The sequence below is a fragment of the Leifsonia sp. McL0627 genome (assembly GCF_058244615.1).
In genome coordinates, this window is the sequence record NZ_JBZCGM010000006.1 from 571,661 (window position 1) to 628,594 (window position 56,934).

Sequence of the window (56,934 nt, forward strand, 5' to 3'; positions counted from 1 at the left end):
CCTCCGGCTTGAGCGCCAGGGTGGCACCGCCCAGGTCGGCGGACGCCGCGCGGGCGAACATCGGCTGCGGTGTCTGCGAGGACGCGGAGTGGTCGCCGAGCATTCCCGGGTCGCTGAGCGCCAGCGGTTTGACGGAGCCGAGCCCGAGGCTGGTCGCGTACACGGTCGCCTTGGCGACGGCGTTCTCGACCGCACGGCGCCGCGCCTCCTGGACCAGGCTCTGCTTGCGGGCCTCGGTGAGCGCCCAGGTGACGCCGGAGACGGTGACGCCGTCGAGCAGGGACACGACGCCCACCCAGTCGGAGAGGGCGCCGAGGTCGCTGAACTTTGCTTCGATGCCGACCTGGGCGTGGTAGACGATCGGCAGCTGCTTGCCGTCCTGATTCCACGGCCGTTCGCCCCACACCCGCAGCTGATCGGACGCCCACCAGGTGACCGGCCCGGACTGCGGGTTGTGGATCTCGCGCAGCTCACTGGTGAGCGCGACGTGCCGCTGCGTCGTGCGGGCGAGGACCTCGTCCCTGTCGCCGCCGTCGTAGGCGACGGTGAGCCGGACGGTGCCTCGTTCGGCGGGCTGGTGCAACTCGTACTCGCCCTGGACGGTGATGATCGTGTCGGCCATCCTTCGATCGTGGCATAGAACGAGGGCTCAGGATGTTGTAGGATAAGAAGCTCGCCGCTCAGCGGTTAGATCAGTACCTGGACAACTCAACAGCGCGTGACAGCGACCCAGCCTCACCGGCTGCGCATGGGGATGATCGGTTTCGACATTGTCTGCGAGAGTGTGAGAAGCGGGTCGAGGATGCATGCTTATCTCGTAAACGATGCATGCAAACAATAAGTGCCAATTCAAAGAGCACTGTCTCTGCCAAGGCAGACTTCGCCCTCGCGGCGTAAGTTCTTCTAAAGCAACTTATGAGACCGTCGTACCGGGGATCGCTTTCTACCCGGATCTCGACGTCATTTAGAGAGCTTGCTTCCACGCTGAGTATCAGGGCGCGGAGGGACATGCACTGATGCTGGGCTCGTCGGTTTAGGTGCCAGTGGCAAATTCCGGAGCCGAGTAGAACGTCAACACTGGCTACACCCGTAGAAGGCATATGACCACAGCAGTGGACGGGGGTTCAATTCCCCCCATCTCCACCATCGGTCGCTGTCACGCGTTGTTCGAGTCTCGCGGATTTCCGCGGACGTTGGGGCCTTTCCTCTTCGGGGAGGCCCCATTTTCGTTGACTCAGCCTTCCCCGCCAGTTCCATTGACCGGGCGATGAGTTCTCCGTAGTGTCGGCGCAGGGCAGCCTGCGACGGGGAGGCTGGTGTTGCGAAGGAGTCTCATGTCAGATCGGCAGTCCAGCTCTCGCTTTCCCGGGGGGTACCCGGATCCGGCCACCGTGCAGGCCGCATACGATGCCGCCGACCTCGTTCGCGGGGTCGTCTGCTACAAACACTTCTTCCCGCTGGTCGCCGGTGCTCGCATCTTCGCCGGGCAGGAACTGGTGGGCGTGCGGGTCAATCGCGTCTTCGGGTATATGGACACTCGCCCTCAGCAGGCCGGGTTCACCCTCAACTCGGATACGCCGTACGCCGGTCCGCTGTTGGATCTGCATGTGGGTCCGATGGTCGTCGACGTGCCGCCGGGGGTGATCTTCGGAGCGGTTCTCAACTACGACCAGAGCTGGATCACCGACGTCGGGATCCCCGGGCGTGATGGCGGGAAGGGCGGGCGCTACGTCATTCTTCCTCCGGGCTACGATGGTGCCGTTCCCGAGGACCACCTCGTCGCGCACGCTCAGTCGTTCAAGATCCTGGTCGGGCTCCGCGGTGTGCCGGTCAACGGCGATGTCGCAGGCGCGGTGGAGCTTCTGAAGAAGGTCGTCGTGCGGCCGCTCGAGGAGAACGCGGACTGGGAGGAGCCCACGTGGCTCGATATGTCCGGGGAGCCTCAGGACACGTCGGCCGTTCCGGTCGAGGGCGGCATCGCATTCTGGGAGACTCTGCACGCCGCGCTGCAGGACGAGCCGCCGCGCGACGCCGACCGCGCGTACGAGTCGGAGCTCGCTGTGCTCGGGATCGAGCGCGGTAAACCGTTCGACCCCGATCAGCGGATGCGTGACCTTCTCGAGCGGGCGGCCGCAGAGGCCGATGCGCAGCTGCGCGTGCAATCGCTCGCCGATCGCCGCCCGGACCGCGAAGTGTGGCCGGACCGTCACTGGGAGTGGGTGACCCTGCGTCCGGAGAACGCCGACTTCGTGATCGATGGACGCGTGGACGTGGATGCGCGTGAGACCTGGTTCTATCAGGCGATCGCCACGTCGCCGGCGATGTTCCGCCGGGCGGCAGGCGGCGGTTCCCTGTACTGGTTCGACGCGCACGACAGCGACGGGGCGTACCTCGACGGTGGCCACTCATACACACTGACGATCCCGCTCCCTGCGCCCGCTGCGCTGTTCTGGTCGGTCACCGTCTACGACGCCATCACCCGCAGCCAGGTCCGCACCGAGCAGAACGCGGCGGCCCTTCGATCGCTCTTCGAGCTCGCCCAGGGCGCGTCGGCGGACGCGATCGAGTTGCGCTTCGGGCCCGACGAGCCCGCCGACGGTGCCGATCGCTGGATCAAGACGATCCCGGGACGAGGTTGGTTCGCCTATCTGCGGCTCTACGGTCCGACCGAGGCCGCGTTCGACGGATCCTGGAAGCCGGGCGAGTTCGTGGCGGAGTGACCTCACAGCGACGCGCCGGAGGCCCGACGGGAGATCATCCCGCCGGGCCTCGCTGCGTCAGCGCGCCCGCTTCGGTCGGCGCGCGGTCAGCCGTCGTTGTGGCTGATCGACCCTGGTGCGATGCCCGGCACGTTGTCCGGCCCGTAGATCTTCGCGTCTCCCGGGTACGGGGACGTCCAGTGGTGGGTCTGGTACCAGGTCCACCTGTTCATCAGGTCGGGGTTGTCGTAGTCGGGGATGGCGGGGTGGCCTGCTGTGCCCGTGAAGTGCTGCTTGCCGGCCCACTTCTGCCAGTCCGCCGCGGTCGCTCGCTCTGCTGCGGGGACCTCCGCCGCTTTCGCGGCTGCGGCGTCGACGGCCTTCGCCGCGTCGCCGGTCGCACCCAGCGTGTCGTAGCCGCACGCCGGAGCGCTGACCACGCCCTCCGTCAACGGCACCTGGTTGGGCACGGCGCTGTACGGTGTGAGGTTCGGCTTGTTGGTGAAGGCATCGGTCATCGGCGTCGCTGCGGCCAGCTTCTGGTTCATCGGCTGCGCACCGAGGATCTGCTCGATCGTGCGCACCAGGTTGATCTGCGAGTAGTACGTGCTCACGGTCTTGCCGTGGGCGGCGTACGGGCTGATCACCTGGATGGGCGCGCGGTGGCCGTCGACGTGGTCCGCTCCGTCCTGGGTGTCGTCCTCCGCGACGAAGATGGCGGAGTCCTTCCAGTACGGGGAGTGCGAGATCTCGTCCACGATCTTGCCGACAGCGAGGTCGTTGTCGGCGACCTGCGCCTCCGGGTCGGCTGTGCCGCCGGTGTGGTCACTCGAGAGCCACACCATGTTGAGGTTCGACGGACCGTTCTTCTCGAAGTCCTGCTTCCAGGTCTCGTAGCGGTAGATGTCCGGGACCGCCAGGTCGAACGGTGCGGCATTCGGGTCGGTGATCGCGTTCAGGGACGGGATCGCCGAACTCGCGTGGAGCTGGATCGACGGGTCGAAGAGGGTCGACGGACTCCCGCCGGCCATCACACCCTTCGCGGTGCAGTAGTACTGCTGCCACGTCGCACCGGCCGGCTTGCCCTCGCCGTACTCGAACTCGCCGAAATTCTTCGCCGTTTTGCCTGCGGCCTGGACCGAGGTCCAGAGGAAGCCGGAACGCTGGTGGCCGAGCACATCTTCCTCGGTGTCGTACGAGCGGGTGTACTCGCCTGCACTGGTCTCGGTGTACGCAGGGTTGTCGCCCTGCATGAGCCAGTTGTGTCCCTCAGCGGAGTTCGTTCCGATGTCGTACGTGTTGTCGTACAGCCCGAACTGCGTGGCGAGCGCATGCTGGTTCGGCGTGACCTTCGCGCCGAACTGGGTCAGGGTCGCGTCGCCGTTGCCCTGCTTCATGTCCCCGTACAGCTGGTCGTAGCTGCGGTTCTCCTTGACCAGCAGGAACACGTGCTTGATCGGTGACGGTTCGCCGACGCGCTTCGGGATGGCGCTCGCCGCCTGCCCGACGCCCTGCTCGCCCTGGTCGCCTTGCACCGGCTTGACGGAGCGTCCGTCCCAGCCGTTCTGCGCGAACACGGTGGCCGTGTACTTCTGGACCTGCTTGTCGCTCGGCAGCGCGAACGTGGTGAGGGAGGCCGTGGTGGAGTGCGTGCCGTGCCCGGTCGCCGGGGTCGTGCCCTGGCCCTTGGTGAAGGTCAGCGCAGGGCCGCGGGCATCGATGCCGCGGGTGTTCGTCACGACGATCTTCCCGTTCGCCGTTGCGACGTTCTCGGGATAGTAGTCCGTCGGTAGCAGACCGATGTAGCTGGCCGGGTCGCGCGGGTCCTTGGTGTTGACCCGGTACACCGCGATGGCGTTGGCGCGGCCGAGGGAGACGAGGAGGTGGTCGCCCTGCATCGTGATCGCCGTCGGCTCGTATCCCGTCGTCGAGGATGCCCACGGCTGCGTCGCGAACGTCTGCACCACCGCGTTGGAGCGGGTATCGATCACCGAGACGGTGTCGCTGTTCGTGTTGGCCACGTAGAGCGTCGTGCCGTCGAGGTGCATCGCCGTCGGGTGCAGTTGCACGGGGACGGTGGAGATCGCAGCCGCCGGATGGGCAATGTCGATGACGCTCACGGTTCCGGTCGTGCTGGTTCCCAGATTGGTGTCGGCCGGAACCTGCGTTCCGTACGAGCCCATCGTCGTGTCGCCCGCGACGGCCTGGCGGCCGCCCTCGTTCGACACGTAGAGGTGGGCGCCGGCGAACTTCAGCTGGCGAGGGGCGATCCCGACCGCGAACGTCTGCGTGATCGTGCCAGTGCCGGGATCGATGGCGACAACCGTGTTCTGGCCGTTGACGGCGGCGTAGAGCGTGGCGCCGTCGGGGGAGAAGACCATTCCGGCGGTCAGCGCCTGCTGGCCGCCTGCCGAGGCCGGGATGCTGAGCTTGGTTCCGGCGCCGAGCGAACCGTCGGGGTTGAACGGGTAGCGCACGATTCCCGTCGCGACAGGCTCGAAGAGGAACTTGCCGTCCGGAGAGAAGACCGGTCCCTCCTGGCCGACGGTTCCGTCCGAGATCGGGAGGTACTTCATGGCGCCGTAGCCCGCGTTGCCGGCCGCCGTCGCGAACGCGGTGGCGGAGAGTGTCCCCGCTGCTGCGACCGGAGTGTTGGTCGTGAGGTCGAAGACCTGCAGGTCGACGGAGCGATCGGTGCTCGTGCCGACGAGGTAATGGCCGTCCGGGCTGACAGTGGAGCCCATCAGCTTGCCGAACGGTGTCATGACGCGCTTGCCGACGGGCTGGATCACCTGGTTGGAGGCTATCTGCGTGCCGTCGGGGTAGTCGGAACCGACCTGCCGGTTGCCGAAGGCGACCGTGGACGCGGCAGCGATGCCGCCGCCCACGAGCGCCAGAACGCAGGTCGTCGCGGTGATCGCGACGATGCGTTGTCCCGTGGTGAGGGAGGAGAAGCGACGCGGGCCGGACCGTTTGCGTCGTGGGGTGTTGCCGTGCATCTCAGAGAACCTTTCCCGAATCCTGATGTGCTGAGAAGGCGAACAGGCGGCACGCTGCGAGGACGACCCGACCGTTCAGGGGCCTCAGAAGGAGGCGACAGCCACGACATTGGCGCGACCCCCGTGCGGGGGTCAACCAAACGGTTCATGAATGGCGGGTTACGGTAAGGGCGCGACGCCGCGACCTCGACGTCCGCGACCCAGCGACCGCGCGGAACCGACGCCGAGCGTCGTCGCAGGACCCGAGCTGCTTTCTGTCAGAAGTCTCAGGCGAAGCGGTGCGGGAAGCCGCCGCGGTTGCGCGGCCGCAAGCCCGCCATCACTGCCGGGTCATCGCCGCTTGCATGCGGTGGTTCTGGTCGATGAGGTGGTCGTGGGTGTCGTCCCCGGTGTCGATACGGACCCACGAGATCGTGCCGGTGAAGGCGTTGCCGATGGCGGCGTAATCGGTGGAGACGGGTGAGGCGATGTCTTCGCCGATGTCGACAGACTCGTCCACCGAGATGGTCATCGGCATGGTGGCGGTGATGCGCCCTGCGCCGACCTGGGTTTCGCCGTCGAAGAGGGTGACGGCCCCGCCCTTCGCGAGTCCACCGCCGTCGTAGGCGAACTCGACGCGAATGGTGTGGTCGCCGGCGGCGAGGGGATGTTCGGCACGCACCATCTCCGCGCGGAGCCCGAGCAGGTTGTACGCGTAGCAGAGAGCGCCGGCTTTGAGGTAAACGCTCCAGCCGCCGAAGGCGCCTCCCTGAGCGATGATCACACCGTTCGCGGCATCATCCGCAACCGACACTTCGGCGGTCACGCTGTATGACTTGTTCTTGATGCTGATGACGGAGTTCTCGGTCAGGCGCCGCATGCCAGGGTAGAAGGTCTGGCTGGAGCCGCGGATGAGGGTGGGGCGGCCTGCGAGCTCCGGGTTGAATCGCTCGATGCTGCGCACATCCATCGGCAGAACGTTGAAGCGCGCGGCCTGGATGAGGAAGAGCCGCTGCAACTCGGCGAGTTTCTGTGGTTCTTCCGCTGCGAGGTCCTTGGTCTGGGTCCAGTCCGTCTCGACGTTGTAGAGCTCCCAGATGTCGTCGTCGAGCCCGTGGTCGGAACTGAGCCACGGGAACTTGTGGCGCGCGACCGCGGTCCAGCCTTTGTGGAAGATCGCCCGGTTGCCGAGCATCTCGAAGTACTGCGTCTCGTGGTATTCGGGCGCGTCTGGGTCGGTGAAGGTCTGATTCATCGGCCGCCCCTCGTACGGACGCTGCGTCACCCCGTTGACCGTCGACGGCTCGGGGATGCCGGCGGCCGCGAGGATGGAGGGCGCGACATCGATCACGTGGGCGAACTGGTTGCGGATCTCGCCCCGTGCCGGGATGCTGCTCGGCCAGGAGACGATGGTGCCGTTGCGGGTGCCGCCCCAGTGCGAGGCGATCTGCTTCGTCCACTGGTACGGAGTGTCCATCGCGTGAGCCCACGCGACTGCGTAATGGTTGTACGACGCCGGCGTGCCCAGGTCGTCTTTGTGCTCGATCAGGAACTCGTCCGTCTCGAGAGCCGTCATGCCGTTGAGCGTGAAGCTCTCGTTCGTCGTGCCCTTCAGGGTGCCCTCGGCCGACGCTCCGTTGTCGCCGATGATGAGGTAGATCAGCGTGTCGTCGAGCACGCCCAGCTCGTCCAGTGCATCCAGGTACTCGCCGACGTAGTGGTCGGCGTACGCCATGTAGCCGGCATAGACCTCCATCTGCCGCGCGAGCACGGGCTTGAGATCGTCGCTCATCTCGTCCCAGGAGGGGATGCCCTCGTTTCGCGGCGTCAGTGTCGCGTTGGGTGGGATGACGCCGAGGTCGAGCTGCCGACGGAAGGTTTCGTCGCGAAGGGCGTCCCAGCCCTGGTCGAAAGCGCCCTTGTATTTGTCCGCCCACTCCTGCGGCACATGGTGCGGGGCGTGGGTGGCGCCTGGTGCGTAGTAGACGAAGAACGGCTTGTCGGGCGCCAGCGACTTCTGTTGCTTGGTCCAGGCCACGGCCTTGTCCGTCATATCGGCCATGAAGTGGTAGCCCTGCTCGGGCGTTCCCCACGGTTCGACCGGAGTGGTGCCCTCGTACAGGGCGGGATACCACTGGTTGGTCTCGCCGCCGATGAACCCGTAGAAGTGCTCGAACCCTCCGCCGGGTGTCGGCCAGTGATCGAAGGGCCCGACCGGGCTCGCCTCCCACACCGGCACTTCGTGACACTTGCCGAACTGGGCTGTGCTGTAGCCGTTCAAGCGAAGCGTCTCCGCCAGCGGTGCGCAGCTGTTCGGCCGCAGCGAGTTGTAGCCGGGAGCGCTGGTGGCGACCTCGGTGATCGCCCCCATCCCCACCGTGTGATGGTTGCGTCCGGAGAGTAGGGCGGCTCGCGTCGGCGAGCACAGCGCGGTGGTGTGGAAGCGCGTGTACTTCAAACCGTGCGCGGCCACCCGTTCGAAGTTCGGGGTGTCGATCGGGCCGCCGAACGCACTGGAGGAACCGAATCCGGCATCGTCGATGAGGATGATCACGACGTTGGGGGCACCGCTCGGCGGCCGAAGCTCCCGGATCGGCGGATAGTGCGTATCCGGATCGGTGGCGTCGTAGGTGACCGTCCCGGTGTATTGCAGGTCGGGGATCGGGAGCGCCGATCGCTGGAGTTCGTCGTCCTGCTCGCCGCTCATCTCGGTCCCTTCGCCGGTAAGCCGTGCCGTCGGTGCGAACCTAACCCATCCCGTCGCGGCCAGGAAGTACCGTATTTGCGGCCGCGGTCGTTCGCGACATCCGGCGGTGGCTCCCCGATCAGCCGCAGTACTCCGACGGCGGGTACGGGCCGCGCATCACGTCGATGCTGATCACCGTCTGCGAGTCCGTCCCGACCCTGAAGTCGATCCAGGTGCCGTCCGGCTCGGCCAGCGAGTACGTCGGGTAGAGCTGCGGGTCCGGCCGCTGGATGTCCGGGTACGCTGCCAGGATCTCGTCGACCGTCGAGAAGAGGCCGATGCCCTCCGCCGTCCTCGGCGATGGGGCAAGGGTGTCGTTGTTCGAGTTGATGAGGATGTGGTCCACGGTCGTCCCCGACGCGTCAGGAGTGAGCACGACCTCCATCCGGGACGATGCCGAGTGGTAGAGGTCCACGTCGCACTGGTACGGCTCCTTCGTGAACGCCGTCATGACAGCAGCGGCGTCTGCACGGGACTGCCCGAGGGCAAGCGGGCCGACGGTGCCGTCGCCGATGATCCACGTCTGCGGGGCGGACAGGTCGATGGCGGGCGCCTGCGTTTCCGTGGGAGTCGGTGTCGGTGTCGGTGTCGGTGTCGGCGTTTGAGTCGGTTCCGGAGTCGGTGTGCTCGTCGTCGGTGGGACAGGAGCAGCAAGGAACGGGATGTTGCCGGTGAGGGCGAGCGCGACTCCACCGCCGGACAGCAGCATGGCGGCGACGATCAGGGAGACGAGCAGCGCGATCCGCTTGGAGATCCCGGCGTTCGGCGAACGGTCGTTCTCCGCTTCGCCGACCAGCATCGAGCGGATGCTGCGGCTGCGCAGGGAGTCGAATTGGGGCTTGTCGGTCATTTCGCACCTCCGGCGACAGACGGGGCGTCAGTGATTTCGGTCGTCAACTCAAGGAGTCGGCGTTTGGCTCTGGAGAGCCGGGATTTGACGGTGCCAACGGGAATCCGGAGCACGGTCGCGGCCTGCGCGAGCGGCAGTTCCTCGATGATGCAGAGAGACACGATGTCCTGATCTTTGGCGGAGAGTTGCGTGAATGCTTGACGTACGGCCGCGCGCCGCGGCTCGTCGTCGAGGTAGTCGTTGAGTTCGACGCTGAAGTCGGGACCTTCGCGCTCCGGCGCGACACGAGCCATCGCCTTCACATGGCGGCGCTGTGATCGTGCGTGGTTGCGTGCGACGTAGTTCGTCGTGACGAGCAGCCACGGAAGCGGTGACCCGTCGACGATCCTGACCTGCGGACGTTTGCGCCACGCCTCGAGGAACACCAGCGCTGTGACGTCCTCCGCATCGCTGGCAACGTGTGTGTGGCGAAGCGCGTGCCAGAAGACGCGATCTCGGAACGCGTCGAAGAGCTCGCCGAATGCTGCAGGATCCCCCGTGCGGACGCGAGACCACAACTCCGGCTCGGCGTCCTCGAAAAATGTTGTCACACCTCATCATGTCCGGAGCCCCAGGAAAGGTTCCATCGGGCACGCGTGCGAGGTCGCCATCGTGTGATGGCGCCGCCCGTGGGCGGACATCGGTCGCGAAGTTCCTCCTTGCCGTCCCGGCGTTTTGCCCACAAGATGGGGACAACGAGTGTCATCGCCGTGATCAGGACCTGACCGCCAGATGCTCGACCGGTACCGCTGGACGTCTCGCGGAAAGCTGGACATGATGTCGACGTCTCACCGAACGCCATGAGTTCCCGGCGAACACTCGCCGGGCTCGTCCCGATCGTGGGTTGGCTGCGCCACTACGACCGGCGATGGCTGCGCGGCGACCTGATCGCCGGGGTGACGGTCGCGGCGCTGATCGTCCCGAAGAACCTCGGCTACGCCGGGATCGCGGGGATCCCGCTCCAGAACGGGCTGTATGCCGCCGCTGCCGCTGCCATCCTGTACGGGATTTTCGGCACCAGCCGCCAGATCTCGATGGGGCCGAGCTCTGGTCTGGCGGCGGTGGCCGCGAGCGCGGTGCTCGCCACCGGACTCACCGGCGAGGGGGACATCGCGTCGTTCGTGGCAGGCATCACCCTGGCGTCCGGGGTGCTGTTCCTGTTGATCGCCGTGCTCAAGATGGGCTGGATCGCCCAGTTCCTGTCGCGCGCGGTGGTGACCGGGTTCCTGTTCGGTGCCGCCGTGGATGTCGTCATCGGGGAGCTCCCGAAGCTCACCGGGACCAAGACGACCGGCTCGAACTCGTTCCAGGAACTGTGGTCGTGGTTCGGCACCATCGGTGACTGGAACACCCCGACCGTGCTCGTCGGCGTGATCGGGCTTGTCGTCGTCTTCGGGCTCCGGAGGATCGCGCCGAAGGTGCCAGGCGCGCTCGTCCTCGTGGTCGGCGGCCTGCTCGCCTCCTGGCTCTTCAACCTCGGCGACCACGGTGTCGCCCTCGTCGGCGACGTGCCGCGCGGGCTGCCCGCGTTCGCAGTCCCGAACCTCGGCCTGATGTGGGACAACGCGGGAACCGTGGCCGTCGCCGCGGTCGCCCTCGTGCTCATCGGCTTTTCACAGACCGCCGGCGACTCGCGGGCGTTCGCGGCCAAGCACCGCTACCAGATCGACATCGACCAGGAGTCGGTCGCGCAAGGGCTGGCGAACGCGGGCGCCGGGCTGTTCCAGGGAATGCCGGTCTCGACCAGCCTGTCCGCGAGCTCGCTCAACGACCGCTCCGGCGCCCGCACCGGACTCGCCTCGATCACGTCGGGTGTCATGGTCCTGCTGACGCTCCTCATCCTGGCGCCACTGTTCTCAGCGCTGCCCAAACCGGTCCTGGCCGCGTTGATCATCGAGGCGGTGGTGATGGGCATGATCAACATTCCGGAGATGCGCCGCCTCGCCCGCGTGCAGCCGTTCGACTTCTGGGTGGCGATCGCCGCGATCGTCGGCACCCTCGCGTTCGGTGTTCTGGCCGGGGTGATGATCGGCATCGGGCTGTCGCTGCTCTGGCTGATCGGCGTCGCCACACACCCGCACATGCCGATCCTCGCGCGTAAGCCGAAGACGGACGTCTTCCGCGACCTGGACGAGAATCCCGACGGCGAACAGACGCCCGGCGTCGTGGTGCTCCGGATGGACGGCGGGCTGTTCTTCGCCACCTCGGACGCGCTGCAGGACCGCATCCGGGAGCTGGTCCACGAGGAACCGGACGTGACCGGGGTGGTCCTCGACTGCGCCGGGGTGAACTTCATCGACTCGCAGGGCACAGACGCGCTGGGCGACATCGTCACGCTGACCCAGGATGCGGGGGTCACGCTGCGGCTCGCCCGGCTGAAGCCGTCGGTGAGCGCGACGCTGGCGCGGGACGGGGTGCTGGAACGGATCGGGGCGGAGAACATCCACGGGAATGTGGCGACAGCGGTGCAGGCGCATCGGGATGCGGCGGGGTGAGTGAATCGTCCGGTGCGCGACGAGCACGCTGAACCTGCAGGGTGCGCTGACGCCCGTTAAGCCCCGCGCCACCTCCCGGACAGCCGCCCGCCGTACCCTCCTCGGGTGACGCAGCAGACGCAGGATGCCCGCCCGGCCACCCGGTCGCAGGACGTCGCCGCTGACCTGCGGCGACGCATCCACACCGGGGAGTTCGTGGCGGGGACGCGGCTGCCGAGCGAGGCGTCGCTGGCGGAGGAGTACCGGGTGACGCGCAGCCTGGTGCGCGGGGCGATGGCGAAGCTCGCGCGGCAGTCGCTCGTGCTGTCGCGGCCGAGGGACGGCTGGCTCGTGCAGGCCAGGCATCACACCCAGGTGTTCGACAGGATGCTGTCGTTCGCGCAGTGGGCGGAGCACGGCGGCCGGGTTGCCGGGGGCGTGATCTCCGGCAGGGAGCGGAGGCCCGCGGACGCTTCGGAGGCGCAACGGTTCGGGGTTCGGCTGGGGGAGCCCGTCGCGGCGTACACGCGGGTGCGGACGCTGGACGGCCTGGTGGTGATGGTCGAGCGTTCCGTCTGGGCTCCGTGGGTGGCCGACCTGGTGGACCGGATGCCGGACGACGTGGTGTCGACGACGGCCGCGCTCGCGCTGGAGGGGGTGCGGGTGACCTCCGGCAGCCACCGGATCGAGGCCGTCGCGGCGTCCAGTCAGGATGCGGCGCTGCTCGGGGTGCGGAGGTCAAGCCCGTTGTTGCAGGTGACGCGAACGACCGCGACCAGGGAGGGGCGCGTCGTCGAGCTCGGGGTCGACCGGTATCGGCCGGGGACCATCGCGTTCGACGTGAATGCCGGAGAGAGCACGCGCGCCGTCGTGTAACGCGTCGCACAGCGCCAGCAGCACGTCGCACAGCGCCCAGTGTGAACACTCGGCGCACCGATTCCGGCGCTGAACCGCATCCGGAGTGTTCCGTCGCCGTGCGTTCACCGCCGGTTTCCCTGGGTTTGGTCGGCTGTCCCCGGCCTTGAACGAACCAGACACGAGGAGTGCCATGTCCAGCGAGCCGGAAGACTTCACCCCGGACCCGTACGAGCGTGCGGCGACCGTCCCTCCGGAGGTGCTCCGGTCGGGGTTGTCCAGGCGCGGGATGCTCAAGGCGCTCGGGCTGCTCGGTGGCGCGGCCGTCGTCGGCGCGGCGACCGGCGCATCCTGGGCGGGACAGGGGGCCTCGGGAACGGCCGGCGCCGCACCGGCGCAGTATGTGCTGCCCCAGGGTTTCGCCGGTGACATCAGCGATCTGAAGCACGTGGTCGTGCTGGTGCAGGAGAACCGCGCGTTCGACCACTACTACGGGGCGCTTCCCGGCGTACGCGGCTTCAGCGACAAGCAGGCGCTGCGGTTCCAGAACGGCACAGACGTGTTCTCGCAGCCGAACAGTTCGTCGTTCGTGAAGCCGAGTCGCGTCACCACGGTCGCCGGCACCACCACCGGGCTCGACCACTCGTACTCGGGCGGGCTGGGCGCCTGGTCGGGCGGCCGGTACAACAACTGGATCGGGGCGAAGGGGCCGGCCACGATGAACTACGTCACCGGGGAGGAGATCCCGTGGCAGTGGTCGCTGGCGAGCGCGTACACGATCTGCGACGCCTGGCACTGCTCTGTGATGGGGCCGACCACGCCGAACCGCCTCTATCACTGGACCGGAACCTCCAACGGCGTCACGGACAACGGCTCGGAGTCGAACGGCACCCGCAGCTGGCAGACCTATCCGGAGGCGCTGCAGAAGGCGGGCGTCTCCTGGCGCATCTACGTCGACAACAGCAACAACGGCAGCAGCTGGGTCGGCGATTACACCGACAACCCGATCCGCGGGTTCGCGCAGTTCACCACCTCCGGCAGCACGGCCACCGACGCCGCCAACCGGGTGGATGCGGTGAAGAACGCCCCGGGGACCGGCCTGGTCTGGCGGGCGGGCTCTGCCCCGTACGCGCCGACCGGGGCCCCCAACAACGACAGCGACGCAAACCTGAACGCCGTGCTCAAAGACTTCATCGCCGCCTGCCAGCCGGGCGCAGCGCAGCCGCTGCCGCAGGTGTCGTGGGTGGTGGCGCCGTACGGCTGGACGGAGCATCCGTCGGCGAACCCGGAGCACGGAGCGCACTTCAGCAACCGCGTGCTGCAGACGCTGCAGTCCAACCCCGAGCTGTGGAAGAGCACGCTGCTCATCATGACGTTCGACGAGAACGACGGGTACTACGACCACGTGCTGCCGCCGTTCGCCGAGCCTGGCACGCCGGGGGAGTACTCGGGGAGCACGCCCATCGGCTACGGCGCCAGAGTCCCCGCGATCCTGGTCTCGCCGTGGACGCGAGGTGGCTGGGTGAACAGCGAGACGTTCGACCACACCTCGATCCTGCGGTTCCTGGAGACGTGGACGACCGCGCTCGGCACACCGGCGCTCAGCACCACGATCACGGCGTGGCGGCGCGGGATCAGCGGCGACCTGACGAGCGCGATGGACTTCGCGCATCCGGTGGTGGACATCCCGTCGCTGCCGGACACGGAGGCGCTCGTGCAGATCGCCCGCGCAGGAGGGACCATCAGCACGCAGGTGCCGCCGGCCGACAAGTGGGACGGCGGAGCGCTCCGCCCGCGCCCGCTGTCGTTCCACCCGCACGGCACGTTCGAGGAGGACAGGCAGACCGGGACGGTGACCGCACGGCTCAGCCTGGTGGGAGGAGCTGCGGGCAAGACGGTCAGCCTGCAGGCGTTCCCCGATAAGTACGCGCCGTTCGCCAACACGCCGCACACCGTGTCGGCTACCACCCCGGCGGCGTACAGCTGGGATGCGGCCGCGCACGACGGCAGGTACGCCTTCACGGTCTACGGCCCCGACGGGTTCATCCGTTCGCACGCTGGGACCGTGCTGCCGGAGGGACAGGACAACTCGGGCGTGCCGCGGGTCGATGTCGACCTGGTCTCCGGCGCCGAACCGACGCTGACCATCGCGCTGCACAACGACGGCCTGCAGCCGGTGCACTACGCGCTCGCCGCCAACGACTTCGCCGGAGGGACACGCAACGTGTGGGTGCGTCCGGGGCGACCGAGACGGTCACCTGGCCGACGAAGGACGGGTACTACGACGTGATCCTCACGGCGGACACCGGCGCCGGCTGGCAGCACCGCTACGCCGGACGCGTCGCCCAGCTCACCGCCTGAGCGGCCCGGGCGCCCAGCGGCGCCCGGCCTTGCCACCACACCACCCCACTGCACACACCTCACCACACTGCACACCACACCCGGAGAACCTCATGGCCGCGCAGCGCCTTCTGAACCGTCTCATCCCGCGCACGCGGGTGCACCGCATCGTCGCCGTCGCAGCGTCGGCCGCCATCGTCGGCGTCCTGGTCGGGGTCGGCTACGCGGCCGCCGCGAGCCCGGCGTTCGACCCTGGTGACGCGATCACGCCGATCGCGTCGTACACCTTCGACGGGGACACCGGGTCGGTCGTCACCGACTCCTCCGGGCACGGGAACGACGCGACCTGGAAGGGCACCAGGTCGTATGTCGCCGGTGTCTCCGGGACGGCCGCGGCGGTCAGCGGAGGATCGAACTACGTGAAGCTTCCCCTGGTCGCCGGACAGACGGATGCGTCGTCCAGCTTCTCCTACGAGTTCTGGATGTCGGAGCAGTCGCGCACCAGGTACGGCCCGATCGTCAGCAACCAGAACTTCGCGACGTGCAACAACAAGGGCCTCACGCTCTACAACCAGGCCACGGCCGGCGTGCTGGAGGCCTGCTGGGGCCAGACCTCCGGTGGCACCAAGGAGTATGTGCACGGCATCCAGGGCAACACGCTGAACTCGTGGCACCACGTCGCGGTCGTCGTGGACAGGACGGCGAACACGGGCACGTTCTACGTCGACGGCGTGCAGAAGGCGACGGCGCCCGCTGGGTCGATCACCGCCTCCACCGCCTTCAACAGCGGCCTGGCGTTCAACATCGGCGGACTCAGCGGCAGCGAGAACGACACTGGCGACGGCTACGTCAACGCCACCATAGACGACTTCAACTTCTTCGCGGCGGCCATCCCCGGCAGCCAGGTGGCGGCCGACTTCGCGGCGAGCAAGCCGAGCGTCGTGGCGTACACGGTGGCCTTCGACGGCAACGGCGCGACCGGAGGCACGACGGCGTCTCAGACGCTGACCTCAGGGCAGCAGGCGGCACTGACCGCGAACGGGTTCACCAAGCCGGGCTACCAGTTCCGGGGCTGGGCGACCAGCGCATCCGGTGCTGTGGTCTACGCCGACAAGCAGACGGCGGGCGACCTGGCGACCTCCGCCGGGGCGACCGTGACCCTGTATGCGGTGTGGAACCGCTACCGGGCGGCGGGGGACACCATCGCCCCGATCGTGTCGTACGACTTCGAGGACGACACAGGGACGACGGTCGCAGACAGCTCGGGAAGCGGCAACTCCGGCACCTGGTCGGGCACCCCGTCGTACGGCGCGGGCGTCGCGGGCAAGGCCGCCTACGTGAACTCGCCGGCGGGGAGTGTCCAGGGCGTCAACTTCTTCACCCTGCCGCTGATTGCGGGCAAGACCGACGCGTCGTCGAGCTTCTCGTACGTGTTCTGGATGAACGAGTCGGCGACGAGCTCCGACTCGCCCATCGTCTCCAACCATGACTTCACCCACTGCTACAACAACGGCACGACGCTCTACAACACGGCAGGGCAGCCGGGAGTGCTCCGCGCCTGCTTCGGCCGCAACGGAACGTCGACGGCGCAGAACTACCTGCCCCAGGTCAGCGGCAGCTCGGTGATCGGCGCCTGGCATCAGGTGGCCGTGGTCGCCAACCGCAGCGCCGGCACGATGACCACCTACCTCGACGGGCAGCAGACCGCACTGAACGCGGGTCTGACGAGCGCGTTCTCCCTGATGAGCGGACACCCTTTCACCGTCGGCGCCGAGGGATCGGGCGCCGACACCGGGGACGGGTTCGTCAACGCCTCCATCGACGACTTCGACTTCTACGACGCCCCGATCAGCGCCGCCCAGGTGCTCAACGAGTACACGGCGGCCCAGCCGAGCACGACGCCGACCGACACCGGGGCGTCGCTCGCCCCCGGCTTCCTCAGCGACACCTTCCGCGCACCCCAGGTGCGGGTGGGCGGGACCGTCTCGCAGCCCATCGGCGGGCTGTGGAACGGCACGGCCGTCACCACGTACACCAAGGTCTCCGGCGACGACTGGCTCACGGTCGGAGCGGACGGCACGGTCCGCGGCACCGCTCCCGCCACTGCGGCGGCGGACCCGGCGACCATCACCGTGGAAGCGACGAACGGCACCACCACCTCGCGCATCGCCGTGGAGGTGCCGGTGATCGGATCGGCGGACGCCCCGCAGCTCGCCGCGGCGACCTGGAACCTGTGGGATGCGGGCAGCCACGTGAACGACGCGACGTTCAAGGCGCTCGCGGTGATCGCATCCAACGGGCTGGATGTGATCGGCGTGCAGCAGGACGACGGCACGGCGGCGGCGCGCATCGCCCGAGCGCTCGGCTGGTACTCGGTAGAGGGAGACGGCGGCGTCGGCATCGTGTCCGCCTATCCAGTGGATGCGCGACTCACGAGCAGCGCGGCCGGCGTCACCCCTCCGGCCGTCACGGCCACCGCGCACGTGCTCGGCAGGGACATCCGGTTGTGGAGCGCAGGACTCGACGGTGCCGCCTATGGGCCGCAGACCGCGTGCCAGGGCGGAGTGACCGATCCGGCCGCGCTGGTCGATGCGGAGAAGAAGACGGCCAGATACGACCAGGCCACGGCGCTCGCCGCGGCTGTGCGCGCCGACGCGGCGGGGGCGGACACCACGCCTGTGATCGTGCTCGCCGACCTGGAGTCGCCGTCCGCCGCCGACTGGACCGCAGCCACCGCGAGTGCGCACTGCACCGTGGGAGCTGTCGCGTGGCCGGTCCCGGCCCAGCTCGCTTCTGCCGGTCTGACGGACACCTATCGGGCAGCGCATCCCGACCCGGCGAAGGCGGCAGGCAACTCCTGGTCGCCGATCGTGGCGACGGACCCGGCGACCGGCACGGCGGAACCGCAGGACCGCATCGACTACGTGTACTCGGCCGGAGCGGACCTCGTGGTGCTCGGCTCGAACACGCTGGTGGCCGGCTGGCCGTCGGCGAAGAACGTCGCGGGCAACGCCTGGCCGAGCAACCACCGCGCGGTGGTGACGACGTTCCGGCTGCAGGCAGCTGCGACGACTCCGACACCCACGCCCACGCCCACGCCGACCGGGACACCGACCGGGACACCGACCGGCACGCCGACTTCGACGCCGACCGGAACGCCGACGACGCAGCCGACCGGGACGCCCGACCCGACGCACACCGGCCTGCCGTCGCCGTCGCCCAGCGGCTCCGTTGACCCCGGCGCAGGCTCCGGCCCCTCCGATCCGGCCGGCGGCCCGGACGGCGCGCTCGCCTGGACCGGCTCCGAGTTCCCGATCGCCCTCGGTCTCGCGGCCATCGCAGCGGTGCTCGTCGGCCTGTTCCTCCGCCGCCGTCGCTACGGCGCAGGCTCGGACAAGCGCTGAGCCCTCGCGGGCGCCGGTAGGTTGGAAGCGGAACGAACGGACCTTCCAGGAATCGAGCACACCCCGATGGCCTCATACTTCGAACGCGTCGATGCCGACCGCTACCGCCCCACGCCGGAGGCGGGAGGCGCGTGGCAGGACGACGAGATCCACTTCGGTCCGCTCGGCGGTCTCGTCGTCCACGCGATCGACCGGCACAGGGCGTCGACGGGCGCAGCGCCGATGGTGCTCTCCCGGATCAGCTTCGACATCCTCGGCTTTCTGCGCTCGGAGGTGTGCGAGATCGAGGTGGAGACGATCCGGCCCGGCCGCACGATCGAACTGATGGAGGCAACCGTGACCATCGCGGGCAGGCGCGCGGTGCTCGCGCGCGCCTGGTACACGTCGGTGTGGAAGACGGCCGCTGTCGCCGGTGGCGCGCCGGAGACGCTCGCCGTGCCAGGTCCGGAGCACGGCTGGTCACTCGCCGACGGCTGGCCGGGCGGGTTCGTGGCGTCCCTGGAGGCGCGCACGACCGAGGCGCCAAGGCCGGGTCGCGCGACGGCCTGGCTGCGCACCGACCGCACGCTGGTCGCGGGCGAGGATGCCAGCGCGCACGCCGCATACATCGCCCTGGTCGACACGGCGAACGGCGTGGCGGTGCGGCAGGCGCCGACGGACTGGTTCTTCCCCAACCTCGACCTGACCATCCACCTCTACCGCCAGCCCTCCGGACCCTGGGTCGGGCTCGACACGACCGTCACGTTCGGGACGACGGGGCAGGGCCTCACGAGCACGGTGCTGCACGACGAGAGCGGGCCGGTCGGCACGGCGGAGCAGACCTTGACGGTGCGCCCGGCGGGGTGACGCGCGACTCCGGTGCGACTCAGACCGGCGACCGCAGCCACTCGAACACCAGCGGAAGCGTGGCGAGCACCGACACGTGCCCGTCACGCGGCCGCAGCAGCAGGTCGGCGTTCGGGATGCACTCCAGCAGTGCGTGCACGTGCGCGACCGGCACGACGCGGTCGGCTCCTCCGTGCACCAGCAGGGTCGGCGCCGTCACGTCGGCGGGGTCGACGCCCCACGGGGTGACGTAGGCGACGTCGTCGTCCGACTCTCCGGCGGGTCCCGCGGCGGAGCCCGCTTGGGCGTCGGCGCCGAGGGGCGCCCACTCCGCGGAGAGGATCGCCCAGTCGCGGTCGGTGAACGACGACTCGTCGAACTCGGCGTGCTCGGCGTGGCTGAGGCGCGCATCCCGGCCGATGACGGCGGTGAGGAGGGCGGCGGGGGAGGCCATCCCTGCGAACCAGTCGTCGGTGTCCCAGCGGGGCGCGAGCGAGGCGATGGTGGCGACGGCGGTCACGCGGTCGGGGGCGATGGCGGCGCAGGCGAGAGCGTGCGGGCCGCCACCGGATGCTCCGACGGTCGCGAACGCGTCGATGCCGAGGGCGTCGAGTACCAGCAGCGCGTCGGCCGCGGCGTCCGCGATGCTGCGGCCGGGCAGCTCGGTGGAACCGGGGTAGCCGGGGCGGGCGACGGAGACGACGCGCATGCCTGTTCCGGCGGCCGCGGCGACGGGCGCGATGATCGCACCGGTCTGCGGCGTGCCGTGATGCCAGAGCACAGGGACAGCACCGGACGCGCTGGACTCCTCTGCCGCGCCCGTGTCGAAGTAGCGGATCGTGCGGCCGTCCGGCGCGCTGAGCTCTCCGAAAGCCGCCTGCTCGCCCTCGGTCTGTTCCTCCTGCATGGTCATAGCCCGGATCGTACGCCGAACCTGGCCGGACTCGGTGGAAGACGTGCTCGGTGGAAGACGTGCTCAGTGGATGACGGCCTTCAACACGATCATCGCGATCCCGAACAGTGCGGTGGTGATGGCGCCGAGAATCCGCACCGGCCACGAGTCGCCGCGGAGGGCGAAGACGATGAAGCCGAGCGCCGCCAGGATCGCCACCCCCAGCCAGAGCGCCACCCACAGGGCGACGGTGTCGTCGATGATGCGCAGCCCGCCAAGCAGCAGGACGATCGACGGCGGGATGGCCGACGTGAGGAAGCCGACGGAGCGCCGCAGGGAGTGCCGGAACGACTCCGCGAGGCTGCCATGGTCGTCGCGACCGATCCCGTGTCCGGCGATTGTTCCCGCGTAGACGTGCGCCGCCCAGAAGACGACGACCGTGACCAGCACCGTCCAGAACACCTGCAGTGAGCTGGAGCCGTATGCACCGGCCGCCACGATCATGCCGCTGACCAGCACCGTCCCATACACCGACTCCTCGGTGATGTACTCCACCCGAGCACGTCGCAGCGCACCGTTCGCCGTGCTCTGTCCTGCGGTCATGTCGCTCCCTGCGCTGCCGGTCCGGCTCGTCGTCGTGCTGTCTCGTCCTTCGGCAGGAGCAGCGCTGCCACCAGGCCGCCGAGACCGAGGACGCCCAGGACCGCCATCGCCGTGCCGTATGCAGCGGAGCCCGCGGCCACATTGGCGATCAGGATCGTTCCGGCGATCGCTGTGCCGAGTGTCGAACCCAGGTTAGAGACGCTGCGGGAGAGACCGGAGATCTCGCCCTGCGCCGACTCGGGGAAGGCCGACTGCACCACGTTGACCGACGGCGTCAGCATCAGGCCGAGTCCCGCGCCGATGAGGAACAGCCCGGGGATGAACGCCCAGTCCGTCGAGGTCGCCACCACCAGCCAGATCAGCAGCGCGATGCCAGGCACGCACAGCACGAAGCCGGTCAGGATGAGCGCGCGCTGCGAGAACCGGGCAGCCAGCCGCCCCGCGATCAGAGAGGTCAGCAGCAGTCCGACCGTCGCTGCCGTGAACAGCACGCCGGTCGCGATGGCGCTGTGACCGCGCACCACCTGCAGGTAGGCCGACACCGTGAACGACGTGCCCATCAGGAGGATCCACTGCACGTTCTGGGTGATGAGGGCGATGTTGGAGAGCCTGTTGCGGAACAGCGAGCTGGAGAGCAGCGCCTCCTTCCCGGCGTTCTCACGCCGCCGCACCCACCAGAAGAACGCGATCAGGATGGCGACGCCGACCACGATCAGCGTGATCATCAACGGCACGCTGTTGTCCGCCGCGAGGATGCCGAGCACGAGCGCGACCAGTCCGAGGGCGGAGAGCACGGCACCGACGACGTCGAACGGGCGAGCGGGGTCGGCCGGGATCGGGTCGGTGAGCCGCCTGGTCAGCAGCAGGATGAGCACGATGATCAGCGCCTGGAACAGGAAGGCGGCACGCCAGCTGATCGCGGTGGTGATCAGCCCGCCGATCAAGGGGCCCGCGGCTGCCCCGATCCCGCCGAGGCCGCTGATCACGCCGAACGCCCACGCGCGCGTGGGGATGTCGGTGAGGTAGAGGGTGGTGAGGATGTAGACCGGCGGGATCAGCAGGGCGGTGCCGACGCCCTCCAGCAGGCTGTTGCCCAGGATGAGCGCCCAGAGCCCGGGGGCCGCTGCGCTGACGAGCGCTCCGATGCCGTAGACGACGAGGCCGATGGTGAAGCAGCGCTTCCTGCCGATCTTGTCGGTCAGCTTGCCCGCCGGGATCATCAGTGCGGCCATGGTGAGCAGGAACAGGGTGATGCTGATCTGCACGCCCTGGACCGTCGTGCCGAGGTCGTGCGAGATGTCGTTGATCATCACGTTCATGTTGGATCCGGCGAAACTGCAGATGAACTGCGCCAGCGCCAGCGGCGCGATGAGACGGCGCGCCGCTGCGTGGGATGTCCCCGTGAACGATGCGGTCATGACGACCTCTCTGTACCGGCAAGCAGCGCGTTTCCCGATGGCACCGGATACTAGTCCTCGACGGCGGCGAGGATAAGACCCCACCTATTCAGGCGGAGCTGCCCGGGGTTATGCTGACGCCATCGTCTGAGGAGGCTCCCATGGCGGAGACAGCGAAACACCCGTTCCCCGACATCGCCGACCATGGTTTGATCGGCGATCTCCAATCGGTCGCCCTGGTCTGCACAGACGGGACGATCGACTGGTTCTGCGCCCCGCGGTTCGACTCTCCCGCGGTGTTCGCCTCCCTGCTCGACAGGGAGAAGGGCGGATACTTCCGCATCCACGCCCTCGGAGACGACGTGCGGGTGAAGCAGATGTACTTCCCGCAGACCGCCATCCTCATCACCCGCTTCATGAGCGCCTCCGGGGTGGGCGAGGTCATCGACTTCATGCCGGTGCCTGACGACCCGACCGTGGCGACGGACGACCGCCGCATCCTGCGGGGCATCAGGGTGGTGCGGGGCGAGGTGACCTTCCGGCTGGAGTGCCGCCCGCGGTTCGACTTCGGCAAACGCGCGCACACCGCCTCCCGGGAGGGCGGCCGGGTGTTCTTCGACGACGGACAGGGCGGCGCGGCGCTCGCAGGCTTGCACGCCGGTGAGCAGCTCGCCGCTGCGGCGCTCGCCGACGGGGATGCCGAATTCGACGTCACGATGAAGGCCGGCGAATTGCGGCTGTTCGCGTTCCACACCGCGCCGCCCGCCGACGCGCCGGAGCACACGGTGGAGCACGGGCAGGAGGCGTTTCGGAAGACGGGGGCGTTCTGGCGGGACTGGCTGCGGGTGAGCACGTACACCGGCCGGTGGCGGGAGGCCGTGGAGCGGTCGGCGATGGTGCTCAAGCTGTTGCAGTATGCGCCGTCCGGCGGCCTCGTCGCCGCGCCGACCGCCGCTCTGCCGGAGCAGCTGGGCGGCGTGCGCAACTGGGATTATCGATACACCTGGATCAGGGACGGCTCGTTCTCCGTGTACTCCCTGCTCGCCCTGGGATACACCGACGAGGCCGTCGCCTTCGCGCTCTGGATCTCCGACCGCCTCACCGAGCAGGCCGGGAACGCCTCCGGTCCGTTGAAGATCATGTACCGGATCGACGGGTCCAGCGACCTGGAGGAGCTCGAACTCCCGGACTTCGAAGGGTACGCGGGATCGCGTCCGGTCAACATCGGCAACGGCGCGGCCGACCAGCTCCAGCTCGACATCTACGGCGAGGCGTTCGACGCCCTCTACGTCACCGAGCAGTATCGCAAGATCGGTCATCCTGGCTGGACCAAGCTGCGCGCTGTGCTCGACTGGCTCGTCGAGAACTGGGACCAGCCGGACGAGGGCGTGTGGGAGACCAGGGGAGGCCGCAAAGACTTCACGTACGGCAGGATCATGTGCTGGGTGGCCTTCGACCGGGCGATCTCGATCGCGCGGGAGCGTGGTTTCCCGGCCCCCATCGAGGAGTGGACCAACGCCCGCGACGCGATCTACGAACAGGTCTTCACGCACTGCTGGAACCCGGATCGCAAAGCGTTCGTGCAGTATCCGGGCACCGATGTCGTGGATGCGATCACCCTGCTCATGCCGCTCGTCGGCATGATCTCGCCGCAGGACCCGATGTGGCTCTCCACCCTGGACGCGATCGGCGAGGAGCTCGTCACCGACAGCCTGGTGTACCGGTACAACCCCACCGCGTCACCGGACGGGCTGCCGGGGGAGGAGGGCACCTTCTCGCTTTGCTCGTTCTTCTACGTGAACGCCCTGGCCGACGCCGGGCGGATCGAGGAGGCGCAGTACGCCTTCGAGAAGATGCTCACCTACGGCAACCACGTCGGCCTGTTCGCCGAGGAGATCGACCCGGCTGGTCGTCAGCTCGGCAACTTCCCGCAGGCCTTCACCCACCTGGCGCTGATCCGTGCGGCCATCGTGCTGGATGCGGCCCTCACGCGGCAGGAACAGAAGACGGAGCGTCAGTGACCGGTTCGGGAAGCGTGCCCTGGCCTGCCCGGCCTCTCGCCGCACCGCTGACCCGCAGGTAGACGATGAGCCAGCTGAACACGGCCGCCCCTGCGACCAGTTCGGTCGCGGTGAGCACGTAGTACCCGACGACGAAGAACACAAGCATCACCACCACGGTTGCGAAGAGCACGTACCCGAGGATGAAGAACGAGGCAGGCGCCTCCGGGAGTGCAGCGCGCACCCAGAACACCAGCAGCGAGAACACCACGATCATCCCGACCGCCGACACGTTGTGGAGCACCGCGGAGACGTTCAGGGGGAAGATGCCGACTCCGGCGAGCAGCACGCCGATCAGGATGAGGCACACCCGCACCCGGAGAAGCGCCGCTCGTCTGCGCTGCCCATCCGGATGGTCGCCGTCGGTTGCGGGAAGTCCCCGCACCTCCGTGGAGTAGCGGGCGAGGGCCGTCACGATCACGCCGCCGACGATGAGGGTCAGGTTGAACGACAGCGAGGAGACGCTGCTCGTCATGCCGAGAGCGCTGAGGTGCAGCATCCACCAGTGCGGGTCCGGTGCGCTGAGCATCGCGGTCAGCATGCCCACGACGACGAACGCGGCGAGCACCGTCGACAGGCGCATCAGGTCCATGTGCACGGCGGACGCGAAGACGATGTATCCCGTCACGGCGCAGGCGACGGCGGCGAGGACGGCGGCGGAGAGGAAGTACACGGCCGCATCCTGGAACCCGTTCGAGAGCACGGCGCTCAGCGTGAGCCAGCCGAGAAGCGCCACCACGCCGTGCGCGACCGCGATGGCGATGGTGTCGAAGACGTCCACACCGGAGACGCCCCGCGCGACGGACCCCGGAGGCGCGGCGAACGGGCTGAGGCCGGCCCGCGACCACAGCCGACCGGCGAGGTAGGCGAGCACACCGATGACTCCGGCGCCGATGGCGGCGAACTGGCCGAGCGAGTCGGGCCCGGCGATGGCGAGGCTGCGCCCCCAGAACGTCGGAAGGGCGACGATCACGACCAGCACGAACGTCCCACCCCCGGCGACGATGGAGGCGCCCTCAGCGCTCAACAGTGGCGTACGTCGTGCCTGGATCTCGGTGCTCGTCATCGTCATCACCTCGTCAGCTCGGCGGCTGTGGTGGGCTCAATGTACCGCTGCGGTGGCGGCATGCACCAGATCGAGCCGACGATCCATCAGGGGCGTCCGCTCAGCCGCGCCAGGCGTCCACCTCCGAAAGCAGCTCCGCCTTGCGGTCGTCCGACGCGAACGACGCCTCGATGGAGGTGCGTGCGAACCGCTCGGCCTGGTCGGCTGTGACGCCCAGCGCATCCCGGACGGCGGTGAAGTTGTCGCCGACGTATCCACCGAAGTATGCGGGGTCGTCGGAGTTGATCGTGACACGGACACCGGCGGCGTCGAGCCGCAGCAGGGGATGCTCGTCCAGCGTCGCGATCGTGCGGAGCCGCAGGTTCGACAGCGGACACATCGTCAGCGCGATCCGCTCGTCAGCCAGGCGCGCGACCAGTTCGGGATCGTCGACGGCGCGGATGCCGTGGTCGATGCGCTCGGCGCCGAGCAGGTCGAGCGCCTCGCGGATGTACGACGCCGGACCCTCCTCACCGGCGTGCGCGACGACGTGCAGGCCCTCGTCCTTCGCCTTGGCGAAGATGTCCTGGAACAGCGACGGCGGGTAGCCGACCTCGGCCGAGTCGAGGCCGACGCCGAGCAGCTTCTCCCGGCGGCTGAGACCGGCGTTGAGGATCATGTCGGCGGACTCCACCGGCTCGTCGCGGAGGAAGCTCAGGATGATGCCGCCGCTGATGCCGAGGTCGCGCTCCGCTTCGTCGAGCGCGGAGGAGATGCCGTCGATCACCGTCTCGATGCGCACCCCGCGCGCGGTGTGCGCCTGCGGGTCGAAGAACAGCTCGACGTGGCGGACGCCCTGGCTGGCGGCGGTGGTCAGGTAGCGGCGGGTGAGCTCGGCGAAGTCGCTCTCGGTGCGGAGCACGTCCATGGTCGCGTAGTAGAGGTTCAGGAACGACTGCAGGTCGTCGAAGTCGTACTGCGCGGCCAGCTCCTCCACCGAGGTGTATGGCAGGGACAGCCCGTTCTTCCCGGCGAGCTCGAACACGAGGTCGGGTTCGAGAGTGCCTTCGATGTGAAGGTGCAGCTCGGCCTTGGGCAGGGCGAACAGGGCGGAGTCGGAGGGGAGAGCGGTCATCCTCCGATTTTGTCATTCCCGCGGCGGACGCGCTGACAGGGAGGCGCACCGTAGCGTCGGAGGATGAACCGTGGGAACCTGGGCAGACGCGCCCGCCTCGCCATCGCGGCCCCGTGCATCCTGATCGTGGGACTTGCGGTGCACGCGTTCGCCGACGGGCCGGTCGGCGGGTTCGCCGGTGATGCGCTCTATGCCGCGCTGATCGTCGTGCTCGTGGCGTTCGCCGTGCCGCGTGCCGCGCGCTGGGTCGCACCGGTGGTCGCCCTCGCGTTCTGCTGGGCGATCGAGTTCCTGCAACTCACGCCGATCCCGCACGCTGTGTCGGCCAGCATCCACGGCGCGTACTTCGTGCTCGGCTCGACGTTCCAGTGGATCGACCTCGTGGCATACGCGGTGGGGGTCGCGGTGGCCGGTGTGATCGACGCAGTGATCGACGGTGTGATCGGCGCGCCGGTCAGCGGACCTGCAGCAGGATCTTCCCGAGATGACCGGACGACTCCATCCGGCGGTGCGCCTGCGGGGCGTCCTCCAGCGGGAACACCGAGTCGATGACCGGATGGATGCGTCCGGCGGCGAGGTGCGGCCAGACGTGTTCGCGCACGCCCGCGACGATGGCGATGCGTTCCGCGAGCGGACGCGCCCGGAGCGTCGTGCCCCAGATCCTCGCCCGCTTGCGCATGAGCAGCCCGGTGTCGATGGCCGCGGGGGTCCGGTCCCTGGTGGCGATGGACATGATGCGGCCGCCGGTGGCGAGCGCCTCCAGGTCGCGGGCGATGTACGCGCCGCCGACGATGTCGAGGACCACGTCGGCGCCCCGGCCGTCCGTCGCCTCGCGCACGGCGGCGACGAAGTCGTTCTCCCGGTAGTCGACGGCCGCCTCCGCGCCGAGCGACCGGCAGAACTCCACCTTCACAGGACTGCCCGCCGTCGCGATCACCCGCGCGCCGAAGACCCGCCCGAGCTGGATCGCCATCGAGCCGATTCCGCTGGAGCCTCCGTGCACGAGAAGCGTCTCGCCCTCGGCCAGCTCGCCCAGCTGGAACACGTTCGACCACACCGTCGCCGCCACCTCCGGCAGCCCGGCCGCCTCCACGAGGTCGACGCCAGGCGGCACAGGGAGCACGAGGCCCGCATCCACGGTGACGTACTCGGCGTATCCGCCACCGGGAATCAGGGCGCAGACCGGATCGCCGACCGACCACCCGGTCACGGACGCGCCGACCTGGTCGATCTCGCCGGACACCTCCAGCCCAGGCCATTCCGGCGCACCGGGCGGCGACGGATAGTATCCGCGGCGCTGCGACAGGTCGGCGCCGTTCAGCCCGGCCGCGACGACCCGGATGCGCACCTCGCTGTCGGCGGCGACGGGCTCCGGAACCTCGGCGACGGTCAGGACGTCCGCATCCCCGGGGGTCGGGACGACGACGGCGCGCATCAGGACCGCGCCCCCGCCGAGTTCGAGCGCCGAGACAGCACCGCCCGGATGTTGACCTTGTTGGTGTACTCGATCGACCCGTAGCGAAACAGCCGCACCGCGATGCGCAGCACGATCGCCGACAGCACGAACAGCTCGACGATGATCACAATGGCCTGCCACAGCGGCAGAGAGCCGAACGCGTTCAGGATCAGCGCCGTGATCGGCGCCGTGTACGGGAAGAACGCGAGCACTTGCACGATCGGCGATTGCGGGGAGCTGATCGCGAAGCCGGACGCGTACAGCGGGATGATGATCGAGAAGATCACGATCGAGAACAGCGGTGCCGCATCCTTCGCCGTCGGCATCACCGCACCCACCGCGACGAGCGTGCCGGTGAACAGGGCGAACCCGCCGATCAGGATGAGCGCGCCGACGATCATCTTCTCCGGCTCGAAAACCAGCCCGGAGAGATCGAGGCTCGGGATGGATAGCTGCTCGCGGAAGAACAGGTAGCCCACCACGACCGGCAACGCGAACACCACCATCTGGATGAACCCGATCATGAACAGCGAGATCACCTTGCCGACGAGCAGGCTCGTGGGGTTGATCGTGGTCAGGATCATCTCGGTGACCCTGTTCTCCTTCTCCTCCAGCGTGGAGTTCAGCATCTGGTTGCCGAGGAACACGATGACGACGAAGAACGCCACCAGGAAGATCAGGGCCGGGATGATCGCCTCGAAGCCCGGGGCGACAGCGCCGTTCTTGAAGGTGGTCGTGGAGGTCTGCACCTCGCCGCGCAGCACGGCGACGTCGGTGGGGGAGTCGAGGCTCTTCTCGACGCTCGCCGACAGCACGGTCTGCGCCGCCGACGAGTACTTCGCGTTCTGCAGCAGGCCGACGTCGGCGCCGTAGACGCGCACGGACTGCTTGGCCGGGTCGGCCGGGTAGTCGAAGAACGCCTCGGACGAACCGGACTTCACCGCGGCGATGCCCGCCTCCGTGCTCTCGACGGGCGTGCCGCCGAGCTGCTGGGCGACGGCGGGATCGACGAGACCGGACGCATCCTGGTACTGGAACTCGAAGCGTGCCGTCTTCTGCGCGTCGGCCGTGTTCGCCGTCGACACGTTGGAGGCGACGATCAGGCTGATCAATGCCACGGCGAAGATCGGCACGATGAGGGTGATCGCCCAGAACCGGCGCTTCGACACCGTGCGGAGGAACTCGAACGAGACGACCGTCCCGAGGTTGTGCTGCGCCATCAGTCGGCCTCCCTGCTGTCGGCTCCGTACACTTCGACGAAGATGTCGTCGAGCGATTTCCTGGTCGGCGCGAACCGCGTCACGTCGAGGCCGGCCTCCACCAGAGAGCGCAGGATGGCGGCGGTGTCCGCGTGGTTGGCGACGTCGAGTTCGGCGTGGCCGTCTGCATCCTTCGCAATCGTGTATGCGGGGGAGCCGGGGATCGTGCCGTCGTGGTCGACGTGGATCACGGTGCCGCCGAACTGCTCCTGCACCTCGGCGACGGTGCCGTATGCGCGCGAGCCGCCGTCCTTCAGCAAGATGACCCTGTCGCAGAGACGCTCGACCTCCTCCATTTGGTGGGTCACCATCATCACCGTGGAGCCCGCCTTCTTCTGGCCGTCGATGATGTCCATCAGCAGCCGCCGGTTGACGGGGTCGAAGCCCTTGGTCGGCTCGTCCAGGATGAGCAGTTCAGGGTCGTTCATGATCGTCACGCCCAGCTGCACCTTCTGCTGCTGACCGCCGGAGAGCTTGTCGAGGCGCACCTTCTCCTTGTCGCCGATGCCGACGCGCTCCAGGTATGAGCGCGACCAGCGGCGGGCCTGCTCCTTGCCGAGGCCCTTGAGCTTGCCGAAGTAGACCATCACGTCGATGACGGACTCCTTCTTGTATAGCCCGCGCTCCTCCGGCAGATAGCCGAGCCGGTCGCCCGCCTCCGGGCTGAACGGCCGCCCGTCGATGTGCAGGACGCCGCCGGTCGGCTGGTAGATGCCGAGCAGCGCGCGAATCGTCGTCGTCTTGCCGGAGCCGTTGCTGCCGAGGAAGCCGAAGGTCTCGCCGCGGGCGATGTCGAAGGAGAGATCCCGGATGACCGTGGTGCGGCCGAAGTCCATCCGGAAGTGGTCGATGTGCACGAGGGGCTCGTGGGTTGGACTGCTCACTTTTCCAGACTAGGGGTTGACGGCGACAGGGCTCGGGATTATCTTACTCAACAGAACAGTTGATAAAGAGATCGGTTGGATATGGACGCGAATAGCGAAGGCACGGACGCCCGGCTGGACCGCGCGTTCCAAGCTCTCGCCGACCCTGTGCGCCGTGCGATCGTCGCGAAGCTCAGCACGGGCCCCGCCACGGTCAACGAGCTGGCAGAGCCGTTCGCGATCACCACCCAGGCGATCTCCCGCCACATCCATGTGCTGGAGGAGGCCGGGCTCGTCACCAGGACCCGCGACGCGCAACGTCGTCCCGTCCACCTCGAACCGGCCGCCCTCGAAGAGCTGACCTCGTGGATCGACCACCACCGGCTCATTCACGAACAGCAGTACCGCAGTCTCGACAGCGTCCTCGCCGGCCTCGGCGACCAGGCGCACCCATCCAAGGAGAAGAAGAAATGAGCAACCCCGTCACCATCACCGCGCCGGACGGCCTTCCGTACGTCGACATCGAGCGCGAGTTCGACTTCCCGGTCGAGAAGGTGTTCCTCGCCCACAAGGATCCCGCGCTGCTCACGCAGTGGAGCGGTCCGCGCGGCTACGAGATGGACATCCAGGAGTACGACTTCAGCACGGGAGGCGGCTACCACTTCGTGCACCGCGACGCCCAGGGCGCCGAATACGCGTTCCGCGGCGTGTTCCACGTCGTCCGCGAGAACGAGTTCGCCATCCAGACCTTCGAGTTCGAGGGCTACCCGGACGTGGTCAGCCTCGAGTCGATCACCTTCGAACCGCTCGACAACGGCCGCGCTCGAGTGAAGGTCCACGCCGTCTACCCCACCCTCGAGGCCCGCGACGGCATGGTCGCCTCCGGCCAGGCCAAGGGCGTCACCGAGGGCTACGAGCGCCTCGAGGAAGCCCTCGCCGCCCTCTGACCGCACCCGCGTCCCCCAGCAATCGAGCCGGTACTTATGTACGCGACACGCCGGCGTGTCGCGTACATAAGTACCGGCTCGATTCTTTTGGGCTAGGCGAGGGAGGCGAGGAGAGCCGGGTGAAGGAGGCCGTTGGAGGCGAGGGAGGAGCCGTTCCCCGGGCCCGCGTCGCCGGTGACGGAGGTGAAGGTGCCGCCGGCCTCCTCGACGATCGGGATGAGGGCCGCGAGATCGTAGGTCTTGACGTCGAACTCTCCGACCGCATCCAGGACGCCCTCTGCCAGCAACATGTACGACCACATGTCGCCGTATGCGCGGTCGCGCCAGACCTGCCTGGTGAGCGCGATGAGCTTGTCGAGGTAACCGGCGTCGTCCCACTGCGCGATGCTCTGGAAGCTGATCGACGCGTGCTCCAGGTCGGAGACGGCGGACACGCGCAGTCTGCGCGGCTCGGCACCGGACTCCGACAGCCAGGCCCCGCCGCCCTGAGCTGCCCACCAGCGCCGGTCGAGCGCCGGAGAGCTCACCACGCCGACGACAGGCTTGCCGTCGACGGCCAGCGCGATGAGGGTGCCCCACACGGGCACGCCGCGCAGGTAATTGGCCGTGCCGTCGATCGGGTCGACGATCCACTGCCGGGATGCGTCACCCTCCGTCCCGAACTCTTCGCCCAGAATCCCGTCGCCCGGCCGCTCGGCCGCGATCCGCTCCCTGATGGCCCGCTCGACGGCCAGATCGGCCTCGGTGACGTGCGTGCGATCCGGCTTGGTGTCGATGTGCAGGTCGAGCGCGCGGAACTTCTCCCGCGAGATCGAATCGGCGAGGTCGGCCAGGCGCAACGCGAACGCCAAGTCGTCGGCCAGCGGGACGGATGCGGTGTCGGAAGTCACCAGAAGAGCCTACCGACGCGAGGTGAACGGCAGGCGACCGGGTCGAGGGATGCTCGATTGGCAATGAGTGCGATTCGGATGCTAGTGTTGAGCCTCGTTCGGGTCGCCGAACAAAACGCACCTCTAGCTCAATCGGCAGAGCAACTGACTCTTAATCAGTGGGTTCTCGGTTCAAGTCCGAGGGGGTGCACCAGCAAGAAAAGCCCGGTCAGATGAACAATCTGGCCGGGTTTTTTCGCGTGCGGGCGTGCGCCGTAGTGTGGAGCGCGTGCCCAACCCCTTCGGAGAAGTCTCCGCGCTGCCCGTCGCCATCCCCCTCGGAATAGCTCTCTTCGGCCTGCTCGTCTGGCGGCTCTACGCGCGGCGTCGACTCACGCTCGCGCGGGCGGCAGTAGCCGCCGCGCTTTCCATCTACGCCGCAGGCATCGTCGGGAACACGATCTTCCCCATCTACCTGAGCAGCCCAGACAGTCACGAGCCGTGGACACCGCACGTCGCCCTCATCCCGTTCTTCGACTACGAGGTGGTGGACGCCCTGACGAACATCGCGGTGTTCGCGCCATTGGGGCTGCTCATCCCGCTGCTCCTCGCCCGGCCGACCTGGGCGAAGGTCGTGTCGATTGCGGCGGCTGCAAGCCTGGCGATCGAGCTGTCGCAACTCGCCGTGCAGGGCCCGCTCGGGGGCGGCCACATCGCCGACATCAACGACTTCATCTTCAACACCATCGGCGGAGCGCTTGGCTATGGCGCCTTCGTGCTCTTCGCCCGCATACCGCGGATGCGTACCATCGTCGACAGATTCCGCTGGGCCGCGCCGACGACGCAGGGTTAACCCGGGACCGTCCGCCTCTCAGAGGGGAGGAGTTCCGGCCCGGTGCGATCACGGATTTACGACGACACGTCCGGCACAGTGCTCACCGGAGCAGGCGCTTGCGGTCCCGCGGCCGCGACCTCAGACTTCCGCACCACGAACACGGCCGACGCGATCATCAGCGGGAAGAATAGCGGCCACATGTGGCCGGGCGCCTGGAGGTACGGGTTCGTCGCGTTGGCGAGCAGCACCGTCGCAGCACCTACTGTCGCAATGAACAGCGCTCCTCGCAGGTCGTCGGCCATCCGGAACGCTTTGCGAACCACTCCCAGTGATGCGATCACCGTCGCGACCATCAAAAGGATGCCGATGATGCCCGTCCAGTAGAAGATCGCGTGGTACTGCAGTTCGGTCTGCCAAGCGCGAATGGAGCGGTCGATACCGCCGCGGTCGAACGATGCGCCGAGCCCGTGACCGAAGATCGCCTGAGCGGGCGAGTCCATAGAGAGCAGTGACTGACTCTCGTTCTTCCGGATTCTGTCGGAGAGCGCGTCATCGCCAGCGACGGTTCGAGGCGAGTTCGCGTGGTTCGCGATGTCCTCCTGAGTGAGGGCGTTCTCCGCCTTCGGGGCGACGACTGCTGCGGACGACGATCCTGCGAGGGACGTGAACATGGACCCGAGGCTGGGCTGGACGGCGAGTGTGAGTCCGAGAGCGAGGGTGAAGCTGATGACTACCCCAAGCAGGCCGCGGACACTCACTCGTGGGCTGGCCGTGCGTGGGTTCTTGAACTTCAGCACCAGCATGGTGCCGAGCGCAACGATGGGGGCGACGATCATGATGACGACAACTGCGCGGCGCCAGGAGACGAACGCTCCGGTGATTGCGAGAGTGGCGGCGAGCCCGCGGAGCCAAAGCGGCGGGAGGTAGGCGTCTTTCGGGTCGACGAAGAGGGAGGCAAGCCACATGCCACCCCACCAGATCAGCGGCGGGAGGATGGTTGCGGACATCGCGACCATTCCGTTGTCGTCGGTGATGTGCCGGAGGGTGAGCGGGGCAGTGATGAATCCGGGCAGTTTGCCGACTGGCAGGACACCGGCGGCGACAAGCCCCTCGAGGTAGAACAGCACGCCGATCGCGACGGTGATGATCGCGCCGACCCAGAAGATGAGTTTGACCACTCGCCGGTCGAAGCCGGCGATGATGACGGCGTAGGCGACCGGCCAGATGAGGAAGAAGACGAGCGTGCGCGCCCATGAGTCGGCGTCTTGCGCAATGGCTGACGCGATGCCGACGATGAGGAAGGCTGCCCAGAGGGCAGCTGGCCAGATGAATGACTTGTCTGGCATCACTCGACGCTTCAGGAAGTTCACGCCTGCGATGAGCGCGAACGACAGCAGTAGAGGGTAGAGGAGCACGTTGTTGCCGACCGGGATAAGGAAGACATAGGTCAGGGCGACGACGATCCACGTGGTGAGTGCGATTCGCCAGATGTCAGTTCGGGTGTTGACGGCAGGCATTTATGTGTATTCCTTCAGGATTGGACGGGATACACCATACCGGTTGTCCTGTTAAGGCCGCTCATACTCATCTAAGCCGACCTATCGCCATATATCCTGGACGGCTCTCAGCGTTCGTCCCGGGAGCGCGTCCGTCGACCGCCCGCACTCATTGGATTCGAAATGCCCGATCTGCCCGCGACCACCCTGAACCGTGCGCTCCTCACCCGGACGCCGGTGCTCCACGGACCCAGGGTCCGGCTCGAACCGCTGGGCCCGCAACACCTGGACAGCGTGTGGGGCGGCCTCAGCGATCCGGATACGCTGCGTCTGACCGGCACCCGCGGATCGTTCGACCGCAGCGTCGTCGCCGACCATCTCGCCGCCATCGGAGCGGCGGACGACCGCACAGACTGGGCGATCATCGCCAGCGAGACCGGCGACTATCTCGGCGAGCTCGTGCTGAACGAGCTCGACGAGGAGAACGCCTCCATGAACTTCCGGATCGCGCTCCTCCCCGGGTTTCCAGGCAGCGGCTACGGCACGGAGGCGACCACCGTGATGCTCGACTACGCCTTCACCGAGCTCGGGCTGCATCGCATCTCGCTGGACGTGTACTCGTTCAACCCGCGCGCGCTGCGCTCCTACGAAAAGGCCGGATTCATCACAGAAGGCCGCCAACGGGACACCCTCAACTGGGACGGGGAATGGGTGGATTCCATCCTCATGGCGATTCTGAGCACCGACCCTCGGTGACCGCCCCGGAAGCCTGGGGACGAGTCGGTCTATGCTGCGCATGTGAGCGAGATCGAGCCGCACGAACGTGGGAAGCACGAGGTTGCACCGAGGCATATCCCTCAGGTGATCGTGCCGGTCCCGCTGGACGAGGTGCGCGATTTCGTGCGGGATGCGGTGCGGGGCACGAGCCTGCAGAATCCGTACGTGCAGGTGGCCGCCGGTTGGGCGCTCTTCGAACCGCACCTCCGGTTCACGGCCGTCGATGCGACGCACACGCGGATCGAATTGGGTGTGACCGGTCGGATGCGTGGCGTGGAGACGCTGTTGTTCGTTCAGCGCCGCGGCGAGATCGATCGGTTCTTCGTGGCGATCCGGGATGAGTTGGACCGGCGTGAGCACGAGCACGGTTCATGGCGTCAGCATCCGGACGCGGGGAGTGCGTCCATAGAGAGCTCCGAATAGCTCAGCAGACCGCGCGGCGATAGGGGGCGTAGTCTCGTCGCGGACGACGACGACGACAGGGGTGGTGTCATGGGGTTCTTTCCAGAGCCGGAGCCAATCGAGGCCGAGGCCGCCCAGCTGCGGTACACGCCGCCGGAGTGGCAGCAGGCCCCGGAGGACGAGCTGCCCGGTATCGTGCCGCAGGCGGTGGTGCTCGCGAGCGCTCCACAGCTTGTGGTCTATCTGGCGGGCATCGAGGCGTACTCGAACGGCGCCGTGTTCCGGCTCGGCTGGAAGCTGCGGCGCGGGGACGCGGACGACGAGGAGTGGGGCGACCTGCTGATGAAGCTCGACGGACTCCGCCACTGGGGAAAGCGCGATAACAACGGGGGACTGAGACTCGGCGTCGAGCTGTCGGATGGCCGGCGGGCAATTTCCGGAGAGACGCCCCTGTGGGGCCAGGACGAGGGATGGCGGCCGGACGGCCACGTCCTGAACCTGTTCGAGCAGGGCGGCGGAGGGTCGGACGAGTCCCGGAACTACACCGCCTTCCTGTGGCTCTGGCCGCTCCCGCCCGCCGGCACCATGCGGCTGGTCTGCCAGTGGGCGGCGTTCGGCATCGACGAGCAGTCCATCGACGTGTCCGGCGACGCGATTCGGGAGGCGGCCGGTCGCGCCCGCAAGATCTAGCCCTGACCAGGGATTAACTCTGTGAGAATTTGTCATGACGCGTTAGAATGCGTTCATGCCATTCGAGGTGTTCGAGAATACGGCAAGCGCGGGCCGGGGGGTTCCGACCGTGCGCTTCCTTCCGAACGGGCGCGTGCACTTCAATGCGGCCGCGACGAGGCTTCTGGCGGGTGCCACGCACCTGCGGCTGCTGTTCGACGACGACGCGCAACGGATCGGGTTCGAGCCGACCAGTGCTGACGACCCGAACGGTTTCAAACTGACGAAGCAGGACAGCCAGTCGGTGCTGACGGCGTCGGCGTTCGTGCAGCGCTACGAGATCCCGATCGAGCAGCGGATGCCGTTGGGGCAGGAGGGCGACCTGTTCGTCGCCGACCTGCCGCCGTTGCCGTTGCCGTCGCCGACCAGGACGTAGCGCTCAGCGCAGCTCTTTCCGCGGCATCACGATCTCTTTGATGATCAGGATGATCCCCGCCGAGATCGGGATGGCGACGAGCGCTCCCGGCAGCCCGAACAGCGTCGAGCCCGCGAGCGCGGAGATCAGCACGACCGACCCCGGCACCTGCACGGCCTTGCCCATCACCTTCGGCGTGAGGATGTATGCCTCGACCTGCATGTAGATCAGCATGAAGATCAGCACGAACAGGCCGGACACGGGGGAGTGGATGAACGCGAGCACCGTCATCGCCGCCGTCGTCAGCACTGTTCCGATCAGCGGGATGAGGGTGATGAAGAACGCGAGGATACCGATCAGGAATGCGCCTGGCACCCCGGTGAGCAGCAGCAGGATCACGCTGTAGAGAGCGTTGAAGAACGCGAGGATCACCATCCCGGACAGGTACTTGCCGAAGTTGCGCAGGATGCGCTCCGCATAGCTGATGAACGTCGGCCGACGGGAGGCAGAGACGAGCTTGTACGCGGCGTCCTTCATCGCGTCGTAGGTGGCGATGAAGTAGATGGTGAGGATCGCGATGAAGAACCCGGAGGTCAGGCCGTTCACGATCGACAGGCCGAAGCCGACCAGGCCGGTGCCGAGCGACGCCCACACCTCCGGCTTCTGGACCTCGGACGCCACCCAGTTGACGAGGGCGCCGAGCACGCCGTTGCTGGATGCGTTGGCGGGGTCGAACCAGCCCTGCTCCCTGAGGTTCGCCACCTCCTTCGGGATGGTGGTCACCAGGAACTGCACCTGCTGGATCACCAGGGGGAGCACCACCCAGACGATGGTGATGATGACCGCGATCAGGATCAGGATCACTGTAACGATCGCCCAGGCCCTGGACATGTGCCTGCGCTGGAACCAGCGGATCAGCGGGTCGAGGCCCACCGTGGCGAACAGCGCGAGGAAGACCATGAAGATGATCGAGCGCAGACCGTACAGGGCGAATCCGGTGACGATCGCGCCGACGGCGCCGAGGGTGACGATGTAGCCCAGAGCCAGGGGGCTCCGCTGCAGCATCGACGGCTGCGGTTCCTCTGTCGTGGCCGGTGGTGGGGCTTGTCTGGTGAGGCGCATCACGCCCTCCTCGGCTCGGTGTTCGACTGGTGCCGAGCGTATTGCCAGTGGGCTCCCCGCGACAAGTCGCGCCACGGGGAGACGGAGGCGATCGTTTCCAATATGTAAACGACTTTGTTTCTATTCGCCTGGACACTTGACGCCCGCATCCAGGGCGTGCTGTACTAGCCCGAGCAATTAAGCAACGGGGTTTCATTGTAAGCGAGCGGGAGTTTCGACGAATGGTATTCGGTGGACGCGGCCACGAGCCCGACGCTTCGCGCCAGCGGGCTGCGAACGCCGCACGCTGTGCTCTCGCCCTGCGGGAGAGCGGACGCGGCACCGTCGCGCAGGTCGCTTCTCGCACCGGGCTGTCCAGGCCGACCGTCGAGGTCGCCTTGACCACCATGCGTGAACGCGGCCTGGTCGTCGAGATCGACGAGCACACGCTCGGCGGACGCGGCGCAGGACGCCCCGCCCGCCTCTACGACTTCGCCGCAGACCTCGGCTTCCTCGTCGGCGTCGACATCGGTATCCACCGGATGCGCGTCGCCGTCGCGAATCTCGCCGGTGAAATGGTCGCGTGGGCCGAGCAGGAGGTCGACCCGTCGTACCTCGGGGCGACCAGGATGAGCGTCGTCCTGAAGGTCGTCGCCGACTGCCTCGACAGCAACGGCATCGACAGGTCGCAGCTGATTGCCATGACGGTCGCCGTCTCCGGTCTGGTGGGGGAGGACGGCAGGCTGATCGTCTCCCGCAACTTCCCGGACTGGGAGGGTGTCGACGTCGCCGGCCACCTGCGCGCGGAGTTCGGCTGCGAGGTGGTGGTCGAGAACGACATGCGACTCGCCGCCCTCGCCGAGCACCGGATGGGCGCATCCAGGCTGGTCAACGACTCGGCGTACTTCTTCCTCGGCCACCGCATCTCGATGGGCCTGATCATCGACGGCAAGCTGCGCCGCGGCGCCCACTCCGCCGCCGGCGAGGTCGGTGAGATCGTCTTCTCGATGAAGGTCAGCCCCACCGGTCAGCTCAGCTGGAACTCCGCAGCCACCGGCGAAGAGGTGTTCCGGATGGCCGTGGACGGCGACGAGGGGGCGCGCGAGGAGATCGAGTCGTTCGTCGGCGGCCTCGCCACCGGCATCGCAACGCTCACGATGGCCATCGACCCGGACGTGGTCGTGGTCGGCGGCGGTCTTTCCCGGGCGGGCGAGGCGCTGCTCGAACCGCTGCGCAGGGCGGTGATGCGCGAGATCCGGTTGCCCATCCACCCCACCATCATCCAGTCGGAGCTCGGCGCTGAGTCCGTCGTGCTCGGAGCACTCGCACTCGCTTTCGGCCAGTCGGCCGAGCGGGTGTACGGGACGGCGGACGTGCCGGACCCGGAAATCGACGTGGCGGGGGCGAAAGCCCTCGCAGAGAGGATCGCAGTATGAGTTCGCAGGACACCGGGGCGCCGCTGAGGCTCGCAGTGATCGGGGTGGGTGCGCGGTCGTACATCGCCGCCCACGCGGTCGAATCCGGCGCGGGCGTCGTCGTGGCCGTCGCCGACCCGAGCGAGGCAGCCAGGGCGAGGGGCATTGAGAGCTTCGGCGAGCAGATCACTGCGTTCTCCGACCACCGCCAGCTGATCGCAGCACGGGATGCACACGGTTCCGCCATCGTGGACGCCGCGTTCGTCACGTCTCCCGACCACACGCACGCCGAGATCGCCATCGACCTGCTGAACGCGGGCATCGCCGTCTACCTGGAGAAGCCGCTCGCGATCAGCCTGGAGGACGCGGACGCGATCCTCGCGGCCGCCGCGGAGACCGGCAGCAAGCTGTACGTCGGCCACAACATGCGGCACATGGCGGTCGTCACCCTGATGCGCGACATCATCCGGCGCGGGGACATCGGCGAGGTCAAGGCCGTCTGGTGCCGGCACTTCGTCGGAAACGGCGGCGACTACTACTTCAAGGACTGGCACGCCGAGCGCGCCAAGTCGAACGGGCTGCTGCTGCAGAAGGGCGCGCACGACATCGATATCATCCACTGGCTCGCCGGGGGATACTCCGAGCTGGTCACCGGGATGGGCGGGCTCAGCCTCTACGGCGACATCGCCGACCGGCGCGACAACTCCGACCGCTCGATGCCCGACTGGTTCTCGCTCGACGCCTGGCCGCCGCTCAGCCAGACCGAGCTGAACCCGGTGATCGACGTCGAGGACATCTCGATGGTGAACATGCGCCTCGACAACGGCGTATACGCCTCGTACCAGCAGTGCCACTACACGCCGGACTACTGGCGCAACTACACGGTGATCGGCACCGAGGGCCGGCTGGAGAACTTCGGCGACACCGACGGCGCGATCGTGCGCGTGTGGAACACGCGCACCACCTACGACCCGGTCGGCGACGCCGAATACCGGGTGAACGGAGACGAGCGGGGACACCGGGACGCCGACAGGCTGACGGTCGACGAGTTCGTCCGGTTCGTCAGGGACGGCTCCCGCACGGAGACGTCCGCTGTCGCAGCACGCAACGCGGTGGCGACAGCCGTCGCGGCGACAGACTCCATCCGCGACGGTTCACGGCCCATCGCCGTTCCCGCCGTCGATGCACGCGTGGCCACGCTGGTGTGACCACGGGGAATCCCCGGGCCGACGACCACTGATCGCCGGCCCAGGGTGGCACCACAACAACACTCACATTTCAAGGAGAACCAATGCGAAAAGCTCTACTAGCCGCCGGGGCCGCGGTTGCAGCCGCTGCCCTTCTGGCCGGATGCTCGTCCAACACTGGAAGCAGCTCCGGTGCCACTGCCGATCATAATCTGTCGGCTTCGATCTCCTACGCATACTGGGACGTCAACCAGAAGCCCGCGATGGAGGCGCTGATCAAGGACTTCAACAAGGAGTATCCGAACATCAAGGTGACCTCGCAGATCACCCCGTACCAGAACTACTTCACCAAGCTGCAGACGCAGGGATCGTCGAAGACCCTGCCGGACGTCTTCTGGATGAACGGACCGAACTTCCAGCTGTACGCATCCAATGGGCTGCTGGAGCCGGTCGGCTCGGGCATCGACCCGGCGAACTACCCGAAGGCGCTCGACACGCTGTACAGCTACGAGGGCAAGCAGTTCGGAGCCCCGAAGGACTTCGACACGATCGGCGTCTTCTACAACAAGGCGGTCTTCGACAAGGCGGGCGTCGCGTACCCGACGGCCGACTGGACCTGGGACGAATTCCACCAGAAGGCCAAGCAGATCTCCGACAAGCTGAAGGCCGAGGGCGTCTACGGCGTCGCGAGCGGCCTGAACGGCGGCCAGGAGGTCTACTACAACACGATCCTGCAGGCCGGTGGCGACATCATCTCGTCTGACGGCAAGAAGTCGGGCTACGACTCGGCAGCGGCGATCAAGGGGCTGCAGTTCGTGCGCGACCTCGTCGCCGACGGCTCGTCCCCGACGCCGTCGCAGTTGTCAGACACCCCGCAGGACCAGTGGTTCATCAACAGCAAGTCCGCCATGATCTGGTCCGGCACCTGGCTCAACTCCGAGCTGCTCGCCTCGCCGATCAAGGACACGATCGCCCTCGCACCGCTGCCGAAGGGCGAGAAGCAGGCAACGGTCATCCACGGTCTCGCGAATGTCGTCGCCAAGGACTCCAAGAACCTGGCGGCAGCGCAGGCATTCCAGAACTACCTCGGCGGCAAGCAGGCCGCGCAGACCCAGGCCGAGATGGGCGCGGCGAACCCCGCGTTCAACGGAACCCAGGACGCCTTCGTGAAGACGGCGCCGTGGGACCTGAACATCTTCGAGAAGGCAGCGGCCGACTACGCGTACCCGTACCCGATCTCGAAGAACACGGCGGCGTGGAACAAGGCGGAGAACGACCTGCTGCCCGACGCCTTCTCCGGTAAGCGCCCGGTGGCCGACGTCGCCAAGGAGCTCGCCAAAGAGATGAACGCGGACCTCGCGAAAGAGTAATGTCCATCTCCACCGCAACCCAGGAGGCGGGCGTCGTGACCACGGCGCCCGCCACCCGGCCGGCCGCACCGCGCAAGCGACGCACCGACCGGAAGGAATGGCTGTGGGCGGCGCTGTTCGTCGGCCCGCTGCTGTTCGGCGTCCTCGTCTTCTACATCTGGCCGATCCTCCGCAACGCCTACTTCAGCTTCACCACGTGGGGCGTCTTCGGCGGTGCGACGTGGAGCGGCCTGGCGAACTACCAGGCGATGCTGGCCGACCCGTCGTTCTGGCGGTCCATCCTCAACACGCTGGTCTACATCGGCTTCCTGCTCATCGGCATCCCGCTCGCCGTGGTCTTCGCGGCCCTGATGAACCGGCCGGGGCTGCGCTTCGCCACCCTGTACCGCACCGCGTTCTTCCTGCCGTACGTCGCCATGCCCGCCGCCGTCGCGATGGTCTGGCGGATCATCTTCAACGGTGACTTCGGCGTCATCAACTACACGTTGTCGCTGATCGGCATCAAGGGGCCGAACTGGCTCTCGACCGAGTGGTTCGCGCTGCTCGCCGTCGGCCTGGTCGGCATGTGGATCTCGCTCGGCTTCAACCTGATCGTGCTCTCGGCCGGGATGAAGGGCATCCCGCCGGAGATGTACGAGGCGTCGTCGCTCGACGGTGCGAGCAGGATGCGTCAGTTCTTCTCGATCACGGTGCCGCTGCTCAGCCCGTCGATCTTCTTCGTCTCGGTGATGACCGTGATCACCGGATTCCAGCTGTTCGACCTGCTGTACGCCCTGATGGGCACGCAGAACCCTGCGATCAACGAGACCCAGTCGATGGTGTACCTGTTCTTCGCGCACCAGCAGACCGGCGACAACGGATACGCGGCCGCCGTCGGCATGGCCATCCTGCTGCTCGTCGGCGTGTTCACGATCATCCAGTTCCGGATGCAGAAGAAGTGGGTGACCTATGTCTAGCTCGGTCGTCGTCGGCTCCAAGACGGGCCGCGCACGCCTCGGGACGAGCCTGACCCATGTGGTGCTGATCGTCGGCTCCATCGTGATGGTCTTCCCGTTCCTCTGGCAGATCCTGATGTCGCTGTCCACCAACGCGCAGGTCACGTCGGTGCCGCCGTCGGTGTGGCCTGGCACCCTGCACTGGGAGAACTTCGCGCACGTCTTCGACCAGCTGCCGTTCCTCAACCAGCTCTGGGTGTCCGTCGCCGTCACGGTGATCCGCACGGTGGGCCAGCTGCTGCTCTGCTCGATGGCCGGCTACGCGTTCGCCAGGATGTCGTTCCCGTTCAAGCGGACGATCTTCGCCCTGGTGCTCGCGATCCTGATGGTGCCGCCGCAGGTGTACCTGCTGCCGCAGTACCAGATCGTGCAGGGGCTCGGCTGGCTGAACACGATCGCGGGCATCGCCGCCCCCGGCATCTTCAGCGCGTTCGGCACCTTCCTGATGCGGCAGTTCTTCATGGGACTGCCGGACGAACTGGCCGAGGCGGCCAGGCTCGACGGCGCGAACCACTTCCAGACTTTCTGGAAGGTGATGCTGCCGCTCGCGAAGCCCGGCCTGTCCGCCCTCGCGATCATCACCGTGCTCGCGTCGTGGAACGACCTGCTCTGGCCGCTCATCGTCGCGACGGACTCGACCCAGATGCCGCTCTCGGCGGGTATCGCCACGCTCACCAGCCAGCGGTCGATCCCCGACTACCCGCTCCTGCTCGCCGCCAGCCTCCTCGCCATGGCGCCGGTGCTCATCCTGTTCCTGATCATGCAGAAGCGCGTCATCGACGGCATCGCATTCTCCGGCCTGAAGTAGAAAGTAAAGAACCACGTGAAAACTCTCCGAGTCGGCCTCATCGGCGCCGGCGGGATCTCCCAGGTGCACGCGACCGGATGGGCGGCACTGGAGGTGCCGGTCACCGTCTACTCCCACGAGGGCGCGGAGGCGCTGGCCGCCGAGTACAGCTTCGCCGTCGCCCCCGACCTGGACTCGCTGCTCGCGGCGAGCGACATCGTCGACATCGTCACGTCGAGCAGCAGCCACAAAGAGCTGGCGCTGGCCGCCATCGCCGCCGGCAAGCACGTCATCTGCGAGAAGCCGCTCTCGGTGACCGCTGCGGAGGCGCGCGAAATCGCCGACGCGGCGGAGGCGGCGGGCGTGCGGCTGTTCCCCGCCCACGTCGTGCGCTTCTTCCCCGAGTACGCCGAGGTCAAGCGGCAGGTGGACGGCGGCAGGATCGGCGAACCGGCTGTGCTGCGCTTCGTGCGAGGAGGCCAGGCCCCACGGGCGGGATCGTGGTTCTTCGACGAGAACGCGGGGGGAGGGATCATCCTCGACCAGATGATCCACGACCTCGACCAGGCCCGCTGGCTCGCCGGCGAGGTGACCCAGGTGTATGCGGTGCAGAGCCCGGCGAGCGTCGACGGCATCGTGCCCGGCATCGTCACGGCGCACGTCACCCTCAGCCACGCGGGTGGCGCGATCAGCCACGTGCAGGGCACTTGGGGACCGGAGGGCACGGTGTTCCGCACGAGCACCGACGTCGCTGGGACGCGCGGAACGCTCGCGATCGACTCGCGCACGAACACGGCGAGCACGCTCGACTTCCCGGCCGGAGCCTCCGGAGACGGCTACCTGCCGCCCGCCACCACCGCGGTCAGCCCGTACACCCGGCAGCTCGCCGCCTTCCTGCGGGCGATCGCCGACGACACCGACGCGGTGGTGTCGGCGGAGGACGGCATCCGCGCCGTCGCCATCGCGGAGGCCGCAGCAGAATCGCTCCGCACCGGACGCGCGGTCGACCTCGACCCCGCGACCGGGCTCGCCACCAACGCCGCATACACAGAGAGCGTCGTATTCACAGAAAGCGTCGGGGCATGACCGGCGGAACAGGAGTGACCGTGACCCGCCCGCTGAAGATCGCCGTGCTGTCGTTCGCCCACACGCATGCGATCGGCTACTGCCGGCTCCTCGCGGACCGTGATGACATCGACCTGATCGTGACCGACCCTGACGGGGCCGCCGCACCGGATGCCGCGCTTCGTGGGGAGGCGCTCGCCGCATCCCTCGGGGTCACGTACGTCGAGTCGTACGAGGCGGCGCTCGCCTGGGGTCCGGACGCCGTGATCGTGACGGCGGAGAACGCCAGGCACCGCGGGCTGGTCGAGGCCGCCGCCGCTGCCGGTGCGCACATCCTGTGCGAGAAGCCGCTCGCGACCACGGTCGAGGACGGCCGCGCGATGCTCCACGCCGCCGAGCGTGCCGGCGTCACGCTGATGACCGCCTATCCGGTGCGCTTCGCGCCGTCGTTCGTGGATGCGCGGGAGCGCGTTCGTGCCGGGCAGCTCGGCGAGATCGTCGGCATCCGCGGCACCAACAACGGCAAGCTGCCGTCGGACCGCGCCTGGTTCACCGACCCGGAGCTCGCGGGAGGCGGCGCGCTCGTCGACCACGTCGTGCACTGTGCAGACCTGCTGGACGACCTGCTCGGCGAGCTGCCGACGACGGTGCGCGCGGTCTCGAACCGCCTGCTGCACGGCTCCGACGCGCTGCGGGTGGAGACCGGCGGACTGGTCACGGCGACATACCCGAGCGGCATCGTCGCGACGATCGACTGCTCCTGGACCGTGCCGGAGAACGCGCCGACCTGGGGTGGCCTCACACTGCAGATCACCGGGACCAAGGGCAACGTCACCGTCGCGCCGTTCGCGCCGCACGTCGCGGGGCAGACCGTCGACGGCCAGGTCTGGGAGGGTGTCGGCGACAACCTCGACGAGCTGATGCTGGCCGAGTTCGTCGACGCCGTGCGCACCGGCCGCGCGGCCGTCCCGGACGGCCAGGTCGGCCTGCGCACGCTGCGCGTGGCCGACGCCGCGCGCCGCTCCGCCGCCGACGGCCAGCCCGTCACCCTGTAGCCGGCCCCTCCCTCACGCCTATCGAGTGGTCCCGAATCGCCGCGCGGCTTTCCGCGCTACGGCAATTCGGGACCACTCGCTGTGCGTTTGGCGGCGATGACGGAGAAGTCCTGCTCGCCGTGGCCGGAGGCGACGGCCTCCTCCAGCGAAGCGGAGACCAGGGCGATTGCGGGGAGGGGGTCGTCGGAGGTCTCCAGCATGAGGCGGGTGTCCTTCGCGAGGAGGGCCGCCGAGAACTGGGTGTCGTCGAAGTCGCCGGAGGTGACCGTCGCGCCCTTCATTGCCGCGATCGGCGCGAGCGCCGTGATCCCGAGCGTGTCGAGCACCTGCTCGGCGCTCAGGCCGCCGGACCCGCCGAGCCGGAGCGCTTCCACCAACCCCTCGAACGTGACGGCGAGGGCGAGGTTCGCCACGAGCTTGCCGGTGGCCGCCTGCGCGGCCGTGTCGAGCATCCGGAGCTTGTTGGGGTCGGCCCAAAGTGCGACGACGGTGCGCGCCTTCCTGGCCGCGTCGTGCTCTCCGCCGATCAGGACGCCGAGGGCGGCAGCCCGTGCGGGCGCGAGCGAGCCGATCACGGGCGAGTGCACATAGCTCATGCTGGCGCCGCTCGCCCAGGAGGCGAACGAGGCGGCGTCTGCGGGGGAGACGGTCGTGACGTCGATCCACACCGCTCCGGATGCGAACGGCAGTTCGCCGTCGACGATCACCTCGCGCACGGCGTCCGGCCCGAACAGTGCGGAGACGACGATCTCCGCGCCGTCGACGGCCTCGGCGGCGGACGCCGCGACCTGCGCGCCGCGCCGGCCCATGGCCTGCGCGGGCTCCGGCGAGCGATTCCACACCGTCACGCGGTGGCCGGCGTCGATGAGGTGGGGGACGAGCTCCCGGCCCATGCGGCCGAGCCCGAGGAATGCGATGTTCATACGTCCACTCTGCGCCGCCCGGAGCGCCGAGGGAAGCCCGCCACCCCGAACGAGTGGTCCCGAATTGCCGTGCGGGAAGATTCCGCACGGCAATTCGGGACCACTCGATCCCCGTCAGCTGTCCTGAGTGCGGCGGAGGAGGCGGGCGACGCCGATCTTGGAGTCGGCCATCCCGTAGAAGACGAAACGCTGACCGTCGATCTCCTCGATCGCGGTCGGGAAGACGACGTTCGGCACGATTCCGCTGCGCTCGTCCTCGGTCTCCGCAGCGAGCAGGGGAGCGTCTGTGCGGTCGAGCACCTTCCACGGCTCGTCGCCGTCGAGGATCATCGCGCCCGCTCCGTAGTTGACGTTCTGCTGCTGGGCCAGCGAGTTGACGATCACGCCGGTGACGCCGTGGTGAAGCAGCAGCCAGCCTTCTGGCACGCGGATCGGCGCCGGACCTGCCCCGATCTTCAGCTCCTCGAAGGGATGCTCCGGCCCGGCCAGGAACCGGTTGCCGCGCCACCGGGCGAGCTCGCGGCGGTCGGCCAGCACGGCGTCCAGCGGGAGGAACGCGATCCAGATGCTCGGGCGCGGGTCCGGCACGGTGGCGGGCGGCCGGTTGCCCTCGCCCGGCCGCACCTCGCCGAGTTCCCAGACCGGGCGGTGCAGCACGGCGAGGCAGAGCCGGCCGTCCGGCGCCGTCACGGGCTCGGGGAAGAACACCGTGTCTTTGTTGTGGTAGAGCCCGAGGTCCACCCCGAGCGCGTCGTCGTACTCGAACGTCACCGGCCCGAGCCGCTGCCAGTCGCGCAGGTCTTCGGAGACCGCGACGGCCGTCCGCGGGCCGAGCGGACCGAACGCCACGTAGGTCATCACGTGCAGCCCCAGGCTCGGGATGAACGTGACGCGCGGGTCCTCGACCCCGGCGTTGTTCGCGCCGGACTCCCACTCGCGCTCTGGTTCCAGCACGACGGCCTCGCGGGTGACGCCGACCGGCACACCGTCCTCCAGCTCCACGCGGGCGAGCCCGACGCGGGACACGTTGCCGTCGGCGACGAGCCTCGGCAGCAGGTACAGGGTGCCGTCCGGGGTGTGGCCGGTGGCCGGGTTCAGCACCCCTTCGGTCTCCAGCGGGTTGCCGGGCTCCGGGGTCATGATCACGCCTGCTCTGCTGAGGGCGTATGGGAAGTCGTCGGGGGAGCTCATGCTTCCTCCTCTGCTGCTGGTCGGTCGGTGGTTCGGTAGAAGTACATCTCGCGGGAGCCGGGCGGGGCGTCCCAGCCCTGGGCGAACGTCCAGTCGCCGTCGAGCTTCTGCAGGCCGCCCCAGGCGAGCGATCCTCCGCGGTTCACGGCGAGCTGCGTGTACGGGTCGGACGGGGAGTAGAGCGCCTGGGCGGCGGCGAAGTCGCCGTTCTCGTCGGCGTAGAAGAAGTCCAGGACGAGGTCGTCCCCGTCCACCACCGCGCAGGCCACCTCGTGCAGCGAGCCGCCGAGCGGCGTCAGGTCGAGGTAGGGCTGCTCGGCGAACGTCCAGTGCACGAGGTCGTCGGAGTGGCCGACCATCGGGCGGCCTCCGCAGCCCTCGGAGAGGAACATCAGGTACTCGCCGCCGATCCGCACGGCGGCGCCCCGCGCATCCCGGGGCACCACCGCGCCTTTCGCCCAGTCCTGCGAGACATCGAGCGGCACGGCGAGCCCGCGCTTCTCCCACGTCTCGAGGTCGGCGGAGGTGGCGACCATGATGTCGCATGCGACCTCGCCTGCTGCCGTGCGCCTGATCGCGTTGTAGAACAGCACGTACCCGCCGTCGACCGCGTAGACCTTGGGGTCTTCGCAGCCGAGCGCCTCGTTCTCCAGGGTCGGGTAGATCACCGGGTTGGCCGGCGAGTCGACCCAGACCCCTCCGGAGCGGACCGCGTGGCCGATGCGGCTGGCCGTCGACTCCTTGCGCGGCGACGCGCGGTAGAACAGGTGCAGCTCCCCGTCGCGCTCGATCACGGTGGGGTTGAAGATCGAGTCGCTGGTCCAGCCGATGCCGGTGGGATCGTGCCACTGGCCGTCGAGCCGGAAGGTGAGCGACGCATCCCGGGCGAACGGTCCGATCGCCCACGATGGATGCGCGGGGTACGCGGCAGAGAACTGGTCGGTCGAGATGCGGTCGGTGAGCGCATTGGTGTGCGTGAGGGCCTCGGCGAGGCTGGCACGGAGGTCGTCGGTGTCGACGGCTTTCACGGGATGGATCTCCTTGGTCGGAAAGGGGATGGGCGGGTGGAACAGGCGAGGCGGCCGCCGGGTGTCAGCCCTTCACGCCGGACCCGATGTCCGTCGAGGTGAAGTACCGCTGGAACACGATGAACAGCACCACCACGGGCGCAGCGAGCACGACGGCTCCGGCGAGGATCGCGCCGTACGGGTTCGTGGTCGACGCCGCGACGGTGCTGATGTAGTTCGCCAGCGAGACCGCGAGCGGCTGCATCGTCTGCTCCTTGGTGATCAGGAACGGCCAGAGGAACTCGTTCCACGGCCCGATGAAGGTCAGCAGCAGCACTGTCACGAGCGCCGGGCGCACCAGCGGGAGGGCAACCCGTCGCAGGATCATGAACTCGCCGGCTCCGTCGATCCTGGCGGCGTCGAACAGCTCCTTCGGGATCTGCAGGAAGTACTGCCGGAAGATCAGCACCGCCGTCGAGTTGATGGCGAACGGCAGGATCATCCCGAGATAGTTGTCCGCGAGACCGTAGTTGCGTGCAATGAGCACGTAGAGCGGCACCATCAGCAGCTGGAACGGCACCACCTGCACGAGCAGTGCGAGCGCGAACGTCACGCCGCGACCCCGCCACTGCAGGATGGAGAGCGCGTAGCCCGCGAGCAGCCCGAATACCACGGTGCACAGCAGCACGCCGCCGGTGAAGATGCCCGAGCTGGCGAGCCCGCTCCACAGGTTGATGCGCGAGTTGATGTTGACGTAGTTGTTCAGCGTCAGGTTGCCCGGCGTCGGGAAGGCGCCGGCGACGGTCGTGTCCGGGGACGCCTGCAGCGATCCGACGACCATGTAATAGAAGGGGAACAGGAACGCGATCGCGCCGATGGTGAGCACGACGCCCTGCAGGATCGCCTGCCCGCGGCTGAGTTGTCGCGGCGACGACAGGTCGGCCTTGCGGCGCTTGCGTGCCGCCCTGCCGGACGGCGCCGGTGTCGCGGGGGTGGCCGGTGTGCCCGGCGTTGCTGTCGTGGTCATGAGTCTCGGTCTCCCGCGAATCGGTTCTGCAAGAAAGCGATGATGAGCACGAGCACCACCAGGACGATGCCGATGGCGGCCGCGTATCCGGGGTGGCCCTGCTGGATGCCCTGCTGATAGATCAGCAGCACCGGGGAGGTGGATGCGCCGTTCGGCCCACCGCCTCCTGTCAGCAGATACGGCTCTGTGAACAGGTTCGCTCCGACGATGGTCGACAGCAGCAGCACCAGGACGGTCGCCGGGCGCACCCCGGGGACGGTCACCGAGAAGAACTGCCGGACGCGGCCTGCTCCGTCGGTCGACGCGGACTCGTAGAGCTCGGTCGGCACGTTCTGGAGCGCGGCCAGGTAGAGCAGGATGTAGAAGCCGAGCTGCTTCCAGGTGACGTAGATCGCGATCATCGGCATCGCGAGGGTCGGGTTCACGAACCAGCTGGGGTTCGGGGCCAGCGGACCGAGGATCTGGTTGACCAGGCCGTCCTGATTGAACAGGAACAGCCAGACACCGATGATCGCGACGGACGCCGTGACGTACGGCACGTAGTAGCTGACCCTCAGGAACGTTCGAAACCGCTTGATGCTGTTCAGGCCGCTCGCCAGCACGATGCTGAGGACGACCGTCAACGGCACGTTGATCACCAGGAAGATGCCGACGTTCGCGAACGACTGCAGCACGGCCGGGTCGGTGAACGCGTTGACGTAGTTGTCGAGGCCGACGAACGGACGATCGACGGTCGCTCCTGGGGCCGCGAAGAAGTAGTCGAAGAACGACATGTAGATCGCGAACAGCAGGGGATACGCGAAGATCACGATCACGAACACCAGATACGGTGCACTGAACAGCCAGCCGAGCGGGTTGCGTCCGAAGATGCGCTGCAGCAGCGGCTTTCTGGCCTGGTTCGGGCTGCGCCCGCCGGGGCGCCGCCCGGCGGCGGGGGCGTCGCCGCCCCCGGCCGCCCGGGTGGTTCGGATGGTGGACATGTCGCTACTTCTGCGTCTGCAGCTTGGTGATCTTGTCGGCTGCCGTCTTGAACGCGTCGTCCACGGTGCCGGACCCCGAGATCACGGACTTGGTGTACGCATCCCGGAGCGCCTGCAGCTGCGCGACGGTGTTCGGACCGGACGGGTCGTCGACCGTGCGGGCGGACTGGGCGCCGAACTCCTTGTACGCCGGGTGGGCGGTGAAGTAGTCGGCGTAGACCGAGGCGAGGTTGTCACGGATCGGCATCTGGCCGGTGACGTTCAGGAGCTTGTTGTCCTGGTCCTTGCTCGTGGCGTACTTGAGGACATCCCACGCCGTGCCCTGGTTCTTGCACGAGGTGTACATGCCGACGTTCTTCGCGTCGGGGAAGGTGTACGTCTTGTCGGCCGCGATGCCGTCCTTGGTCGGGACGGGCACCGAGCCCCACTTCACCTTGTCTCCGTAGTACGCGATGGCCCACGGGCCGACGATGGCCATCGCCGCCTTGCCCTCGGCGAACGCGTCACCCTGGAACTGCTCCTTGCCCGCGAGGCCGTCGGAGTAGACCTGCTTCCAGAAGTTCGCGACGTCCAGGCCGTCCTGGCTGTCGATCGTGGCCTTGCCGTTCTCGATCAGCCCCTTGCCTCCGGTCTGCGCTGCCAGCAGCGGCAGGTAGTCGAAGTTCGGCTGGAAGAACTCGCTCGTCGGCGCCGGGTAGATGGCGTACTGCGCTGCCCCGCTGGCGGTGACCTTCTTGGCCGCGTCGAGGAACGACGCGTACGTGGACAGGTCGGGGTTGTTCGGGTCGAGACCGGCTTTGGCGAAGATGTCCTTGTTGTAGAAGATCATCACCGGGTTCTGCTTCCACGGCATCTGGTAAAAGTCGCCGTTCGGGGACTTGTACTGGTCGGCCGCGCTTCCGCTGCGGGCCTGGATGTACGAGTTGCCGTCGGAGAACTTCGACAGGTCGACGAGGCCGCCCTGCTTCTCGAACTGGCCGGTGACGGCCGGCAGGTTGTTGAACACCAGGCAGGGCGTCGTGCCCGCCGTGATGGCGGCGCCCAGCACCTCCTCGGTGCTCTTACCGGCGGGAACCTCCTGCGCCTTGATGGTCTCCTTCGGATGCGCCGAGTTCCAGGAGGCGACCATCGCCTTGCCCCACTGCACCTCCTGCGCATTGTTGGAGTACCAGATGGTGATGGGTCCGTGCGCCTTCATGGCGTCGCTGGAGCCGCCTCCACTGGAGCCGCAGGCCGCGAGAGCGCCCGCGAGGGCTCCGGCCATGACGATACTGACGAATATCCTGCGTCGTTGCATGCTGTTCTTTCCTTCGTGTGGATCAGTCGCCGGCGGGCGCCGCGGTGGACGCTCGCACGACGAGCCGTGCAGGGGGCAGGGCGACGTCGGCCGGTTCGCCGTTCTCCACCAGCCGCAGCAATGCGGTGGCGGCGGCGATGCCCCATCCGGTCGGGTCGTTGTCGAGGGTGGTCAAGGAGGGGTACACATACGTCCCGATCTGCGAGCCGTCGAGGCCGGTGATCGAGAGATCGTGGGGGAGCCGGAGGCCCCGTTCGTGCGCGACGCCCATCCCGGCGATGGCCATCGGGTCGTTGCCGTAGATGATCGCGGTCGGGCGGTCGGCGGGGTCGGCGCTGTCGAGCAGTGCCTTAGTGGCCTCTGCGCCCTGCTCGGGAGAGAAGTCCGTGGCGACGACGACGGGGTCGAGTCCCGCGGCGCGCATCGCGTGCTCGTAGCGCTCGCGGCGTTTCCGGCCGTGCAGCATCCGCTCGTCGCCGGAGACGTGCACGATTCTGCGGTGCCCGAGCCCGACCAGGTGGGCGACGAGCTCGTCGATGCCGGCGTCGTAGTCGCGGGTGATGACGGGGAACGGCGTGCCGGTGGTCGGCTGGCCGAGCGAGACCGCCTGCATCCCGAGCCCGTCGATGAGCGGGATGCGCGCGTCGTCGTCGAGCAGGTCGGTGAGCAGGAATCCGTCGACACGTTTGTCGGCGGCGAGCCGGGAGTACGCCCGCGACTCCGCCTCCTCGTCCGGCACGACGGTGAGCACGAGCACCTGGCCGCGCTCGGAGAGCACCGTCTCGACGCCCGCGATGAACGCGGCGAAGAACGGGTCGACCTCGATGGTGCGCGGGTCGCGCCGCAGGATCAGGCCGAGGGCGTACGCGCGCTTGGTGCTGAGCCCCCTGGCGCTCGGGTTCGGGCTCCAGCCCAGCTCGCGGGCCGCTTCCAGGATGCGGTCGCGCGTCTCCGGGGCGACCCCGCGGCGGTCGTTCAGCGCGAGGGAGACGAGTCCCTTGCTGACGCCCGCCGCGCGGGCGACATCGTTGATCGTGACCGGACTCATCGCGGAACCACCGTGGTGAACCCGCCGGCCTCGACCACGACGATCGCGTGGCCGCCGAGCTTGGCGGGGGAGCCGACCTGGCGTCCCGTCTTGTCGAATCTGGTCACCGTGACGGGACCTGTGCCGTCGATCTTCTTCAGCGTCGGCAGCTTCGTTCCGTTCACGTACACGTCGAGACCAGTGGATGCTCCGGCCAGCCCCAGGTGCGAGACCACCGGCTGCACGAGCACGGCGTCGATGCTCGCGGTCCCGCCGACCCGCGCCGTGATGGTGCTGACAGCCGGCAGGACGGGGATCGGCAGGGTCTGCGGCTTGAGGTACACGGTGGTCGGCGCGATGCCCTGGGCGCCGGACGCGGCGTTGGCGGTCGTCCCGATCGGCAGGGTGATCTTTCCAGCGGTGGCGGTCCAGATGGTCTTCCCCGCTCCGCCGGAGCCGAGGTCGGCGATCGGCAGGATGGTCGCGGCCGGGTGCCCGGCCGGAAGCGTCAGCGTGATCGTGTCTCCCGCCTTCGCGGCGACGTACTTGCCGCCCGACCAGTTGGCCGACCCGGTCCACGCCGACGGCGGGGTGACGACGGTCGCCGAACCGGTCAGCGCCCCGCTCTCCGCCTCGACGACCGTGAGGCCGTCCGTGGCGGTGGTGCGGGTGAGGGCCGTGGCCTGTGCTGCGACAGCGGGATGCGCATCCAGTGCCAGCATGGACAGCTCGGTGTGGATGACGGACTCGGCGCCGCAGTTGCGGTTGACGGTCTTGTCGGCGTTGATGCCGTCGACGCACACGCCGGTCGCCGGGTCGTAGACCGGGACGCCGGCCGGGTTGGCGCCGAAGTACCAGGCGGCCTGCGCTGAGGCCAGCTGCGTGAGCCCGGAGGCGCCGGTCGCGTCGGCGACGGAGAGCAGGCCCTCCAGCCGGGAGTCGACGCCGTACGCGATCTGCGTGGTGTCGGCGGGCGTCGGGGTCCAGCCGTTGTCCGGGCCTCCGGAGGCGAGGAGCTGAGCGGTGAACTGTGCGGCGTCCGTCGCCGCGGTCGACTGCAGATCCGAGCGGCCGAGCACGGTCGCCGCGCGGGAAAGGGCAGCAGGTTCCATCCCGCCCCAGGCGTGCCAGAAGGTGGGGGAGTTGGCCTCGGGCAGCAGCGCGCCGAACGGCCACTGGCCTGTACCGCCGCTGGCGAGCTTCGCGATTCCCTCCGAATACCGGCTGAGCGCGGTAGCTGCGGCCCGGTCGTCCGGCGCCGCCTTCACGTACGCACTCAGTCCGAGCACGGCCTCCGAGGTGGCACTCGCGCTTCCGACGATCAGCCAGGCGGGCACCGTGACGCCGTTGGCCTGCTCCGTCGCGCCGTATTTCGACAGCGACTGGCGCTGCAGGGCGGCGATGGAAAGGTCCATCCGGTCTTTGAGGAACGAGGCGAAGGCGGGGTCGGCGGCCTTGAAGCCTGCGTAGCCCTCCCCGAGCGCCCAGACGGTGCGCGCCAGCCAGAACGACTCGGCCGAGTCGCTCGGGTTGGGCAGCTCGACCGGGATGGCCGACGGGTTCAGGGTGCCGTCCGACTGCTGCCAGAGCACCACGCCACCGGCGTTCGGCCCCGATGTGGTCTGGAGGTAGGTGAGTGAGCGCAGCAGCTCGTAGGCGGACTGCTTGCTGCTGGCCGTCCCGTTCTGCGCCCAGTCGCGCAGGTAGACGACGGCGGCGCGGGAGATGTCGTCCGCGTCGAACGCGCCCTGGGCGTACCAGCCCTTGGCCGCATCCGTGATGGGGCCGCCGCCGACGTGCGTGAAGGAGCCGTCGGCGTTGCGGTTCGCGTACACCCAGGGTGCACGGGCGGTCGGCTCCTCCGCCTGGCGGTATGTGGTGTGACCGGCGACGCCGGAGAGCAGCGGGACGTCGGCCTGCAGCCAGTCGAGGTGCGCGAGGTTCGTCAGTTTGGCCGGGGCTGGAGCCGCGGCGGGAGCTGCGGCCGGGGCGGCGGCGGGAGCGGCTGCGACCGCATCCACCGTCGCTGCGTTGGCGGGAACGGCACCCGCCGTCACCGCGACAGCCGTGCCGAGAAGCAGGCCGATGAACGCCTTTCGGCGTCCCGTCACACGGGGATTTTCGAGGTCTCGCATCATTGCGTCCTTTGCGTCTAAACCGGTTTAGGTTAACGTAGGCGCGTTTTCAGGGGTTGTCAACGGGAGGGGGCGCGACCAGACTGGCGAGACCGGACAGCATGCGACCGAGGGAGTCGGAAATGGAATACAAAGACATTCCCACGAAGGCCGACATCGAGAGGATCGCGGCGCTGCGGCAGCCGGGAAGCGTCACCATCTACCTGCCGACCGGCACGGTCCCCGCCGAAGCGGACCGCGCACGGATCGAATTGAAGAACCACCTGGCGCAGGCCGTCAAGACGCTCGAAGACGACGGGATCCCGAAAGCACGCATCGCCGCCATCCAGCGCGAAGGCGAGGCGATCCTCGAAGACAGGGACTTCTGGCGATACCAATCGCGCTCGCTCGCGGTGTTCCTCGACGGCGGCCTCAGCGAGACGTTCCGGCTGCCGAACCGGCTCGGCTCCTCCTGCGACATCGCCGACCGTTTCTACGTCAAGCCGCTGCTGCGCACGGTCACCTTCCCGCAGACGGCCCTGATCCTCGCGCTCGCGCAGGGCTCCGTCCGGCTCATCCAGGTGTCGCCGCAGGCGCCGGCGCAGACGATCGACGTACCCGGGCTGCCGAAAGACGTCGCGTCGGCGGCGGGCGTCGCCTCCATCAACGGCAGGGCTCCGGACGGTCGCATCCAAGGCTCAGAGGGCCAGAAGGTGCGGATGCTCGAATACGTGCAGGCCATCGAGCGTGCGTTGCACCCCATCCTGGCGAACTCGACCGACCCGCTCATCCTCGCCGCCGCTGAACCCCTCGTCGGCATCTTCCGCAACGCCAACACCTACCCGAGACTCGTCGCCGAGACCATCACGGGCAACCCGGAGGAGAAGACGAACGAGGATCTCGCGGCCGAGGCCCGCCTGCTGCTCGACGCGGTGTACGCGGCGAAGGCGGCACGCCTCAAGTCGGACTTCGAGGCCCGCATGGCGGCGGGGACGGCGACCACCGACCTCAGCGACATCGCCAGGGCGGCGACCTACGGCGCCGTCGAGGCGCTGGTCGTCGACATCGACAGGAGAGTGCCAGGCACCCTCGACGAGGAGACCGGGGCGATCACATACTCCGACGAGGACGAACCGGGCAACTACGGCGTCGTCGACGAGATCCTGCGGCGCGCGCTCGCGTCCAAGGCGACCGTCTACGCGCTGCGCGCGGAAGAGATCCCCGGCGGTGCGGCGGCGGCAGCGGCGGTGCGCTTCCCGGTCTGAGCCGGGCTCAGTGCTTGCCAGGCATGAGGGCGCCGACCAGCGTGTCCTGCACGTACGCCAGCCAGTCGTAGATCGCGCGCAGCAGCGCGGACTCCTCGTCGTGCACCTCGCCGTCGTCGCCGTCCTCGACGATGCCGAGCCGGGCGGCGAGCACCAGGCGGATGTCGCCGACGGCGCGCATCCACGCGGAGGCGTCATCGGCGTCGAGCCGCACCTCGACCCTGCCAGCCTTGCCGGAGGCGTGCGCCGCGCTCAGCGATTCCACCACCGTCACCGCGTTCAGCGACTTGCGTTCGGCGAGCCCGTCCGTGGTGAACCGGCGGAACTCGGCCGACGCCTCCGCATCTTCCGGATAGGCGTCCGGAAGCAAGCGCAGCAGGGCAGGGTCGCTCGTTGGGTCGACCCCGGAGCGCACCGACTCGACCAGTTCGGCGGACTCGGCGGCCAGCCGGGCGATCACGTCCGCCTCCTCGCGCTCGAACACGGCGACGATCGCGCCGTCCCTCGCGCGCCGGAACGGCTTCACGCGTCCGCCTTGGTGAGCGTCGCCCACAGCCCGAAGTCGTGCATGGCCTCCACGTGCCGCTCCATCTCCTCACGCGTCCCCGTCGCGACGACGGCGCGTCCCGCGTTGTGCACGAGCAGCATCAGCCGCTCCGCCTCGGCGCGGGAGAACCCGAAGTAGCTCTGGAACACGTAGCTGACGTACGACATCAGGTTCACCGGGTCGTTCCAGACGATGGTCACCCAAGGGGAGCCGAGCTCGAGGCGTTCGCCGAGCTCTGTCTCTTCGATGGT

49 protein-coding genes, 1 tRNA gene and 1 other RNA gene (2 of these 51 only partly in view) are annotated in these 56,934 nt (G+C 68.2%); 25 read left to right on the forward strand and 26 right to left on the reverse strand.

Annotated elements, in window-relative coordinates; all coding sequences use genetic code 11:
• Positions 1–622, reverse strand: partial view of an SIMPL domain-containing protein gene (locus AC37TH_RS18730; RefSeq protein ID WP_490765847.1) — the 5' portion only. Its footprint begins 47 nt before the window's first position; the window shows 622 of its 669 coding nt (coding positions 1–622); its start codon is at positions 620–622; its stop codon lies off the left edge, out of view.
• A gap of 128 nt (positions 623–750) precedes the next feature.
• Between AC37TH_RS18730 and ssrA the strand changes: the two genes are divergently transcribed.
• Both ssrA and AC37TH_RS18740 read left to right on the forward strand, forming a co-directional pair.
• Positions 751–1,146, forward strand: a transfer-messenger RNA (tmRNA) gene (gene ssrA, locus AC37TH_RS18735).
• Positions 1,147–1,334: 188 nt separating this feature from the next.
• Positions 1,335–2,720, forward strand: coding sequence for a DUF1254 domain-containing protein (locus tag AC37TH_RS18740; RefSeq protein WP_490765848.1), 1,386 nt, complete (start codon positions 1,335–1,337; stop codon positions 2,718–2,720).
• An 86-nt stretch (positions 2,721–2,806) separates the two neighbouring features.
• Here the strand turns inward: AC37TH_RS18740 and AC37TH_RS18745 are convergent, their stop codons facing one another.
• From AC37TH_RS18745 to AC37TH_RS18760, 4 genes are all read right to left on the reverse strand, one after another.
• Entirely contained in the window at positions 2,807–5,698 is a 2,892-nt protein-coding gene (locus AC37TH_RS18745; protein ID WP_490765849.1) for an alkaline phosphatase family protein, read from the reverse strand.
• Positions 5,699–6,017: 319 nt separating this feature from the next.
• On the reverse strand, positions 6,018–8,384 hold the full coding sequence (locus AC37TH_RS18750) for an arylsulfatase (RefSeq protein WP_490765850.1): 2,367 nt from the start codon (positions 8,382–8,384) through the stop codon (positions 6,018–6,020).
• A gap of 118 nt (positions 8,385–8,502) precedes the next feature.
• Positions 8,503–9,273: a hypothetical protein gene (locus tag AC37TH_RS18755; RefSeq protein ID WP_490765851.1), complete on the reverse strand. Its 771-nt coding sequence runs from the start codon at positions 9,271–9,273 to the stop codon at positions 8,503–8,505.
• Complete coding sequence (locus tag AC37TH_RS18760; RefSeq protein ID WP_490765852.1) at positions 9,270–9,863, reverse strand: RNA polymerase sigma factor; 594 nt, start codon at positions 9,861–9,863, stop codon at positions 9,270–9,272. The genes AC37TH_RS18755 and AC37TH_RS18760 overlap by 4 nt, the downstream gene beginning before the upstream one ends.
• A 249-nt stretch (positions 9,864–10,112) precedes the next feature.
• On the opposite strand from AC37TH_RS18760, the gene AC37TH_RS18765 reads away from it, so the two are divergent.
• From AC37TH_RS18765 to AC37TH_RS18785, 5 genes are all read left to right on the forward strand, one after another.
• The gene (locus AC37TH_RS18765) at positions 10,113–11,807 is read left to right on the forward strand and encodes a SulP family inorganic anion transporter (protein WP_490765853.1); all 1,695 of its coding nucleotides are present in this window, start codon (positions 10,113–10,115) and stop codon (positions 11,805–11,807) included.
• A 105-nt stretch (positions 11,808–11,912) separates the two neighbouring features.
• A complete protein-coding gene (locus AC37TH_RS18770; RefSeq protein ID WP_490765854.1) occupies positions 11,913–12,662 on the forward strand; it encodes a GntR family transcriptional regulator in 750 nt (249 codons plus the stop codon).
• A 172-nt stretch (positions 12,663–12,834) separates the two neighbouring features.
• Positions 12,835–14,931: an alkaline phosphatase family protein gene (locus tag AC37TH_RS18775; protein WP_490765855.1), complete on the forward strand. Its 2,097-nt coding sequence runs from the start codon at positions 12,835–12,837 to the stop codon at positions 14,929–14,931.
• A gap of 163 nt (positions 14,932–15,094) precedes the next feature.
• Positions 15,095–18,385, forward strand: a complete 3,291-nt coding sequence (locus AC37TH_RS18780) for an InlB B-repeat-containing protein (RefSeq protein ID WP_490765856.1) — start codon at positions 15,095–15,097, stop codon at positions 18,383–18,385.
• A gap of 66 nt (positions 18,386–18,451) precedes the next feature.
• A complete protein-coding gene (locus AC37TH_RS18785; protein ID WP_490765857.1) occupies positions 18,452–19,231 on the forward strand; it encodes a thioesterase family protein in 780 nt (259 codons plus the stop codon).
• A 19-nt stretch (positions 19,232–19,250) separates the two neighbouring features.
• On the opposite strand, the gene AC37TH_RS18790 is transcribed toward AC37TH_RS18785, so the two are convergent.
• The 3 genes from AC37TH_RS18790 to AC37TH_RS18800 form a co-directional block, all read right to left on the reverse strand.
• Entirely contained in the window at positions 19,251–20,123 is an 873-nt protein-coding gene (locus tag AC37TH_RS18790; RefSeq protein ID WP_490765858.1) for an alpha/beta fold hydrolase, read from the reverse strand.
• A 63-nt stretch (positions 20,124–20,186) separates the two neighbouring features.
• On the reverse strand, positions 20,187–20,705 hold the full coding sequence (locus AC37TH_RS18795) for a hypothetical protein (protein WP_490765859.1): 519 nt from the start codon (positions 20,703–20,705) through the stop codon (positions 20,187–20,189).
• Entirely contained in the window at positions 20,702–22,123 is a 1,422-nt protein-coding gene (locus AC37TH_RS18800) for an MFS transporter (protein ID WP_490765860.1), read from the reverse strand. The genes AC37TH_RS18795 and AC37TH_RS18800 overlap by 4 nt, the downstream gene beginning before the upstream one ends.
• Before the next feature lie 140 nt (positions 22,124–22,263).
• On the opposite strand from AC37TH_RS18800, the gene AC37TH_RS18805 reads away from it, so the two are divergent.
• Positions 22,264–24,123: a glycoside hydrolase family 15 protein gene (locus AC37TH_RS18805; RefSeq protein ID WP_490765861.1), complete on the forward strand. Its 1,860-nt coding sequence runs from the start codon at positions 22,264–22,266 to the stop codon at positions 24,121–24,123.
• On the opposite strand, the gene AC37TH_RS18810 is transcribed toward AC37TH_RS18805, so the two are convergent.
• Together AC37TH_RS18810 and AC37TH_RS18815 are read right to left on the reverse strand one after the other, a co-directional pair.
• A complete protein-coding gene (locus AC37TH_RS18810; protein ID WP_490765862.1) occupies positions 24,089–25,228 on the reverse strand; it encodes a hypothetical protein in 1,140 nt (379 codons plus the stop codon). The two genes, AC37TH_RS18805 and AC37TH_RS18810, sit on opposite strands and share 35 nt — an antisense overlap.
• A gap of 100 nt (positions 25,229–25,328) precedes the next feature.
• Complete coding sequence (locus tag AC37TH_RS18815; RefSeq protein ID WP_490765863.1) at positions 25,329–26,342, reverse strand: adenosine deaminase; 1,014 nt, start codon at positions 26,340–26,342, stop codon at positions 25,329–25,331.
• A gap of 63 nt (positions 26,343–26,405) precedes the next feature.
• On the opposite strand from AC37TH_RS18815, the gene AC37TH_RS18820 reads away from it, so the two are divergent.
• Complete coding sequence (locus tag AC37TH_RS18820; protein ID WP_490765864.1) at positions 26,406–26,894, forward strand: ribosomal maturation YjgA family protein; 489 nt, start codon at positions 26,406–26,408, stop codon at positions 26,892–26,894.
• On the opposite strand, the gene AC37TH_RS18825 is transcribed toward AC37TH_RS18820, so the two are convergent.
• From AC37TH_RS18825 to AC37TH_RS18835, 3 genes are read right to left on the reverse strand one after another with little or no spacing between them, the layout of a single operon-like run.
• Positions 26,797–27,777: an NAD(P)H-quinone oxidoreductase gene (locus AC37TH_RS18825; RefSeq protein ID WP_490765865.1), complete on the reverse strand. Its 981-nt coding sequence runs from the start codon at positions 27,775–27,777 to the stop codon at positions 26,797–26,799. The genes AC37TH_RS18820 and AC37TH_RS18825 overlap by 98 nt on opposite strands.
• On the reverse strand, positions 27,777–29,018 hold the full coding sequence (locus AC37TH_RS18830) for an ABC transporter permease (protein WP_490765866.1): 1,242 nt from the start codon (positions 29,016–29,018) through the stop codon (positions 27,777–27,779). Before AC37TH_RS18830 ends, AC37TH_RS18825 begins: the two co-directional genes overlap by 1 nt.
• Entirely contained in the window at positions 29,018–29,893 is an 876-nt protein-coding gene (locus AC37TH_RS18835; protein WP_490766094.1) for an ABC transporter ATP-binding protein, read from the reverse strand. The genes AC37TH_RS18830 and AC37TH_RS18835 overlap by 1 nt, the downstream gene beginning before the upstream one ends.
• Before the next feature lie 129 nt (positions 29,894–30,022).
• Between AC37TH_RS18835 and AC37TH_RS18840 the strand changes: the two genes are divergently transcribed.
• Together AC37TH_RS18840 and AC37TH_RS18845 are read left to right on the forward strand one after the other, a co-directional pair.
• Positions 30,023–30,394, forward strand: a complete 372-nt coding sequence (locus AC37TH_RS18840) for an ArsR/SmtB family transcription factor (protein ID WP_490765867.1) — start codon at positions 30,023–30,025, stop codon at positions 30,392–30,394.
• Positions 30,391–30,867, forward strand: coding sequence for an SRPBCC family protein (locus AC37TH_RS18845; RefSeq protein WP_490765868.1), 477 nt, complete (start codon positions 30,391–30,393; stop codon positions 30,865–30,867). Before AC37TH_RS18840 ends, AC37TH_RS18845 begins: the two co-directional genes overlap by 4 nt.
• Before the next feature lie 92 nt (positions 30,868–30,959).
• Here the strand turns inward: AC37TH_RS18845 and hisN are convergent, their stop codons facing one another.
• Entirely contained in the window at positions 30,960–31,757 is a 798-nt protein-coding gene (gene hisN / locus AC37TH_RS18850) for a histidinol-phosphatase (protein ID WP_490765869.1), read from the reverse strand.
• Positions 31,758–31,874: 117 nt separating this feature from the next.
• On the opposite strand from hisN, the gene AC37TH_RS18855 reads away from it, so the two are divergent.
• Both AC37TH_RS18855 and AC37TH_RS18860 read left to right on the forward strand, forming a co-directional pair.
• Positions 31,875–31,950 (forward strand) — tRNA-Lys (locus AC37TH_RS18855).
• 75 nt (positions 31,951–32,025) lie between these two features.
• Complete coding sequence (locus tag AC37TH_RS18860) at positions 32,026–32,589, forward strand: VanZ family protein (protein ID WP_490765870.1); 564 nt, start codon at positions 32,026–32,028, stop codon at positions 32,587–32,589.
• A 56-nt stretch (positions 32,590–32,645) separates the two neighbouring features.
• Here the strand turns inward: AC37TH_RS18860 and AC37TH_RS18865 are convergent, their stop codons facing one another.
• Entirely contained in the window at positions 32,646–34,088 is a 1,443-nt protein-coding gene (locus tag AC37TH_RS18865; protein ID WP_490765871.1) for a hypothetical protein, read from the reverse strand.
• Between the two features lie 162 nt (positions 34,089–34,250).
• Here AC37TH_RS18865 and AC37TH_RS18870 point away from each other — a divergent pair, with 162 nt between their 5' ends.
• From AC37TH_RS18870 to AC37TH_RS18885, 4 genes are all read left to right on the forward strand, one after another.
• Positions 34,251–34,823 (forward strand): GNAT family N-acetyltransferase, encoded by a 573-nt coding sequence (locus AC37TH_RS18870; RefSeq protein ID WP_490765872.1) that lies wholly within the window; start codon positions 34,251–34,253, stop codon positions 34,821–34,823.
• Positions 34,824–34,865: 42 nt separating this feature from the next.
• Positions 34,866–35,267, forward strand: a complete 402-nt coding sequence (locus tag AC37TH_RS18875; protein ID WP_490765873.1) for a hypothetical protein — start codon at positions 34,866–34,868, stop codon at positions 35,265–35,267.
• Positions 35,268–35,336: 69 nt separating this feature from the next.
• Complete coding sequence (locus AC37TH_RS18880; protein ID WP_490765874.1) at positions 35,337–35,936, forward strand: hypothetical protein; 600 nt, start codon at positions 35,337–35,339, stop codon at positions 35,934–35,936.
• Between the two features lie 55 nt (positions 35,937–35,991).
• Positions 35,992–36,351, forward strand: coding sequence for a hypothetical protein (locus AC37TH_RS18885; RefSeq protein ID WP_490765875.1), 360 nt, complete (start codon positions 35,992–35,994; stop codon positions 36,349–36,351).
• A 3-nt stretch (positions 36,352–36,354) separates the two neighbouring features.
• On the opposite strand, the gene AC37TH_RS18890 is transcribed toward AC37TH_RS18885, so the two are convergent.
• Positions 36,355–37,452, reverse strand: a complete 1,098-nt coding sequence (locus AC37TH_RS18890) for an AI-2E family transporter (protein ID WP_490765876.1) — start codon at positions 37,450–37,452, stop codon at positions 36,355–36,357.
• Positions 37,453–37,673: 221 nt separating this feature from the next.
• On the opposite strand from AC37TH_RS18890, the gene AC37TH_RS18895 reads away from it, so the two are divergent.
• The 7 genes from AC37TH_RS18895 (at position 37,674) to AC37TH_RS18925 (ending at position 45,305) form a co-directional block, all read left to right on the forward strand.
• Complete coding sequence (locus AC37TH_RS18895) at positions 37,674–38,867, forward strand: ROK family protein (RefSeq protein ID WP_490765877.1); 1,194 nt, start codon at positions 37,674–37,676, stop codon at positions 38,865–38,867.
• Positions 38,864–40,054: a Gfo/Idh/MocA family protein gene (locus AC37TH_RS18900; RefSeq protein WP_490765878.1), complete on the forward strand. Its 1,191-nt coding sequence runs from the start codon at positions 38,864–38,866 to the stop codon at positions 40,052–40,054. Before AC37TH_RS18895 ends, AC37TH_RS18900 begins: the two co-directional genes overlap by 4 nt.
• Positions 40,055–40,137: 83 nt before the next feature.
• Entirely contained in the window at positions 40,138–41,403 is a 1,266-nt protein-coding gene (locus AC37TH_RS18905; RefSeq protein ID WP_490765879.1) for an ABC transporter substrate-binding protein, read from the forward strand.
• Entirely contained in the window at positions 41,403–42,359 is a 957-nt protein-coding gene (locus AC37TH_RS18910; RefSeq protein WP_490765880.1) for a carbohydrate ABC transporter permease, read from the forward strand. The genes AC37TH_RS18905 and AC37TH_RS18910 overlap by 1 nt, the downstream gene beginning before the upstream one ends.
• Positions 42,352–43,206, forward strand: coding sequence for a carbohydrate ABC transporter permease (locus AC37TH_RS18915; protein WP_490765881.1), 855 nt, complete (start codon positions 42,352–42,354; stop codon positions 43,204–43,206). Before AC37TH_RS18910 ends, AC37TH_RS18915 begins: the two co-directional genes overlap by 8 nt.
• Before the next feature lie 15 nt (positions 43,207–43,221).
• Entirely contained in the window at positions 43,222–44,271 is a 1,050-nt protein-coding gene (locus AC37TH_RS18920; protein WP_490765882.1) for a Gfo/Idh/MocA family protein, read from the forward strand.
• On the forward strand, positions 44,268–45,305 hold the full coding sequence (locus tag AC37TH_RS18925; protein ID WP_490765883.1) for a Gfo/Idh/MocA family protein: 1,038 nt from the start codon (positions 44,268–44,270) through the stop codon (positions 45,303–45,305). The genes AC37TH_RS18920 and AC37TH_RS18925 overlap by 4 nt, the downstream gene beginning before the upstream one ends.
• A 56-nt stretch (positions 45,306–45,361) precedes the next feature.
• Here the strand turns inward: AC37TH_RS18925 and AC37TH_RS18930 are convergent, their stop codons facing one another.
• From AC37TH_RS18930 to AC37TH_RS18965, 8 genes are all read right to left on the reverse strand, one after another.
• Entirely contained in the window at positions 45,362–46,228 is an 867-nt protein-coding gene (locus AC37TH_RS18930) for an NAD(P)-dependent oxidoreductase (protein WP_490765884.1), read from the reverse strand.
• A 114-nt stretch (positions 46,229–46,342) separates the two neighbouring features.
• Entirely contained in the window at positions 46,343–47,419 is a 1,077-nt protein-coding gene (locus tag AC37TH_RS18935; protein WP_490765885.1) for a glycoside hydrolase family 130 protein, read from the reverse strand.
• Positions 47,416–48,447 (reverse strand): glycoside hydrolase family 130 protein, encoded by a 1,032-nt coding sequence (locus tag AC37TH_RS18940; protein ID WP_490765886.1) that lies wholly within the window; start codon positions 48,445–48,447, stop codon positions 47,416–47,418. The genes AC37TH_RS18935 and AC37TH_RS18940 overlap by 4 nt, the downstream gene beginning before the upstream one ends.
• A gap of 64 nt (positions 48,448–48,511) precedes the next feature.
• Complete coding sequence (locus AC37TH_RS18945; protein ID WP_490765887.1) at positions 48,512–49,453, reverse strand: carbohydrate ABC transporter permease; 942 nt, start codon at positions 49,451–49,453, stop codon at positions 48,512–48,514.
• Positions 49,450–50,433, reverse strand: a complete 984-nt coding sequence (locus AC37TH_RS18950; protein ID WP_490765888.1) for a carbohydrate ABC transporter permease — start codon at positions 50,431–50,433, stop codon at positions 49,450–49,452. Before AC37TH_RS18950 ends, AC37TH_RS18945 begins: the two co-directional genes overlap by 4 nt.
• Positions 50,434–50,437: 4 nt before the next feature.
• Complete coding sequence (locus AC37TH_RS18955) at positions 50,438–51,730, reverse strand: ABC transporter substrate-binding protein (protein WP_490765889.1); 1,293 nt, start codon at positions 51,728–51,730, stop codon at positions 50,438–50,440.
• Positions 51,731–51,752: 22 nt separating this feature from the next.
• Entirely contained in the window at positions 51,753–52,778 is a 1,026-nt protein-coding gene (locus AC37TH_RS18960) for a LacI family DNA-binding transcriptional regulator (protein WP_490765890.1), read from the reverse strand.
• The gene (locus tag AC37TH_RS18965; RefSeq protein ID WP_490765891.1) at positions 52,775–54,868 is read right to left on the reverse strand and encodes a hypothetical protein; all 2,094 of its coding nucleotides are present in this window, start codon (positions 54,866–54,868) and stop codon (positions 52,775–52,777) included. Before AC37TH_RS18965 ends, AC37TH_RS18960 begins: the two co-directional genes overlap by 4 nt.
• Before the next feature lie 146 nt (positions 54,869–55,014).
• Between AC37TH_RS18965 and AC37TH_RS18970 the strand changes: the two genes are divergently transcribed.
• Complete coding sequence (locus AC37TH_RS18970; protein WP_490765892.1) at positions 55,015–56,136, forward strand: baeRF8 domain-containing protein; 1,122 nt, start codon at positions 55,015–55,017, stop codon at positions 56,134–56,136.
• 7 nt (positions 56,137–56,143) lie between these two features.
• On the opposite strand, the gene AC37TH_RS18975 is transcribed toward AC37TH_RS18970, so the two are convergent.
• Both AC37TH_RS18975 and clpS read right to left on the reverse strand, forming a co-directional pair.
• Positions 56,144–56,662: a DUF2017 domain-containing protein gene (locus AC37TH_RS18975; protein ID WP_490765893.1), complete on the reverse strand. Its 519-nt coding sequence runs from the start codon at positions 56,660–56,662 to the stop codon at positions 56,144–56,146.
• Positions 56,659–56,934 carry the 3' portion of an ATP-dependent Clp protease adapter ClpS gene (gene clpS / locus AC37TH_RS18980; protein WP_490765894.1) on the reverse strand. The gene runs 15 nt beyond the window's last position, so only the last 276 of its 291 coding nucleotides appear in the window; the start codon falls outside the window, past its right edge; the stop codon is at positions 56,659–56,661. The genes AC37TH_RS18975 and clpS overlap by 4 nt, the downstream gene beginning before the upstream one ends.

Excerpts from the sequence above, each read along its gene's own strand:
- AC37TH_RS18775 (WP_490765855.1), top strand. The coding sequence starts at position 12,835 with ATGTCCAGCGAGCCGGAAGACTTCACCCCGGACCCGTACGAGCGTGCG.
- AC37TH_RS18835 (WP_490766094.1), bottom strand. The coding sequence starts at position 29,893 with ATGGACTTCGGCCGCACCACGGTCATCCGGGATCTCTCCTTCGACATC.
- AC37TH_RS18845 (WP_490765868.1), top strand. The coding sequence starts at position 30,391 with ATGAGCAACCCCGTCACCATCACCGCGCCGGACGGCCTTCCGTACGTC.
- AC37TH_RS18895 (WP_490765877.1), top strand. The coding sequence starts at position 37,674 with ATGGTATTCGGTGGACGCGGCCACGAGCCCGACGCTTCGCGCCAGCGG.
- AC37TH_RS18960 (WP_490765890.1), bottom strand. The coding sequence starts at position 52,778 with ATGAGTCCGGTCACGATCAACGATGTCGCCCGCGCGGCGGGCGTCAGC.
- AC37TH_RS18865 (WP_490765871.1), bottom strand. The coding sequence starts at position 34,088 with ATGCCTGCCGTCAACACCCGAACTGACATCTGGCGAATCGCACTCACC.
- AC37TH_RS18840 (WP_490765867.1), top strand. The coding sequence starts at position 30,023 with ATGGACGCGAATAGCGAAGGCACGGACGCCCGGCTGGACCGCGCGTTC.
- AC37TH_RS18870 (WP_490765872.1), top strand. The coding sequence starts at position 34,251 with ATGCCCGATCTGCCCGCGACCACCCTGAACCGTGCGCTCCTCACCCGG.
- AC37TH_RS18885 (WP_490765875.1), top strand. The coding sequence starts at position 35,992 with ATGCCATTCGAGGTGTTCGAGAATACGGCAAGCGCGGGCCGGGGGGTT.
- AC37TH_RS18800 (WP_490765860.1), bottom strand. The coding sequence starts at position 22,123 with ATGACCGCATCGTTCACGGGGACATCCCACGCAGCGGCGCGCCGTCTC.
- AC37TH_RS18900 (WP_490765878.1), top strand. The coding sequence starts at position 38,864 with ATGAGTTCGCAGGACACCGGGGCGCCGCTGAGGCTCGCAGTGATCGGG.
- AC37TH_RS18820 (WP_490765864.1), top strand. The coding sequence starts at position 26,406 with ATGAACCGTGGGAACCTGGGCAGACGCGCCCGCCTCGCCATCGCGGCC.
- AC37TH_RS18805 (WP_490765861.1), top strand. The coding sequence starts at position 22,264 with ATGGCGGAGACAGCGAAACACCCGTTCCCCGACATCGCCGACCATGGT.
- AC37TH_RS18970 (WP_490765892.1), top strand. The coding sequence starts at position 55,015 with ATGGAATACAAAGACATTCCCACGAAGGCCGACATCGAGAGGATCGCG.
- AC37TH_RS18790 (WP_490765858.1), bottom strand. The coding sequence starts at position 20,123 with ATGACCATGCAGGAGGAACAGACCGAGGGCGAGCAGGCGGCTTTCGGA.
- AC37TH_RS18750 (WP_490765850.1), bottom strand. The coding sequence starts at position 8,384 with ATGAGCGGCGAGCAGGACGACGAACTCCAGCGATCGGCGCTCCCGATC.
- AC37TH_RS18815 (WP_490765863.1), bottom strand. The coding sequence starts at position 26,342 with ATGACCGCTCTCCCCTCCGACTCCGCCCTGTTCGCCCTGCCCAAGGCC.
- AC37TH_RS18915 (WP_490765881.1), top strand. The coding sequence starts at position 42,352 with ATGTCTAGCTCGGTCGTCGTCGGCTCCAAGACGGGCCGCGCACGCCTC.
- AC37TH_RS18955 (WP_490765889.1), bottom strand. The coding sequence starts at position 51,730 with ATGCAACGACGCAGGATATTCGTCAGTATCGTCATGGCCGGAGCCCTC.
- AC37TH_RS18890 (WP_490765876.1), bottom strand. The coding sequence starts at position 37,452 with ATGCGCCTCACCAGACAAGCCCCACCACCGGCCACGACAGAGGAACCG.
- AC37TH_RS18755 (WP_490765851.1), bottom strand. The coding sequence starts at position 9,273 with ATGACCGACAAGCCCCAATTCGACTCCCTGCGCAGCCGCAGCATCCGC.
- AC37TH_RS18880 (WP_490765874.1), top strand. The coding sequence starts at position 35,337 with ATGGGGTTCTTTCCAGAGCCGGAGCCAATCGAGGCCGAGGCCGCCCAG.
- AC37TH_RS18905 (WP_490765879.1), top strand. The coding sequence starts at position 40,138 with ATGCGAAAAGCTCTACTAGCCGCCGGGGCCGCGGTTGCAGCCGCTGCC.
- AC37TH_RS18830 (WP_490765866.1), bottom strand. The coding sequence starts at position 29,018 with ATGGCGCAGCACAACCTCGGGACGGTCGTCTCGTTCGAGTTCCTCCGC.
- AC37TH_RS18910 (WP_490765880.1), top strand. The coding sequence starts at position 41,403 with ATGTCCATCTCCACCGCAACCCAGGAGGCGGGCGTCGTGACCACGGCG.
- AC37TH_RS18785 (WP_490765857.1), top strand. The coding sequence starts at position 18,452 with ATGGCCTCATACTTCGAACGCGTCGATGCCGACCGCTACCGCCCCACG.
- AC37TH_RS18810 (WP_490765862.1), bottom strand. The coding sequence starts at position 25,228 with ATGACGAGCACCGAGATCCAGGCACGACGTACGCCACTGTTGAGCGCT.
- AC37TH_RS18825 (WP_490765865.1), bottom strand. The coding sequence starts at position 27,777 with ATGCGCGCCGTCGTCGTCCCGACCCCCGGGGATGCGGACGTCCTGACC.
- AC37TH_RS18945 (WP_490765887.1), bottom strand. The coding sequence starts at position 49,453 with ATGACCACGACAGCAACGCCGGGCACACCGGCCACCCCCGCGACACCG.
- AC37TH_RS18740 (WP_490765848.1), top strand. The coding sequence starts at position 1,335 with ATGTCAGATCGGCAGTCCAGCTCTCGCTTTCCCGGGGGGTACCCGGAT.
- AC37TH_RS18765 (WP_490765853.1), top strand. The coding sequence starts at position 10,113 with ATGAGTTCCCGGCGAACACTCGCCGGGCTCGTCCCGATCGTGGGTTGG.
- AC37TH_RS18780 (WP_490765856.1), top strand. The coding sequence starts at position 15,095 with ATGGCCGCGCAGCGCCTTCTGAACCGTCTCATCCCGCGCACGCGGGTG.
- AC37TH_RS18795 (WP_490765859.1), bottom strand. The coding sequence starts at position 20,705 with ATGACCGCAGGACAGAGCACGGCGAACGGTGCGCTGCGACGTGCTCGG.
- AC37TH_RS18950 (WP_490765888.1), bottom strand. The coding sequence starts at position 50,433 with ATGTCCACCATCCGAACCACCCGGGCGGCCGGGGGCGGCGACGCCCCC.
- AC37TH_RS18745 (WP_490765849.1), bottom strand. The coding sequence starts at position 5,698 with ATGCACGGCAACACCCCACGACGCAAACGGTCCGGCCCGCGTCGCTTC.
- AC37TH_RS18930 (WP_490765884.1), bottom strand. The coding sequence starts at position 46,228 with ATGAACATCGCATTCCTCGGGCTCGGCCGCATGGGCCGGGAGCTCGTC.
- AC37TH_RS18935 (WP_490765885.1), bottom strand. The coding sequence starts at position 47,419 with ATGAGCTCCCCCGACGACTTCCCATACGCCCTCAGCAGAGCAGGCGTG.
- AC37TH_RS18925 (WP_490765883.1), top strand. The coding sequence starts at position 44,268 with ATGACCGGCGGAACAGGAGTGACCGTGACCCGCCCGCTGAAGATCGCC.